General features: G+C 71.1%; 38 protein-coding genes and 6 pseudogenes (2 of these 44 cut by a window edge). 16 read left to right on the top strand and 28 right to left on the bottom strand.

Annotated features, from left to right (window positions below; all coding sequences use genetic code 11):
• A protein-coding gene (locus tag ACWEQO_RS20490) for a TetR/AcrR family transcriptional regulator (RefSeq protein ID WP_361459765.1) crosses the window boundary here: on the top strand, positions 1-553 show its 3' portion. Its footprint begins 50 nt before the window's first position; 553 of the gene's 603 nt are visible here — the last part of the coding sequence; its start codon lies beyond the left edge, outside the window; its stop codon occupies positions 551-553.
• Between the two features lie 194 nt (positions 554-747).
• Here the strand turns inward: ACWEQO_RS20490 and ACWEQO_RS20495 are convergent, their stop codons facing one another.
• From ACWEQO_RS20495 to ACWEQO_RS20505, 3 genes and pseudogenes are all read right to left on the bottom strand, one after another.
• Positions 748-1,320, bottom strand: coding sequence for a nuclear transport factor 2 family protein (locus tag ACWEQO_RS20495; RefSeq protein ID WP_452984731.1), 573 nt, complete (start codon positions 1,318-1,320; stop codon positions 748-750).
• 379 nt (positions 1,321-1,699) lie between these two features.
• Positions 1,700-3,104 (bottom strand): annotated as a pseudogene (locus ACWEQO_RS20500) (IS1380 family transposase).
• 192 nt (positions 3,105-3,296) lie between these two features.
• Positions 3,297-4,799: an aldehyde dehydrogenase family protein gene (locus ACWEQO_RS20505; RefSeq protein WP_452984732.1), complete on the bottom strand. Its 1,503-nt coding sequence runs from the start codon at positions 4,797-4,799 to the stop codon at positions 3,297-3,299.
• A 155-nt stretch (positions 4,800-4,954) separates the two neighbouring features.
• Here ACWEQO_RS20505 and ACWEQO_RS20510 point away from each other — a divergent pair, with 155 nt between their 5' ends.
• Positions 4,955-5,584, top strand: coding sequence for a TetR/AcrR family transcriptional regulator (locus tag ACWEQO_RS20510; RefSeq protein WP_452984733.1), 630 nt, complete (start codon positions 4,955-4,957; stop codon positions 5,582-5,584).
• A gap of 284 nt (positions 5,585-5,868) precedes the next feature.
• On the opposite strand, the gene ACWEQO_RS20515 is transcribed toward ACWEQO_RS20510, so the two are convergent.
• The 4 genes and pseudogenes from ACWEQO_RS20515 to ACWEQO_RS20530 form a co-directional block, all read right to left on the bottom strand.
• Positions 5,869-6,339 carry a restriction endonuclease gene (locus ACWEQO_RS20515; protein ID WP_452984734.1) on the bottom strand — a complete coding sequence of 157 codons (471 nt, stop codon included), beginning with the start codon at positions 6,337-6,339 and terminating at the stop codon, positions 5,869-5,871.
• A gap of 712 nt (positions 6,340-7,051) precedes the next feature.
• A pseudogene (locus tag ACWEQO_RS20520) lies at positions 7,052-7,216 on the bottom strand (IS256 family transposase); the annotation flags it as partial.
• Positions 7,217-7,526: 310 nt separating this feature from the next.
• Positions 7,527-8,099 carry a dihydrofolate reductase family protein gene (locus ACWEQO_RS20525; protein WP_361459770.1) on the bottom strand — a complete coding sequence of 191 codons (573 nt, stop codon included), beginning with the start codon at positions 8,097-8,099 and terminating at the stop codon, positions 7,527-7,529.
• 247 nt (positions 8,100-8,346) lie between these two features.
• Positions 8,347-8,487 (bottom strand): annotated as a pseudogene (locus ACWEQO_RS20530) (IS6 family transposase); the annotation flags it as partial.
• Between the two features lie 340 nt (positions 8,488-8,827).
• Here ACWEQO_RS20530 and ACWEQO_RS20535 point away from each other — a divergent pair.
• The 3 genes from ACWEQO_RS20535 to ACWEQO_RS20545 are packed head-to-tail and all read left to right on the top strand — an operon-like array spanning position 8,828 to position 11,465.
• Complete coding sequence (locus tag ACWEQO_RS20535) at positions 8,828-9,664, top strand: CPBP family intramembrane glutamic endopeptidase (protein ID WP_452984735.1); 837 nt, start codon at positions 8,828-8,830, stop codon at positions 9,662-9,664.
• Positions 9,661-10,809: a sensor histidine kinase gene (locus ACWEQO_RS20540; protein WP_452984736.1), complete on the top strand. Its 1,149-nt coding sequence runs from the start codon at positions 9,661-9,663 to the stop codon at positions 10,807-10,809. Before ACWEQO_RS20535 ends, ACWEQO_RS20540 begins: the two co-directional genes overlap by 4 nt.
• Positions 10,806-11,465 carry a response regulator transcription factor gene (locus tag ACWEQO_RS20545; protein WP_361459773.1) on the top strand — a complete coding sequence of 220 codons (660 nt, stop codon included), beginning with the start codon at positions 10,806-10,808 and terminating at the stop codon, positions 11,463-11,465. Before ACWEQO_RS20540 ends, ACWEQO_RS20545 begins: the two co-directional genes overlap by 4 nt.
• A 25-nt stretch (positions 11,466-11,490) precedes the next feature.
• Here the strand turns inward: ACWEQO_RS20545 and ACWEQO_RS20550 are convergent.
• Positions 11,491-11,674: pseudogene (locus ACWEQO_RS20550) on the bottom strand (porphobilinogen synthase); the annotation flags it as partial.
• 608 nt (positions 11,675-12,282) lie between these two features.
• Between ACWEQO_RS20550 and ACWEQO_RS20555 the strand changes: the two are divergent.
• A complete protein-coding gene (locus tag ACWEQO_RS20555; protein ID WP_452984737.1) occupies positions 12,283-12,552 on the top strand; it encodes a hypothetical protein in 270 nt (89 codons plus the stop codon).
• A 298-nt stretch (positions 12,553-12,850) separates the two neighbouring features.
• Here ACWEQO_RS20555 and ACWEQO_RS20560 read toward each other — a convergent pair whose 3' ends face one another.
• From ACWEQO_RS20560 to ACWEQO_RS20570, 3 genes are all read right to left on the bottom strand, one after another.
• Positions 12,851-14,617: a lectin gene (locus tag ACWEQO_RS20560; RefSeq protein ID WP_452984738.1), complete on the bottom strand. Its 1,767-nt coding sequence runs from the start codon at positions 14,615-14,617 to the stop codon at positions 12,851-12,853.
• Positions 14,618-14,634: 17 nt separating this feature from the next.
• On the bottom strand, positions 14,635-17,454 hold the full coding sequence (locus ACWEQO_RS20565; protein WP_452984760.1) for a lectin: 2,820 nt from the start codon (positions 17,452-17,454) through the stop codon (positions 14,635-14,637).
• Between the two features lie 569 nt (positions 17,455-18,023).
• Complete coding sequence (locus ACWEQO_RS20570; protein WP_452984739.1) at positions 18,024-18,161, bottom strand: hypothetical protein; 138 nt, start codon at positions 18,159-18,161, stop codon at positions 18,024-18,026.
• A gap of 244 nt (positions 18,162-18,405) precedes the next feature.
• On the opposite strand from ACWEQO_RS20570, the gene ACWEQO_RS20575 reads away from it, so the two are divergent.
• A complete protein-coding gene (locus ACWEQO_RS20575; RefSeq protein ID WP_361459778.1) occupies positions 18,406-18,867 on the top strand; it encodes a DoxX family protein in 462 nt (153 codons plus the stop codon).
• Positions 18,868-18,876: 9 nt separating this feature from the next.
• Here the strand turns inward: ACWEQO_RS20575 and ACWEQO_RS20580 are convergent, their stop codons facing one another.
• From ACWEQO_RS20580 to ACWEQO_RS20595, 4 genes and pseudogenes are all read right to left on the bottom strand, one after another.
• Positions 18,877-19,941 (bottom strand): NAD(+)/NADH kinase, encoded by a 1,065-nt coding sequence (locus ACWEQO_RS20580; protein WP_361459779.1) that lies wholly within the window; start codon positions 19,939-19,941, stop codon positions 18,877-18,879.
• Between the two features lie 144 nt (positions 19,942-20,085).
• Positions 20,086-20,208 carry a type B 50S ribosomal protein L36 gene (gene ykgO, locus ACWEQO_RS20585; protein WP_019525784.1) on the bottom strand — a complete coding sequence of 41 codons (123 nt, stop codon included), beginning with the start codon at positions 20,206-20,208 and terminating at the stop codon, positions 20,086-20,088.
• A 46-nt stretch (positions 20,209-20,254) separates the two neighbouring features.
• Complete coding sequence (gene rpmG, locus ACWEQO_RS20590; protein ID WP_351308460.1) at positions 20,255-20,419, bottom strand: 50S ribosomal protein L33; 165 nt, start codon at positions 20,417-20,419, stop codon at positions 20,255-20,257.
• A gap of 693 nt (positions 20,420-21,112) precedes the next feature.
• Positions 21,113-21,547 (bottom strand): annotated as a pseudogene (locus ACWEQO_RS20595) (OsmC family protein); the annotation flags it as partial.
• Between the two features lie 211 nt (positions 21,548-21,758).
• On the opposite strand from ACWEQO_RS20595, the gene ACWEQO_RS20600 reads away from it, so the two are divergent.
• Positions 21,759-22,577, top strand: a complete 819-nt coding sequence (locus tag ACWEQO_RS20600; RefSeq protein ID WP_452984740.1) for a class I SAM-dependent methyltransferase — start codon at positions 21,759-21,761, stop codon at positions 22,575-22,577.
• Positions 22,578-23,016: 439 nt separating this feature from the next.
• On the opposite strand, the gene ACWEQO_RS20605 is transcribed toward ACWEQO_RS20600, so the two are convergent.
• From ACWEQO_RS20605 to ACWEQO_RS20640, 8 genes are all read right to left on the bottom strand, one after another.
• Positions 23,017-23,460, bottom strand: a complete 444-nt coding sequence (locus tag ACWEQO_RS20605; protein ID WP_452984741.1) for a ribosomal maturation YjgA family protein — start codon at positions 23,458-23,460, stop codon at positions 23,017-23,019.
• Between the two features lie 162 nt (positions 23,461-23,622).
• Positions 23,623-25,434, bottom strand: a complete 1,812-nt coding sequence (locus ACWEQO_RS20610; RefSeq protein WP_452984742.1) for a hypothetical protein — start codon at positions 25,432-25,434, stop codon at positions 23,623-23,625.
• Positions 25,431-29,078, bottom strand: coding sequence for a vWA domain-containing protein (locus ACWEQO_RS20615; protein WP_452984743.1), 3,648 nt, complete (start codon positions 29,076-29,078; stop codon positions 25,431-25,433). The genes ACWEQO_RS20610 and ACWEQO_RS20615 overlap by 4 nt, the downstream gene beginning before the upstream one ends.
• A gap of 5 nt (positions 29,079-29,083) precedes the next feature.
• Complete coding sequence (locus ACWEQO_RS20620; protein WP_452984761.1) at positions 29,084-30,253, bottom strand: ATP-binding protein; 1,170 nt, start codon at positions 30,251-30,253, stop codon at positions 29,084-29,086.
• A 35-nt stretch (positions 30,254-30,288) separates the two neighbouring features.
• Positions 30,289-35,361 carry a hypothetical protein gene (locus ACWEQO_RS20625; protein ID WP_452984744.1) on the bottom strand — a complete coding sequence of 1,691 codons (5,073 nt, stop codon included), beginning with the start codon at positions 35,359-35,361 and terminating at the stop codon, positions 30,289-30,291.
• The gene (locus ACWEQO_RS20630; RefSeq protein WP_452984745.1) at positions 35,358-36,212 is read right to left on the bottom strand and encodes a DUF4132 domain-containing protein; all 855 of its coding nucleotides are present in this window, start codon (positions 36,210-36,212) and stop codon (positions 35,358-35,360) included. The genes ACWEQO_RS20625 and ACWEQO_RS20630 overlap by 4 nt, the downstream gene beginning before the upstream one ends.
• 387 nt (positions 36,213-36,599) lie before the next feature.
• Positions 36,600-38,804, bottom strand: a complete 2,205-nt coding sequence (locus ACWEQO_RS20635; protein ID WP_452984746.1) for an MMPL family transporter — start codon at positions 38,802-38,804, stop codon at positions 36,600-36,602.
• Between the two features lie 25 nt (positions 38,805-38,829).
• Positions 38,830-39,378 carry a TetR/AcrR family transcriptional regulator gene (locus tag ACWEQO_RS20640; protein ID WP_361459787.1) on the bottom strand — a complete coding sequence of 183 codons (549 nt, stop codon included), beginning with the start codon at positions 39,376-39,378 and terminating at the stop codon, positions 38,830-38,832.
• Positions 39,379-39,795: 417 nt separating this feature from the next.
• On the opposite strand from ACWEQO_RS20640, the gene ACWEQO_RS20645 reads away from it, so the two are divergent.
• The 6 genes from ACWEQO_RS20645 (at position 39,796) to ACWEQO_RS20670 (ending at position 49,456) form a co-directional block, all read left to right on the top strand.
• Positions 39,796-42,369 carry a Pls/PosA family non-ribosomal peptide synthetase gene (locus ACWEQO_RS20645; RefSeq protein WP_452984747.1) on the top strand — a complete coding sequence of 858 codons (2,574 nt, stop codon included), beginning with the start codon at positions 39,796-39,798 and terminating at the stop codon, positions 42,367-42,369.
• Between the two features lie 138 nt (positions 42,370-42,507).
• Entirely contained in the window at positions 42,508-45,798 is a 3,291-nt protein-coding gene (locus tag ACWEQO_RS20650; protein WP_452984748.1) for a non-ribosomal peptide synthetase, read from the top strand.
• A 36-nt stretch (positions 45,799-45,834) separates the two neighbouring features.
• A complete protein-coding gene (locus ACWEQO_RS20655; RefSeq protein ID WP_361459790.1) occupies positions 45,835-46,842 on the top strand; it encodes a TauD/TfdA family dioxygenase in 1,008 nt (335 codons plus the stop codon).
• Positions 46,839-47,909, top strand: a complete 1,071-nt coding sequence (sbnB, locus tag ACWEQO_RS20660; RefSeq protein WP_452984749.1) for a 2,3-diaminopropionate biosynthesis protein SbnB — start codon at positions 46,839-46,841, stop codon at positions 47,907-47,909. The genes ACWEQO_RS20655 and sbnB overlap by 4 nt, the downstream gene beginning before the upstream one ends.
• 41 nt (positions 47,910-47,950) lie before the next feature.
• The gene (gene sbnA, locus ACWEQO_RS20665; protein WP_452984750.1) at positions 47,951-49,012 is read left to right on the top strand and encodes a 2,3-diaminopropionate biosynthesis protein SbnA; all 1,062 of its coding nucleotides are present in this window, start codon (positions 47,951-47,953) and stop codon (positions 49,010-49,012) included.
• Positions 49,013-49,174: 162 nt separating this feature from the next.
• Positions 49,175-49,456 (top strand): hypothetical protein, encoded by a 282-nt coding sequence (locus ACWEQO_RS20670; RefSeq protein WP_452984751.1) that lies wholly within the window; start codon positions 49,175-49,177, stop codon positions 49,454-49,456.
• Between the two features lie 107 nt (positions 49,457-49,563).
• Here the strand turns inward: ACWEQO_RS20670 and ACWEQO_RS20675 are convergent, their stop codons facing one another.
• Both ACWEQO_RS20675 and ACWEQO_RS20680 read right to left on the bottom strand, forming a co-directional pair.
• Positions 49,564-50,211, bottom strand: a complete 648-nt coding sequence (locus ACWEQO_RS20675; RefSeq protein WP_452984752.1) for a peptidoglycan-binding protein — start codon at positions 50,209-50,211, stop codon at positions 49,564-49,566.
• Positions 50,212-50,329: 118 nt separating this feature from the next.
• Positions 50,330-50,503, bottom strand: a pseudogene (locus tag ACWEQO_RS20680) (hypothetical protein); the annotation flags it as partial.
• Between ACWEQO_RS20680 and ACWEQO_RS20685 the strand changes: the two are divergent.
• A complete protein-coding gene (locus ACWEQO_RS20685) occupies positions 50,502-50,783 on the top strand; it encodes a hypothetical protein (RefSeq protein ID WP_452984764.1) in 282 nt (93 codons plus the stop codon). The pseudogene ACWEQO_RS20680 and the gene ACWEQO_RS20685 sit on opposite strands and share 2 nt — an antisense overlap.
• A 674-nt stretch (positions 50,784-51,457) precedes the next feature.
• Complete coding sequence (locus tag ACWEQO_RS20690) at positions 51,458-53,542, top strand: trypsin-like serine peptidase (protein ID WP_361459795.1); 2,085 nt, start codon at positions 51,458-51,460, stop codon at positions 53,540-53,542.
• Positions 53,543-53,641: 99 nt separating this feature from the next.
• Here the strand turns inward: ACWEQO_RS20690 and ACWEQO_RS20695 are convergent, their stop codons facing one another.
• The 3 genes from ACWEQO_RS20695 to ACWEQO_RS20705 all read right to left on the bottom strand — a co-directional run.
• Positions 53,642-55,513 carry a DNA/RNA non-specific endonuclease gene (locus ACWEQO_RS20695; protein ID WP_361459796.1) on the bottom strand — a complete coding sequence of 624 codons (1,872 nt, stop codon included), beginning with the start codon at positions 55,511-55,513 and terminating at the stop codon, positions 53,642-53,644.
• Between the two features lie 110 nt (positions 55,514-55,623).
• Entirely contained in the window at positions 55,624-57,174 is a 1,551-nt protein-coding gene (locus ACWEQO_RS20700; protein WP_452984753.1) for a hypothetical protein, read from the bottom strand.
• A 494-nt stretch (positions 57,175-57,668) separates the two neighbouring features.
• Positions 57,669-57,671, bottom strand: the end of a protein-coding gene (locus tag ACWEQO_RS20705; RefSeq protein WP_452984754.1) for a hypothetical protein. 483 nt of this gene lie beyond the right edge of the window; only the last 3 of its 486 coding nucleotides appear in the window; its start codon lies beyond the right edge, outside the window; it ends in the stop codon at positions 57,669-57,671.

The following is a 57,671-nucleotide window of genomic DNA, read 5'->3' on the forward strand; positions in this document are numbered from 1 at the left end:
AATCATCGAGGCCGCGTTGCACATCCTCGAGAACGAGGGTGTCACGGCGTTGACGATCCGGCGCATAGCAACCGCCGTCGAGTACTCCGCACCCGTCGTCTATCAGCACTTCGCCAACAAGGAAGCGCTCGTGCTGGAGCTCGTCGCTCACGGCTACCGCCTGATGATGGCCGAGCTGCAGCAGGCCGCCGAGGAGCCCGACATCGACCGGCGCTTCCTGCTGCTCGCTTCCGAGAGCGTCCGGTTCGCCGGCGAGCACCCGCACTTGTATCAGGTGATGAACGGCAACACTGTCGACTCGGATGAGCGCCTGCGCGCGGCGGCCCCCATGATCGGCCTCCTGAGGGAACTTCTCACCACGTGGTCGGACGCCCACGACGTGGTCCTGGCCGATTTCGACGAAGCCTGCGACATCGTCTGGGGCACGCTGTCCGGCATAGCGTCGCTCGGCCGCATCGGCACCGTCGGCAACGAGCGCGCCCAACAACTCGCCCAGAAGGCGATGCACACACTGCTTCGCGGCTGGCGGGCCGACCTCCCGGTGAACGCGTAGGCACCGAAACGACTCGGGTCCGGTTCGGTTTCCGCGAAACCGGGCCGAGACCGATTGCCGGCCCGTCCGTCGGTGCTGCCCGGCCCCGGTGGAGATCAACCGCTTGAACCGGACCCGGGCGGGACGACTGTCACCCGCGACCACGACCACCTCACGCCGAGCCCGCCCCGCCGGGGCGGGCTCGGCGGGCGACATCAACTGCCGGGCGGGGTCCAGTCCGCGGGCAGGCCGGAATCGCTCAGGATCTCACCCCGGTTGTAGTAGTCATCGCTCGACTGGATCAGGTTTCCGCGCAACCGCAGCACGGTCACGGCCGGGACCGCGAACGGACGAGGCGCACCGACGATGTGGCCGGTGAAGACCCCCTCGACCACGACCCCGTCCCGCCCGCGGAACCCACCGGTCGCCTCGAACCCGAGATCCTCGATGAGCTGATGGGACCCGGTCTCCCACTCCTCGACCCCCTCAGGACCGCGGAACACCAAGTTGAGGGCACGGTCGGTGTAGACCGCGTCCTTGGTGTACAGACGGGCGAGATCGCGGGTGTCGCCCGTCATCCACGCGGCGGCCCAGCGTCGCCCGATCGCCGGCACCCGATCCTTCTCGTGCTTCGCCGCGCCCACGACCTGCTGCGTCCCGGCCTGCGCAGCACGCGGGCCGGGCGACGTCTCGGAAGAGGCCGCGGGCCCGGCACCGACGGTTCCGGCTATCAGAGCCGCCGCGGCCACCCCGACAGCGAGGCCGGGAACGAAAGTACGCGTACGCATGTGAGTCTCCTTGTTCTGAGACGGCGCGACACCGGTCCGCACCACGCCGAACTAACGTCGTTAACTTTTCTAACGTCGTTAGCGTAAGTAGTGCCGGACGACGCCGTCAAGGCAGACCGCACCCGAGTTGCCGGGCGAATGTGCGGCCGGGCTGGGTGATGCGGCCGTTGGTGACCATGACGACGTCCGCCCGGTGGGCGGGGCGGCCCGTGCCGTTGACCTCGAAGTTTCGTGACGGTGCGCCGGTTTGCCTGGCGCGCCGTTTCGGCTGTTCGGGCCGGTGGAGGGCAGGCCGACCGCCCGGCTCTCGCGTCGGGTGGGCGCCGGGTTCCACGGCTCCGGCTGGGGATGTCTCGTCGGGACAGGACGTCGTTGCTGGTCAGCCGGGGACCGGAAGTGCTTGCACTCGCTCGGATGCGATGGTGATCACCTGGGTCCAGGGCCAGTGGCGGGCCAGGCGGAGCCAGAGGCGGCGGCCAGTGGTGACGAGCTGGGCGGCGGTGGAGAAGAGCCGCAGCCGCAGGCGCTTGGGCTCCCAGCGCCGTGCCTCGCCGGTGAGGGCCGGCATGGGCATCCTCCCCCAGACTCCGTCCGGGGGTACCCCCAGCCAGTAGGTCCAGGGCGAGCTGGGCGATCTCCGGCCAGACGCGGTTCCGGGCGGCGTCGTGCAGGGGCAGGTTCCACAGCCCGCTGTCGCGGGGGGCTCGGATGCGGTCCTCGGCCCGTGCGCGTTGGCGGTGCCGCAGCTCCAGGGCCGCGATCGGGGCACCGGTGGCGTTGGCGGCGAAGCAGGTGATCCGCATGCCGTCGGCGTCGGTGATGTGCAACTGGGCGCCGGGGTGCGGCCGTTCTTTGCGGACGATCAGCCGCATGCCCTTCGGCCGGCCCTTGAGGACGTCACCGGCGGGTTCGGCGACCCCCGCACCGTCGCGTATGGTGCCGTCAGGTTCGATCGCGGGCGTCCAGGCGGAGGCGGGGACGAGCAGGACGGCCTGATGGATGGCATCGGTGATGACCATCCCGACCGAGTAGGACAGCCACCGTCCCCGCTGCGTGAGCCAGTTCAGGAAGTCGTGGGTGCCGCCGGCGGAGTCGGTGCGGATCAGGGTCCGCCGTCCGCGCCGGTGCTGCTTCGGCAGTTGGGCCAGCGCCTGCCGGGCGATGGCGATGTGGTCGGCCGCGGTGTTGCCGCCCGCGCTGCCCGGCCGCAGCAGGCCCGCGACCGGCTCCCCGGAGCCACCTGGGCCGTGGTCGACGAACGCGACCAGCGGGTGGTGGCCGAAAGTCTTCTTCCAGGTCGCGGCGGCGTCCTGCTTCTCCGAGTGGGCCTGGACCAGCACGCCGTCGATGTCCACGACCGCTTCGCCGGCCGCATTCGGCGCCGCGCCACCGGCCAACTTCCATACTCACTACCGGACTTCGGAGCGTACCTGCCGGATCGCCGTGAGCGCGCGGGGACCGGCCGCGGCGAGGGCGTCGACCAGCCGGGACACCGTCGGGCCGGAAGCGAACGGGCCGAACAGGTCGGGCTCGGCCCGCAGCATGGCCACGTCGGACAGGCAGTCCCCGCCCAGCGCGCCGGCCGGGGCGAGGTCGAGCACGACCTCGCCGGGATCGTGCACCGCCCGCGGCCTGCACCACGGCTCCAGCGCCGTCGACAACGCGGCGTCCAGGCCGGTCCGGCGGACGGTCTCCACCATCAGCACCGCGCCGGTCTGCGAGACAGCACCAGCCCCACCGCCCCGGACGCGGACGCGCGGATAGAACCCACTACGCTTCTTCACCTGGAGAGTGCTTCTTTCTCTGCGGCGAGTGGATCCCAGACAAGCCCTGTCGTCCCAGTTCAGAGGCACTTCTCCGTTCGGTTGATCAAGACCCGGACAAGCCCACGCGGGACCATCTGACCGTCCGAAACGGCCGCGCATGCCAGTGTCGCGCCGAGGATGTCCAGGCCGCTCAGGCGTGAGGTGGCGTGGTCACAGCGCAATGCGGACGGTCTTGACCTGGGTGTAGGTGTCGAGTCCTTCCAGGCCGCCTTCGCGGCCCAGGCCGGACTGCTTGTAACCGCCGAAGGGGAGGTTGCCGGTGCTCATCTCGGCCCAGGTGTTGATCCAGACGGTGCCGGCCTCGATGGCTGCGGCCATGCGGTGTGCGGTGGTGAGGTTGGTGGTCCATACGGAGGCGGCCAGTCCGTAGTCGGTGTCGTTGGCCTGGGCGATGGCGTCGTCGATGTCGGTGAAGGTGGTGATCACGCCGACGGGGCCGAAGATCTCCTCGCGGACGACGCGCATGTCGGGGCGGACGTCGTCGAGGAGGGTGGGGGCGAAGAAGTATCCGTGGTCACCGAAGCGCCCGCCGCCGGTCACCACGTTCGCGCCCTCCTCGCGGGCGATGTCGAGGTAGGAGCTGACGCGGTCGAACTGCGCCTTGGTGGAGAGCGGTCCCACCAGCGTGCCCTGGGTCAGCGGGTCGCCCGGGGTGAATGCCTCCATCGTCTTCAGCAACTTCTCGACGAACTCCTCGCGGATGCTCTCCTCGACGAACACCCGTGATCCGGCGACGCAGACCTGTCCCGCGTTACCCAGGAAGCCGGCCGCCACTCCGCGGACCGCGACGTCAAGGTCGGCGTCGGCGAAGACGACCGACGGCGACTTGCCGCCCAGTTCGAGCGTTATGCGTTTGAGCGTGTCGGTGGCCTGGCGCTGGACCAGCTTGCCGGTCGCGGTCGACCCGGTGAAGGCGATCTTCGCGACACCGGGGTGCGCGACCAGCGCCTGGCCCGCCTCGGCGCCCAGGCCGGTGACGACGTTCACGACACCGGCCGGCAGGTCGGTGCCGGCCAGCAGCTCGGCCAGGCGCAGCGTGCTCAGCGAGGCGGTCTCGGCCGGCTTGAGCACGACGGTGTTACCGGCGGCCAGGGCCGGGGCGAGCTTGCCGGGCAGTTGGCCCATCGGACCGTTCCAGCCCCAGATGACGCCGACGACGCCGAGGGGCTCCTTGCGGGTGTAGGCCATGCGGTCCTTGCCTGCGGGAACACTCACGCCGGACAGCTTGGTAGGCCAGCCCGCGTAGTAGCGGAAGACCTCACTCGCCTCGGCCAGCATGTGTGCGGTCAGCATGCGGGGTGCGCCCATGTTGACCGAGTCGATGGTGGCCAGTTCGTCGGCGTGCTCCTCGATGACGTCGGCGATCTGGTGCAGGATCCGGCCGCGCCGGTCGGGGCTCATTTCCGCCCAGGCGGGATCGGTGAACGCCGCGCGCGCGGCGTGGACCGCGGCGTCGACGTCGGCTGTCTCGCCGCGCGGCACGCTGGCCAGCGCCTCCTCGGTGGCCGGGTCGGTGTTCGGCAGTGTTCGTCCGGAGACTGCGGTGACCTGTCGGCCTCCGATCCACATCATCCGCTCCCCGGCCCGTACGAACGCGGGGATGTTCCGGCGGGCGGTGTCGGCGACGGGCGGGGCGCTCACGGTTGCAGTCATGGTGGTTCCTCTCCTGGTGTCCTGATCAGCAGATCCGCCCCAAACGGATTGCCTGTCCACTTAACGTAACGGACAGGCTGTCCGCTTACAAGAGGAAGTGAGAAGGGTATCCGGTACGCTGAGGTCCTGAATGCGGAAGGAAGGAAGCATCTGCCGTGAGCGCTGAGCCCGCACCTGCCCGACGTGCCGACGCCGAGCGCAACCGGTCGAAGATCATCGCGGTCGCCCGCGAGGCCTTCGCCGAACCGGGTGCCGCACCGTCGATGGCCGAGATCGCCCGACGTGCCGGCGTCGGCATGGCCACGCTCTACCGCAACTTCCCCGGCAGACTCGAACTGGTTGAGGAACTCTTCCGTCACACCGTCGACGACATGTGCCAAGCCGCCGAATCCGTCAGTGGCGACACGCCTGGCGAGGCCTTCTTCGCCTGGCTCATGCGCTTCCACGCCTTCGGCACCCGCAAAGGACCTCTCGCCTCCGTCCTCCTCTCCGAATCCGCCAATGGCACCCCCATCCTCCGCGCCAGCCGCTCCCGCACCATCGCAGCCGGCGAACCCCTTTTCCGCGCCGCGCAACGCAGCGGAGAAGTACGCGACGACGTCTCTCTCGGACAGATCCTCGACGGCCTCGTCGCGCTCGCCGGCATCGATAACGGCCCGGACTTCCCCGGCGCCCTGATCCGCATCCTGCTCGACGGTCTGCATCCGAATCCGCACACCGCGGGCGGATCGCCGACTGCCACTGAAGGCATGGACATCCCCACGATCACAAGAAGGAGCGAGTGATTGGCGTCCGTCTCCCCGTAAGACCGCGCGCCTACCTGCGCCGCCGCAGGATCCGCCGCACCATTCCGGACAAGGCCGACCAAGCGCTGCCGTCGGAAGCTCGGGCGTCGAGGCATGGGCCCAGGATCCCTGGCAGCCCGCACCCGCGACCAGCGCTTCCACAACGGGGAGAGGGGCATGCCCGACTGCGCTTCCGCACCTGGAGAGTGCTTCCTTCCTGGCAGCGGACAGGACCCAGACAAGCCCTCATCGTTGCAGGTCAGAGCCGCTCTCCACTCGCTCGATCAGGTCCCGGAGAGGCTGGCTCGTGAAAGCCCGAGGTTAAGGACCTGCAGGCCGGGGGTTCCGACGGCCGCGCCCCGGTCGCCGTTTCTGCGGTGCTTGCACTGGGAGACCCAGCGCCGGCCGTAGGGGTCGGTGGCCTTCACGTCCGCGCCCAGGTCGCCCCGGCCGCCGACCTGGACGGCGTCCATGCGGCCGTCGCGGTGCATCAGATTCCTGATCGCGTGCTCGAACTGGCGGTGGGTGAGCGCGCCCAGCTGCGCCAGTCCGTAGCACAGTGCACGCGCCTGGACCTGCTGCCACTGCACGCGCTGGGTGCGGTGCCGCCACCAGCCCAGCCTGCCCAGCCCGCCCAGCAGCAGAACGAGGACGGCGACGACGAGGACCCACCAGTGGGCGATCAGCCAGTTGACCACCATGACCATCAGGCCGACGGCCGCCAGCCCGGCAACCCCCACGGCCAGCAGCTGCATGTCGTCCTGCTGCCGCCGACGGCTGCGCCGGGGTCCCGGGCGGCACCGCGGCGCCGGGGCGAGCGCCGGCTCATCGCCCACCGCCCAGGATGGAGAGGTCGCTCGGTTACGAGACCGTCGGTGTGGGCGGTGCCGGCTTCCTTGCAGGGGCGTCGAACTTGACGGGGTACGACACCGTGGGCCGTGGCACGCTCATGCGCGCCGCCGCCTGACCGGGGCTCTGATCGAAGCGGATCGGGTAGGCCACCGCCGGCCCCTCCCCCGGCTTCGAACGGGAACCGGCAGCATCACCCGCTTGCCCGTTGCTGTTGCCGAAGCCCACAACGGCCACGGCGACCAGCACGAAGATCGTGAGTTCCCGCCGGGCACCTGGCGCCCACCGAAAGTGCCCGCGCACCGGCGTCCCACCAGAACGCACATACGACCGTACGAACGGCATCCGGTCCTTCCCCGAGTTCATCACGTCCGAGTGGGGACCTTGCTCAGGGCGACCGTTGACACACGATCTGGGTGGGAGCGGTGCGGAGCGCCGGTTCAGGACAACGGCTCCCCGTCTTCTGCACCAGCTACTGCCCGACTTCGCTCGAACGACAGTTCCGCACTCACATGGCTCTCCCTGCAGACACAAGCAGTGAGAGTCAGCCGCGTCGGTAGAGCGGGTCAGGCTTCAGACGGCTCACGGCACGTCTCACCGAACTCTGCAGCAGTCCCGGCGACGCTCCTTGTCGTCACGCTCATCAGCCGACTCGACTACACGAGCGTTGAATTCGGCCCCCAGCACAGCAGCCAGCATCCGCCGCGCGCCCTCCCGGACGATCTCATCCAGCAGCGAGCCGCCGCTTGGCGTGCTGCCGTCCTCGTTGATCACTGCAAGCACAGGTGTGCCTTCTCGACCGACGCGGCAACGCCGGCCTTGCTCGACGACCTGTCGATCGGTCCATCGGGAAGGTACGCCTCCTTCCGTCAGGGCTGATCCACAGGTATTGAGCATTGTTCGTGCATCAACCGTCTGAAACAGTGGCGCGGCAGCGCCGCCCGCTACGAAAAGACCGCGACCATCCCTATGGCCGGGCTCCACATCGCGGGCATCTTCCTCTGGTCTGCTCAGTGACCCGATGGCCACCGAGCAGACCTTCCGGCCGGTGCCTATCCGATGACGCGGTCGTCGGGCAAGTGCGTGAGCCGCGTCAGCGGACGACGTCGAACACGTTCTTCTGCAGGCCGTTGGCGTATGCCTCGTGCTCGACCAGCTTCAGCTTCTGGGTGTCCTTGTCCGTGTCGCTGAACAGGCGCTTGCCCGCGCCGAGCAGGAGCGGGAAGACAAGCAGGTGGTAGCGGTCGATCAGGCCGGCGTCCGAGAGGCTCTGGTTCAGGGCGGCGCTGCCGTGGACGATGATCGGGCCACCTTCGGTCTCCTTCAGGGCGGCGACCTCGTCGAGCGAGCGCAGGATCGTCGTCTCACCCCAGTTCGGAACGAGGTCGTCCTCGGTGAGGGTGATGGAGACGACGTACTTCGGCATTGCTTTGTAGTCGGCGAAGTCCGCCATGTCGGGCCACACCGGGCTGAACGCCTCGTAGCTGGTCCGGCCCATCAGCATCGCCGTGGCTTCCTTCTGCTCGCGGCCCTTGATGTCGAACGCCTCGGGGAGGAACTCGACGTCCTTGAAGGTCCAGCCGGAGTTCCGGTAGCCGGGTTCGCCACCCGGGGCCTCCACGACGCCGTCGAGTGAGATGAAGGCACTGCTGATCAGGGTACGCATCTAAGGTTCCTCGGTAGCTCGTATCTGGTTCTTAGCGGGTCGGACCGGTTGACGCGTCGGCCACACTTGCGGCTGCGGCGACCAACCATGGCCTATGACTGCTGATCATGAAGGAACTCATCGGCCCGCGCCCGATCTTTTCCGGCAGTCTTGACGAGCGGATCAGCCCGAAGGGCGCTGTCACATTGGTGAGCATCCGAGTGCCTGACGGTGTGCCGGTGTGGTGGGGCCGGGTGGCAGTTTCGGGTCAGGCTGCGGCAGGCGGGCCGGCGACGCCGGTGATCTGGTTCCAGACGGCGAAGCGCGTGGTCATCTCGGTGCGGTGTTCGGTGGCGGTCAGGAGGTGCCGCCGGGGCCGGAAGTGGGGTGAGATGCCGCTGAACGCCGCCTCGAGATGACCATCCGGTTCACCCTCTGGGACCACATCACCAAGAACACCGGCCTGCCCACCCCAAAGCTGAGCACCGACTCGGAACCGGCCCCATCACACCCCAACGCCCCGTCAGGCACCCCGCACTCACCAATGTGACAACGCCCGCGCGAACATGCGGGCGGTCTTCCCGGCAGCCAGGTGCGCCGACACTCAAATCGAACGGCCCGTCGGAGCGTCTGTCCCCCACGCGAGCTACGCGCAGGTGTCCACCGTGAGGTGACGATTCGCGGACGCCGGATCCGTAGCGTTCGAGGCGTTGCGGCACCCCGGCCGCGGACTCGGAGGAGGAGCGTTCATGAGGTTCGTCTGGCAGCTGTCGGCAGTCGTGGTGGTCGCCATGATCGGCAGTCAGGTGGTCGCCGCCGTGGAGAACCACCCTTGGCTCCAGCTCGTTCTGGGACTCCTGGTCTCCGTGCTCGCCGTACTCGTCTACGGATGGGTGGTCAACAAGACCGAGCACCGCCCGGCCACCGAAGTGGCCCGTAAGGGTGCCGGGGCCGCGATCGGCCGGGGGATGCTGATCGGCGTCGCGATGTTCGGCGCCGTGATCACGAACATCTACGTCAACGCACACTACGAGATCAACGGCCTGGGCTCGGTCTCCGGCGCCGTGGGACTGGTCGGATTCATGGCGGCCGCCTCCGTGACGGAGGAACTGATCTTCCGGGGGATCCTGTTCAGGATCATCGAGGAGCGCACCGGCACCTGGATCGCACTGACACTGACCGGACTTCTGTTCGGCCTCTCGCACCTGTTGAACCCCAACGCCGACCTGTGGGGCGCCCTCGCCATCGCGATCGAGGCCGGCGGCATGCTCGCCGCCGCCTACGCCGCGACCCGCACCCTGTGGGTGCCGATCGGCCTCCACTTCGGCTGGAACTTCGCGGCGGCCGGCATCTTCAGCACCGAGGTCTCCGGCAACGACACCCCACAGGGACTGCTGGACACCATGACGTCGGGCCCGAAGTGGATCACCGGCGGCGACTTCGGACCGGAAGGCAGCGTGTACGCGGTGCTGTTCGGCGTACTGGTGACGATCGGGTTCATGTGGCTGGCCCACAAGCGCGGCAACCTGGTGCCCCGTCGGCGCGCCGACCGGATCGCCGCCACTCCCACTACACTGCCCCAGTGACCGGACTTCCGCGGACCCAGGGACTGTGGCGCCGGACAGGCGCCGCAGTCTGGTACCTCCCGCTCGCAGCGGTCCTGTTCGCCGCCTCGCTGGTCTACCACGACAACGGCACGGAGCTCGGCGGCCTGCCGACCCGTCCCTTCGACGCCCTGGCCTTCGCAGCGATCGCCCTCCAGTGCCTCCCGCTCGCCGGACGCCGACGGTGGCCCGTCCTCTGCTTCGCCGTGGTGTCGATCGGCTTCGCCCTCGACCAGCTCCGCGGCTACCACTCACTCGCCGGCATCGCGCTGCCCATCACGCTGTTGAGCGTGGCCTCCCACCTGGAACACCACAGGCGGGCGACCGCGATCGCCGCCTCCGTGGCATACGTCCCGCTGGCGGTCGCGCTCCACCGGCTCGGCCCCGGCGAACCGCCCGGCGAGTTCGTGACGTTCTACCTGGCCGTGGCACTCGCCTGGGGCGTCGGGTCATGGGTTCGTCACACCCGGGCCCTGGAGGCCGAGCGCCGCCGCCGCATCGCCGAGGACACTCGCGCCGCCGAACGCGCCCGCATCGCCCGCGAACTCCACGACGTGGTGACCCACCACGTGACGGCGATGGTCGTACAGGCCGAGGCGGCCCGCTATCTGACCGCCGTCCCCGATCGCCTCGACCAGAGCCTGACAGCCGTCACCGACACCGGCCGCCGGGCCATCACGGATCTGCGGCACCTGCTCGACCTGCTCAACCCCGACCACAGCACCGAGCCCAGGACCCCACCCGTCGGCCGGTTCCTCACCCTCGTCGAACAGACACGGCGGGCCGGTCAGCCCGTGGAGTTCACCGAAGAGGGCACACCGGCCGAGTCGACCGGAAGCGCCGACCTCGTGGCCTACCGGGTGGTGCAGGAGTCCCTGACGAACGCCCTCAAGTACGCCCACGGAAGCCGCACTTCCGTCCGGGTGCGCCACGGCTCAGGAGAGATCACCGTGGAGGTCGGCACGGACGGCTCCGGCTCGAAGACCCCCGGACTCTCCGGGAGCGGGCGCGGCCTGGCCGGTCTTCGTGAACGGGTCGACCTCCTCGGCGGCGACTTCAGCGCGGAGGAACAGAAGGACGGCGGCTTCGTCGTCCGCGCCCACATACCCGCCGGGAGCCCGTCGTGACCGCCCCCATCCGCGTCCTGATCTGTGACGACCAGGTACTGATCCGCACCGGACTGGCGACGATCATCGACGCCCAGCCCGATCTCGAGGTCGCGGCCGAGTGCGGGGACGGGCAAACCGCCGTCGACCTCGTCGGACAACTCCGCCCGGACGTCGTGGTGATGGACATCCGCATGCCGGTGCTCGACGGCATATCGGCCACCCGCCTCCTGGCCGGCGCCGGCGTACCGCACCCCGTCAAGGTGCTCGTGGTGACGACGTTCAACCTCGACGAATACGTCTACGAGGCGCTCCGCGCCGGCGCGAGCGGCTTCCTCCTCAAGGACGCGCCACCGGCCCAACTGCTGCACGGAATCCGGACCGTGGCGGCGGGCGCCGCACTGCTGGACCCCGAGGTGACACGCCAGCTCGTCGGCCGGTACGCCGTCCGGATCCGCCCCATCGAGGACAGCGGGCCCGACGTCCCGCTGACTCCCCGCGAACTGGAGGTCCTGCGCCTCATCGCGGACGGCCTCTCCAACAACGAGATCGCCGCGGCCCTCGTGATCAGCCGGGAGACGGTCAAGACCTTCGTCTCCCGCATCCTCACGAAGCTCGACCTCCGCGACCGCGTCCAGGCAGTCGTCTACGCCTACCGTCAGGGCCTGGTGTCCTGAAGCGGGCCACGGCCCCTGACGGGCCTCAGCGTCCGAGCCGCTGGGCGACCTCCGTCGCCCAGTACGGCAGGATCATCCGCGCACCAGCGCCAGATGTCCGTCAGGCTCTCCAGGATCGCCGCGTCCCGGTCGATCCAGCCCTTCTCCGTGGCGGCCCCGATCACCGCGTACTCACCGCTGATCCGGTACGCCGCGACCGGCACGGCCACCTTGGGTGGCTTTGTCGAGCAGTAGTGGCGGCGGGCTGCCTGGAAGTCGGCGGTGATGGCGTGGTCGGCTGTCCGCAGGGCCTGGCGCAGGGCAGTGGGAAGGTGGGGCGGCGGCAGACCAGGGTCAGGTGGATACCGGTGACGGCGGGCAGTTGCAGGAGGCGCGTCGTACGGCGGGCTCCGGGGTGCGCGGCCGCCGCCGGGTTCTGGGATGCCTCGGCCAGCCACCGCCAGACCGTGAGCAGCGACCGCCCCGCATCTGGCGCGAGTTCAGCCAGACCGCAGTCCTGCCCCCCGGCGGCCCCTGGAGGACAAGCGATACCGTCACCATGATCAGGAGGAGTCTCCGATAGGACGCCCACCCACATGATCACCATCGCAAGGCAACGCTCCGACCTGCATAAACAGCAGAAAACCCTGAGGATTCCCGAGGTTGCGCCTGCCGAGAAGCTCATCCGCCCAGTTCAGGCGGCATGTCGGTACTCGTGGAGGGTGCCGCCGGGTCGTTGACGTCGTCGTATGTCGAGGCGGGTGATCTGCTCCGGCCTCGTCCGGCCACGCGATATGCGGCGGGAGCTCAGCACGCATGTCCGGCTGTACCCGGTCGGGTGACGCTGCCCGGACGGGAGAACTTCGAATACACCGACGGCACCACCGCCGAAGTGCCGGTCACCGTGGGTGACTGGGCGGGAGCGGCACCGCAGGGCAGCTCCATGGCGCTGGAGATGCCGCACCGGATCAAGCGCGGGCAGGGAGTGGACGGCCCGCCGGTGCCTCTGTTCGGTTCCTCCGCGGGGCTCGACGCCTCGAAGACCGTGCGCTCCCTCGGTCTGCAGAACGATCCTCGGGTACAGGTCTACGCGATCACTCTCGGTTGAATTGCTCTTTCTCGTGAACGAGGCGGAGTAGTGCCTGCCTCGTGGTGCTCGGGCCGTGCCCGAGGGGCGCCACCGGCGACACCGGCGTCCTCCTCGGCCTGGACGTCGGCAAGGGTGAACACCGCCTTGAGGTTGCCTCACGATCATGGGCAGCGCGTGTTCGCGTCGCGTGGCCGACAGGCCCGGTACACCGCCGAGAAGGGCGGTGTGCCGGGCCTGTCGGGCTCAGCCGTGGGCTTCGTGCCGCCCGGTGGGCGTCAGCGGCCCGGCGCCGACGCACCACCGGACGAGCCCCGCGTCAGGGCAGGGTCCATTTCTGGTTGGGTCCGGTGTGGCAGGTCCACAGATGGACCGGCGTCCCGTCGTTCCACGTACCGCCCGAGGCGTCCAGGCACTTGCCCGACTGCGGATTGCGGACCGTACCGTCCGACTGGGCCGCCCACTTCTGCGCGCCCGTGCCGTTGCACGTCCACAACTGGATCCGGCTGCCGTCCGCACTCCCGCCACCGGAGACGTCCAGACACTTGCCCAGCGCCCTCAGCGTGCCGTCGTCCACCACCGTCCACCGCTGCGCGGCCGACGTGTTGCACGTCCAGACCTGCACACCCGTACCGTCCGCCGTGCCCGCATCGGCCACGTCCAGGCACTTGCCGTTCACCCCCCTCACCTCACCCGCACGGGGATCGGACGGTGATCCGGACTGTTTGATCCGGATGTTGCGGAAGGACGCCTCGTCGCCGTCGCCGTGGTTCTGGAGTCCGATGTGGCCCTGCTTCAGGCTGCGCGCCGGGTTCGTGTTGGTGAAGTCGTTGATCTTCCGGCCGTTGAGGAAGATCTCGAGCCGCTCTCCGGTGACGCGGATCTCGTAGGTGTTCCACTCCCCCGGCGGGTTCAGCGCGGCGTCGCGTGCGGCCAGGTCGGCGGAGCGGAATCCGTACACCGCTCCGGTGGTGCGGTCGGCCGCGTCGGTGGCGTCGATCTGGATCTCGTAGCCGTTGTCCACCGCCGACCACGGGTCGTCGGAGGCCGGGAAGCCCACGAAGACACCGGAGTTGTCGTCACCGCTCAGCTTCCAGTCCAGCTTCAGCGAGTAGTCGCCGGTGAACTCCTTCGCGTGGTACCAGAGCAGGCCCAGTCCGCCGTGCGAGGTGAGGGTGCCGTCGGCCAGGGTGAAGCCGCCGGGGCCCGCCTGCTTCCAGCCGGTCGTGGAGGTGCCGTCGAACAGGGGCGTGTAGCCGGTCTCCGGGCGGCAGTCGGCCTGCGTGGTGCCGGCGGCCCAGCGGATCCCTCCGAGCAGATGCCTGCGGAAGGCGGGATCGGCGTAGGACTCCTCGGTGTGGCCGCCGCCGGTGTAGAAGGCGCGGCCACCGGCGTAGTTCTTGCACCAGGCGATCGGGTGGTCGCCGGACATGGTGCCGCCGGAGTAGCTGGATTCGTCCAGCGATGCCAGGACGTGGGCGGTGGCGCGGGGGTTGGTGCGGTAGTTGTACCACTCGTCGGTGCGCTGCCAGGTGCGGCCCAGGTGCGCGGTGGCGTCGTGCGCCCGGTCCTCGACCTTGACGGTTGCGGGCTGGATGGCGGGGTGGGACTGGAAGAGGGCGCCGGCCAGTCCCTCGTAGAAGGGCCAGTCGTACTCGGTGTCGGCGGCGGCGTGGATACCGACGTAGCCGCCGCCCGCGCCCAAGTACTGCTCGAAGGCGGTCTGCTGGGCGGGATTGAGGACGTCGCCCGTGGTCGACAGGAAGACCACGGTCCGGTACCGGGCCAGGTGGGCGGTGGTGAAGGCCGTCGGGTCCTCGGTGGCGGTGACGGTGAAGTTGTTCGCCGCTCCGAGGTCGCGCAGGGCCGCGATGCCCTCGTCGATCGAGGAGTGGCGGAAGCCCGCCGTACGGGAGAAGACGAGGATCTCGTACGCCGGATCGGCCGTGGCGGTGACCGTACGGTCCGGGGCGTGCGCGGCGTGGTCGAAGGAGGGTGCGGCGCCGGGGAGGGCCGCGGCCCGGGGGGTCAGGCAGAGCAGGGCGCCGGCACACAGGCTGAGCGCCGTCCTGAGAAGGGCACGCATGGTGGGTCGCCTCCTTTCTACGGCAGGGTCCATTTCTGGTTGGGTCCGGTGTGGCAGGTCCACAGATGGACCGGCGTCCCGTCGTTCCACGTACCGCCCGAGGCGTCCAGGCACTTGCCCGACTGCGGATTGCGGACCGTACCGTCCGACTGGGCCGCCCACTTCTGCGCGCCCGTGCCGTTGCACGTCCACAACTGGATCCGGCTGCCGTCCGCACTCCCGCCACCGGAGACGTCCAGACACTTGCCCAGCGCCCTCAGCGTGCCGTCGTCCACCACCGTCCACCGCTGCGCGGCCGACGTGTTGCACGTCCAGACCTGCACACCCGTACCGTCCGCCGTGCCCGCATCGGCCACGTCCAGGCACTTGCCGTTCACCCCCCTCACCTCACCCGCACGGGGGCCGCCGGTGGAGGTGGTGAAGGAGAACTCGTCGACGTCGAACAGGGCGCCGCTGCCGCCCTTGAAAACGAGGTACAGGGTGGTGGAGCCGGCCGGTCGGCCGGTCAGGGGCGTAGTGACGTCCTGGAAGGTCTCCCAGCCGCCGGTGACCGGCACGGTGGCCGTGCCGAGCAGGGTGCCAGCGGGGGAGCCGGCGCGGACCTCGAGGGTGCCGCCGCTGCCGCCCGAGGAGACGCGGGCGGTGAAGCCGGTGGCGTTGTCGAGGCTGTAGGGCGTGAAGGAGATCCAGTCGCCGTTGTGGATCTCGCCGACCGTCTTGCCGCCGTGCGCGGGTGTGTGGTTGATGACCTGGACGCCCGCGGAGTCGCCGTAGTGCTCGGCCTGGCGGTGGCTGGGCTGGGTGATGTGCTGGTCGTGGGCGGTGAGCGCGGGCTGTCCGTTCGCGCCCTTGTCGGTGTATTCGGCGTCGATGACGCCGAAGATGTTGGCGTTGGGTTCGTGTTCGCCGTCCGCCAGGGTCTGCAGGGTGCCGGTGCAGCCGGTGGCCGAGGTCTGCGGGTGTCCGTGGCTGTCGTGACCGATGATGAAGGTGACCTTCACCCTGGCGCAGTCGATCGTGCCGTCCTCGGGGTCGGTGACCGTCACCTTGAACGGGATGGCGGCGCCGAAGTCGTAGATCCGTCCGTCGGTGGGTGTGTCGAGCCGTACGGTCGGGGCGGTGTTGCCGACGGTGATCTGGACGGAGGCCGTGGCGGACTTGCCGGTGGAGTCGGTGACCTTCAGTGTCGCGGTGTACTGGCCGTTGGTGGTGTAGGTGTGGGACGGGTTGGCGGCCGTAGAGGTGGCGCCGTCGCCGAAGGCCCAGGCGTAGCCGAGCGCGTCGCCGTCCGGGTCCGAACTGCCGGACGAGGAGAAGGCGACGGCGAGGGGGGCCACGCCGGAGGTGACGTTCGCCTTGGCCTGGGCCACCGGGGCTCGGCCGCCGGTCACGTGCTCGATGCGGTACAGGGCCGAGTTGGCGTCGCCGTTGAAGTAGCCGGTGCCGTAGTCCAGGACGTAGAGGGCACCGTCCGGGCCGAAGGCCATGTCCATCACCTGGGTGCCGCTCCAGGGGAAGGGGTTGATGGACTGTACGGTCCCGTCGCCGCCGGCCTCGATCCGCTTGATCCAGCGGCGGCCGAACTCGCCGGCGAAGAAGTCGCCGTCGTACTCGGCGGGGAACTTCACCTCGGAGGTGGAGTTCGCGTCGTACCGGTAGACGGGTCCGCCCATGGGCGACTCGGAGCCGTTGCCGAACTCGGGTACGGAGCCGCCGTCGTAGGGGATCCAGGCGGGCTGGGCGGGAGGCAGCTCGGTCAGGCCGGTGTTGCGTGGCGAAGTGTTCCTCGGTGCCGCGCAGTTGAAGGCCGCCCCGGTGGCTCCGGTGGCGAAGTCGTGGTCGACGTAGGCGTTGTTCTTGCCGGTGCAGTAGGGCCAGCCGAAGTTGCCGGCCTTGGTGATCCGGTTGAACTCGACCTGCCCGGCGGGGCCGCGGGAGGCGTTGGCGGTGCCCGCGTCGGGGCCGTAGTCACCGACGTAGACGGTGCCCGTGGCCTTGTCCACGCTCATCCGGAAGGGGTTGCGGAAGCCCATCGCGTAGATCTCGGGCCGGGTCCTGGCGGTGCCGGGTGCGAAGAGGTTGCCCGCCGGGATGCTGTAGGTCGCGTCGGGGTTCACCTTGATGCGCAGGATCTTGCCGCGCAGGTCGTTGGTGTTGCCCGAGGAACGCTGGGCGTCGTAGGCGGGGTTGCGCGAGGAGCGCTCGTCGATGGGGGTGTAGCCGTCCGAGGCGAAGGGATTGGTGTCGTCGCCCGTCGACAGGTAGAGGTTGCCTGCCGCGTCGAAGTCGATGTCGCCGCCGACGTGACAGCACAGGCCGCGGGAGGCGGGCACGTCGAGAATCTTCTTCTCGCTGCCGGTGTCCAGGGTTCCGTCGGCCTTGAGGACGAACCGGGACAGCCGGTTGACGCCGTCGAACGGGGCGAAGTCGGATGCCGTTCCGTCGGCGGGTGCGTCGCCGGCCGGAGTGGCCGACCGGGGAGCGTAGTAGAGGTAGACGAAGCGGTTGGCGGAGAAGGCCGGGTCCACGGCCACGCCCTGCATGCCTTCCTCGTCATGGCTGTAGACGTCCAGCGTGCCCGCGACGGTGGTGGTGCCGGCCGCGTCGGTCCGGCGCAGGGTGCCGTCGCGCGAGGTGTGCAGCACCGAGCGGTCCGGCAGGACGGCCAGGGTCATGGGTTCGCCCGTTTCGGCGACGCCCTTGGCGAGGGTGACCTGTTGGAAGTCTTCGGCTGCCGCGGCCTCGGCCGCGCCGCCCGGTCCGGCCGGGGCGGGCGCGGGGGCGGCTGCGGCTGCGGCGGGGTTCACGGGCAGGGCCAGGCCCACCGCGCAGGCCATGGCTGTCAGCAGCGTGCGGACACGTCTGTGTCCGAGCGATCTCGTGCGCACAGGGGTCTCCAGGACTATGGGGGTTGCGGCGGCCCGAGGGCCTGCCGTGAGGAGTCCGGGCGCGCGCCGTCGCGCCGTCGAGCACCGGTCCCTTCGCCCGAACGAGCTCATGACCGGTTCATTTCAAGGAAGTTAGCGGGCCTCGCGCGAACGCGTAACCCCTTTCGCGTCCGATCCCTCGTCTTCTTCCACATGTGAGACAAAGTGCCGGTGCCGTCATGCAGGGCTTTCGGCGGGTAGACAGTCGCACAGGGAACTCCCGGCGGCTGCTCAGCCCGCCGCGGGGCGCCTCGCAGGACGCCGGCCCGCCGATGGGCCCGGAACGACGAGGAGCGGTACCGGCAAGGCGGTTCCCGGAGAGCCGAGAAGCACGCCGGACGCTGCTGGTCCCGATCTCCTGGAAACCGGCGATGCTCTCGGGCGCGGGGGCACGGGGGCGCGGGGGCGCGGTCTTCCCGTGCGGTGGTCGGTGTCCTTGGCTGCACTGCCGAAGCCGTTCAAGTACCGCTGCTTTCAGGTCAGTTGTCGGGCCGCAGGGTGAAACGGTCGCCGTCCGCGTCGACGATCCAGCGGCCCCGGGTGTTGAGGGGCGGCGTCCAGTCCTCGGCGGGGGCGGGCGCCGGTGGAAGGGCGGTGGTGAGAGCCGGCTCGGTCAAGGAGCCGCGCAGGGCCGTCCGGTTGCCTTCCCGTCGTCACGGCACGGAATGGGCTGCCGTGGAGCGTCATCATGAGGTACGGGGGCGGCAGGGTCCGGGCGTCTCGTCCGCTTCCGGCAGGCGGTTTCGGCCGGTGTGCTGGTCGGCTGAACCGTCGGAGCACCCCGTGCGTAGAGAGGAACAGACGACCGCTCGCCCGAGCGGTCCATTTGCGTCGCACCGATCGTGCAAGGAGTACGCAGCGATGAGCACCGACCGACTGAGCGACCGGCTCGCCGGCCACCAGCCTCTCGTCCTGGGCTTGTTCCGTATCGTCCTCGGCCTGCTGTTCACCAGCGAGGGCGCCGCCACGCTCTTCGGTGTACTGGGCAGGCAGGCCAGCCCCGCGGGTGACTGGCCGTTCTGGTACGCCGGTGTGATCGAGCTCGTCTGCGGCGCCCTCATTCTCCTGGGAGTCGCGACCCGCAGCGCGGCGTTCCTCAGCTCGGGGGCCATGGCTTTCGCCTACTTCACCGAACATCAGAAGGACGGTGTCTTTCCTCTGCAGAACGGCGGCCTGGCCCCGGCATTGTTCTGCTGGGGTTTCCTTCTCCTGGTCTTCTTCGGGCCGGGCTCCCTGGCGCTGACGGGCCTGCTCCGCCGACAGTCCGCGCCGAGTGCCGCGTCTCCGGGGGCGCGGGAGGTCCCCCGGTGGGGCAGGGAGTGACGGGCCCCGTCACCCGGTTGCCGTCGGGGCGTCCGGCATGGCGAGGTGTGCCAGGTCTTCCGGCGGCGCGCTGCGGACCGGCCAGAGCGGTGCGGGCGTGCCGTCGGCGACCGCGGCAGGCGCGTCGGTGAGGTTCATACGGTCACGAAGGCGGCCGTAGAAGTCCATCGGGCCGAGCCGTACGGCACGCAGTCTGCGCGGTGCGGCGTAGACGCCGATCCAGTCACCGGGGCCGATCACGCCGCGGAGCTGGCCGTCGATGCTGACGGCGGCGCGGCCCGAGCGCTCGAGCACGCGCAGCCCGACGGGCTCGTCCGGGGCTGCGACGACCGACCGGTTGAACGTCATGTGCGGTGCCACCGGCGTGAAGACCAGCGCCTCGGTGCCCGGCGAGATCACGGGGCCGCCGGCGGCGAAGCTGTAGGCGGTCGAGCCCGTCGGTGTGGCCACCAGCAGCGCGTCGGCGGAGTACGAGGCCAGCAGCCGGCCCGCGATGTAGACCCCGACCGAGATCTGCCGGTCCCTGGCGAGCTTCTCCAGTACGACGTCGTTGAGGGCGGTCACGTCCAGCGGGATGCCCCACTCGCCGCCCGTCTCGCAGTCGGAGCGCACGCTGGTCGGGGGCAGGAGCGGGCCCCGGCCGTAGCTCATGAGCGCCTCGATGTCCGAGGGCACCTCCAGCCGGCACGAGGCACGCATGGTCAGCAGCATGCGCTGCTCCACCTCGAGCCGGCCGTCGTGCACGGCGTCCAGCGCCGTACGCACCATGGTCATGGGCACCTCGGTCAGGAAACCCACGCGGCCGAGGTCGACACCGAGGACCAGCGCGTCGACGGCGGCGGCGAGCCGGGCCCCGCGCAGAAAGGTGCCGTCCCCTCCGAGGGTGACGACGAGGCCGGGGTCGCCGGCCGCCGCCACCTCCTGCCGGGCGCTGTGCCGTTCGCCGTCGTTCCACACGTCGATGTCCTTGCAGGCGACGGCGTGTTCGGCGCACCAGGCACGGACCGTGCGGGCCGCCTCCGCGGCCTCGGGCCGTCCGCCGTGTACGACCATGCCGACCCGGTCCACCGCCATCTCCGCCTCCTGGACGTCCGCTCGCCCCGACCGGGCGCAGGGCTCCATCCTGGCCGGGCGCGCACCGACCGGGCGCCGCACCACGCCGCGACGGCCCGCTACCGCGAGCGCGGTGGCGGGCCGTCCGGGTGGTGCGGTGGCTCGTCAGCCCTGGCGGGCCTTGAACCGCGGATCCTTCTTGTTGATCACGAAGGTCACGCCCCGCCGGCGCACCACCTGGGCGCCGGGCCTGGACTTCAGCGAACGCAGGGACTTGCGTACCTTCATCACGGTCTCCTTCCGCGGGGCTGCACGAGGGCGCGGGGGGCGGGTGTCATCGCTCTTCGCGGAAGAGGACGTGCTCTCCGGCGACCGGATCGTACTTGCGCAGGACGAGCCGGTCGGGGTCGTTCAGACGGTTCTTACGGGTCACGTAGGTCACTCCCGTACCGGCTGTTGACTTCAGCCTGACAACGGGCCGCGCTGTGCTGCGTGCCATGAGGTGCTCCTTCCGCCACCGCCCGATCCTTTTGACTCGAGCATGCCGACATGGGGGTGCAACGGCGTCGGCGGGCGGGATATTCCGAGGGCGTCCCCAGCGAGTGGGAGGGCCTGCCTCCGTGGGCGCCGGTGGTGCAGTAGCCGGTACAGGGGTACGGGCTGTCCAGGATCTTCGTCTCGGGGATGCCGGGGTTCACCCCCTGGTCCCAGGCTTCGGGGCCGAGCCGTCCACGCAGGTGCCCGACCGCCGCCCCGGCGCTCCGGCGTGCTTCGGCGAGGTCGATGCCGGCCAGTGGGTGGTCGTGCTCGACGATGCGTCCGCCGGCCACGACCGCGTGCACATCCACACGCTGGGCCTGGAAGGTGATCATGATCGTCGTCGCCGTCCCCGACTGGTCGAACGGCGTGTGGGGCCGTCTCGACGGATTCGCGGTCCCCTTCGTCTACGGGGCCCTGGCCCTGGCGACGGACGGCCCAGGTTCCCTGGCCGGTGGACCATGCCATGGGCGCGGACGCGATGTCCGGCGTTCCCCGGGATCCGGCCGCGACGGCCGTCGCCGTGGCGGTGGCGGAGGCCGCCCTCCTGCCGCTGCTGCTGCGCCGGCGCAACCTTCGCACCCCGCCGCGGGCCCCGGGCCCCTCGGGCGGGCTCTTTCAGGGCGATCCGGCGCGCGGTGCCGGCGAAGTCCGTTCAGGCGTCCCTGATGGTCGTCCTGGCGGGTGTACCGATCTCGATCGTGCGGCTGACCGTGCAGAGCAGGCCATGAGACGTCCGCACCGCGCGAGGGAGAATCGCGCGGGCCCGGTCCGCACCCCCGCCGTCCGGGAAGGTGACCCCGAAGGTGACCATGAGGTCGGTCATGCGGTCGCCCAGCCCGTCGCCGATCCTGTCACCGGTCGCCGAGAGCGAGAACTCGGTCGGCTCGGCGTGCCGGGCGGTGGCCAGGTCGACGTCTGCGGCCGTGCGGCCATCGATCGCGGCGAGCAGCGGTTCGACCGGAGTGAATTCGGCGTCCTCGCCGTCGCCGGAGGCGGTACCGAAGTGGACCCTGCCGCCATGGGCGCTGGTGGCGGCGAAGTGGCCGGTGCCGGTTGGCTCGACGACGGAACACCTGGATGCTTCGCTCGTGCGTCGACAGCAGGGCCGCCCGGGCCCCGAGGGCGGGGCCGGGCGCCCACGCGCCGCCCCGCGCGGGCTGTGAGACCGTGGAGGCGAAGGCCCGGCTGCGCGGGCGCCGCGGCTCCCGGAGCCGGTCGCTCCTCGGGGCGTGCCGGCAGAACGACCGACGCGGCGGCAGCGGATTCCGGGGCGAACGCGGGGCGACGGAGGTCCGGTCATGACCGACTCGCGCATCCCGTGCGGCGCGCCCGCCGACGGCGGCCGGTACGGGGAGGATCTCTTCGAACCGGAGCGCCCGGGCGAGGCCGCGCGCATCGACGCCGGGGCGCTGGTGTACGACCCCTTCACCACACACCGCCTGCGGACGCTGGGCGCGGGGCCCGGCCTGCGCTGCCTCGAGGTGGGCGCGGGGACCGGGACGGTCGCACGGTGGCTGCTGGAGGAGGCGGACGTCGAAGAGGTGGTCGCCCTGGACAGGGACACCGACGCACTCGCCGCCCTCGATGACCACCGGCTGCGGGTGCTCACCGCGGACCTCACGGACGAGCACCTGCGACCGGGGACGTTCGATCTGATCCACGCCCGGTTCGTCCTGATGCACCTGCCCGACCGCCGGCGGATCGTCTCCCGGCTGGCCGACTGGCTGAATCCCGGCGGAACACTGGTGCTCGGTGACGCGGTGGAACTGCCCGACCTCCTCGGCACCCGCTCCGCGTACCGGCGCACCATGGACGCCATGTGGCAGGCCCTCAGGACGACGATCGGCACCGACATCTCCGGTGTGCCGGCGTATCCGCGCTTCCTGAGCGAGGAGGGCCTGCGGAACGTCGCCGCGGAAGCGTTCTGCCCGCCCCTGCTCCCCGGCAGTCCCCTGGCCCGGTTCTGGTCCGAGACCTGGAGCCGTATGCGGCCGGCGCTCGAGGCGACGGGGCAGGTCGACGCCGATGTCATCGATGAGGCTCTCGCATACCTGGACTCGTCGCGGCTCGCCGAGCTCGGGCCGGGCATGGCGATGGCGTGGGGACGACGGACCTGATCGGCCGGGGCCGGCGTACTCGTGCGCGCCGCGGGGCCGTTTCGGCGTCGGCCGCGCCCGTGCGTGCGTGCGTGCGAGGGTGATAGCCGCCCTTCGCGGGACACGGGTGAGTTGCCGGGCAGCGGGCTCGAGGTCCAGGTACCGCGCGGGGCCACGGTGCGGCCCAGGACGCGCAGGGTACAGGCTCAGTTCGCCCGCACCAGGACGCCCACGGTGAAGCGCCGGTCTCCTATGTCCGGTGTGCGCTAGGCGGTGCCGATGCCGGTCTCGAAGCCCGGTGCGACCGTGCCGGTGGCCGCACCGACGCAGCCCCCTCGGTCACGGGTCCGTCCGACGCTCCGTCGAGGGCGGCCTGTACGTGCTTCTCCCGGAGGGCCGCGTCGGCCGCCCTGGCGGTGACGGGCCGCTGCGGGCATGGCCGTGCTTCTCGTGGAGGCGGTCAGGTGTCGGTCTCGCCGAGTGACGCGTCCCGCCGCGGCGCCGCACACCCCCTCATCACGAGCAGGCCGACGGCCGCGCCGACCACGTACCAGAACAGGTCCGGTGCGTTGAACGTGGAACCGAGGACCAGAGGGGCGACGGTGCTGTGCCGTGCGAGCTGCGCCGGCAGCCCGGTGAGTTGCAGGAATTCGATGCCCCAGCTGACGGCCAGCGCGACTCCGGTGGCTCTCGGCGGCGTCATCCGTGGTGCGACCAAGACGACGAGGGCGAGCACCAGGAGGGTGTACAGGGCGTCCCCGCCGTACTTGGCCACGTCCCCCGTCGCCACGGTCCTGAGCCCCAGCCCCGCGCCGATGACGGCCGGCGCGGCCACCGCCGCCGCGAGGCGCCTCCGTATCGCATGGCCGTCAGTACCGTCGGAGGTTCGGAAGTCGGATGCCATGCGCGTCATTCTGCTGGTGCCCCGTGCTGCCCAGGTCCGTGATCCGGGCGCGCCAAGGAAGCCGGTCTTGTCAGCCCGGCCGTACGGCACGGGGTGCCTGGTCGTGGAAGGATCCGCTCCGCCCGCTGACGGCGGTGTCCTTCACGGCCGGGTCCGGGTCGGTCAGGTCCCGGCCGGTGGGGCTTCCTCGTCGACGGCGGCTCCCCAGGCGTGGGCGCACAGTGCCTGTTCGACCAGGTCGGTGTAGACGGCCGCGGCGAGCCAGGACCGGGCGAAGCGGCCCGTGTCGGCCGGGAGCAGACGGCCGAAGGTGTCTCGGGCGCGGTCCGCGGCGGCGGCGTGGAGGTCGTCGAGGAGGTAGGCCGCCGTGGCGAGGCCGAGGCGGCGCAGTCGGGCGGAATCGCCCGGTGCGTTCCCGGCGAGGGCGAGGACCCGGCGGCCCCCCGGCACCGTCTGGTGGACACGGCGACGCAGCAGGTGCAGCGGGGCCTCGTCCCCGGTGGCGGCGTCCGTGGCCGGTGGCGTGAGGGAACCGGGGGGCAGATCGGCGTGCTGGAGGCGGTCCAGGCCGAGGTCCACCCGGACCGCGGGGTCGGTGGGGTGCTCGGTGGCGAGCAGCAGGGCACGGGGATACGGGCCGGGCACCAGGCGTGCGACGATCCGCAGCCGGCTGGCCCCGGCGGCGGCGAGCAGGCGAAGGTTGTCGCGGCAGGGCAGTGCGGGATCGTCGTGGGCGGTGGCCAGGCGCAGGGGCAGGGGCACGCCCGCGCAGTCGGCCAGCAGAGAGTCGCCCGTCGCCTCGCGCACCGTGCCGGTGAGGGTCACCTCGAGGAACAGCAGATCCTGCGCACCGCTCAGCGCCCGGGTCACTTGTTCGGCGGGGGGCGCGGCCCACAGCCGGTCCAGCGGTGCGTCGCGCCAGGCCGCGCCGGACGCGCGGACCGCCCGTACACCCGTGCCCGCGCCGAGGCGGCCGGTCGGGGAGACGGTGGCACCGGACACGGCCAGCCCGGCACGGGACAGCTCACGGTGGGTCAGGGCAGTGTCGCCGATGCGTACGGCCCGGTCGGCGGCGCCGGTCGCCCGGGCGGGGCCGCCGGGCGCCACGTCGGACACCGTGTACAGGCGTCCGTCGGCGTCGGCGGTCCAGGTGACCGCGCCCGCGTAGCCGGTGGCCGTGAGGACGGGTTCGGAGAAGATCCCGTACAGGCGCAGGGAGCCGTCGGGGCGGTACGGCTGCCGGGCCGTGCCCCGCAGATCGGTCAGTTCGCGGCCGGTGGCGTGCGGGAGGCGGTGGGCGACGCCGAGGACACCGGCGAGCGCGTCGACGAGGCCGGTGAGCCGGTAGGCGGGATCGGCGGTGCGGGCCGCCCGGACCGCGGTCACCACGGAGACGGCCGCGGCGCAGGCCCGTGGGAGACCCGCGAGGCGGGCGGTGTGCGCGGCGTGCAGAAGCTCCGCCTGGAGCACGGCACCGGAGCCGTCCGTGCCGGCCTCCAGGACGGCGGCGGCCGCGTCGAACACCGCGCGGGCGGCGGTCTGTTGCGCGGCGGTGGCGGTCTCGGGTCCGTTCTCCCCGCCGGGCCGGGCCGACTGTGCGGCGGCCGGTTCCGCTTGCTCCGACTCGCTTCTCTCGTCCCGCGTGTCGGTGTCGGTGTCCGGGGCGGTGTCCTGGGCGGGAGGGCCGTCGGCGACCGGCGCCGCCGAGGCGGCCGCGGCGCGGTGCAGGCAGTCGGGGGCCAGCAGACATCCGCAGCGGATCGCGTCCGCGCCGGTCACCGCTCCGCCCGGCGCGTGCAGGACGACGTCGGTCTCCTCGTCGACGGAGATCCGTACGGTGTCGCCGTCCCGGGTGACCGGACGCGCCAGGAGCTTGGCGACGCCCGCGTCGAGGCGCTTGCGGAGCCGGGCCGAGAGCGCCCCGACGAGTTCGGCGGTGACGGACGGGACGACCGGAGGGAGGTCCGGGCTCATGTGATCTTCTCCCCTACCCAGCGGGCGAGTTCGAGCGGACTGAGGGCGGCGACGGGCATGCCCGCGGCGACGAGCTGACCGGCGACCCCCGTGGAGTAGCGGGGCCGACCGGTGTCGTCGAGGCTCGCGCAGCCCAGGACGTGGCAGCCGGCCGAGACCAGCGCGCGGACCTCGGCGAGCAGACCGCCGAGCGGATGGCCCTCCTCGAAGTCGCTGACGACCACGACGAGGGTGCGGGACGGCACGGTGACGAGCTCACGCGCGTGCCGCAGGCCTGCGGCGATGTGGGTGCCGCCGCCGACACTGACCTCCAGCAGCAGGGACAGCGGATCGTCCACGTGCCCGGTGAGGTCGATGACCTCTGTGGAGAAGGCCAGGAAGTGGGTGGAGAGGGTCGGCGCCCCGGCCAGCACCGAGGCGGTCAGCGCGGCCCACACCGTGGACGCCTCCATGGAGCCCGACACGTCCGTGACCAGGATCAGCCGCCAGTCGGCGGCCCTGCGGCCCCGGGTGCGGAAGACCGGCCGTTCGGGAATCACCCGCACCGTGCCGTCCGGGCCGCGGCGTGCGGTGGCGAGGTTGGCCCGCAGGGTGCGGGGCAGGTCCAGGCCGCCGCCGGGTCGTCTGCTGGGGCGGGGCAGGGTCGTGCCGTGCAGGGCGGGGCGCAGTTGGGTGGCCAGTTGCCGGGTCAGCGCGTCGACCAGCCGCCGTACGAGCGGACGCAGTGCGGCCAGCCGGGCCTCGGGCAGGCCGCCCGCGTGCCGCAGTACGGTGCGCAGCAGGTCCACCGAGGGGCGCGCCGCGTCCGCGTCCAGTTCGGTGAGGACGTCGGTGCGGCCGGACGCGGCGGCCGCCGCCAGGACTTCCTCGCGGATGCCCGGCCCGAACAGCGCGGCCAGTTCCTCCGACCATTCCCGCACCCCGGGATACGGCGTCTGGCGTCCCCCGCCGGTTCCCCGGCCCGCGAGACTGCCCCGGCTGCCCTCACCGCGTCCGCTGCCGTACAGCTCGTCCAGCGCGGTCGCGAGCGGCGCGGCGGACGGCGGCAGCGTGTCGGTACGACGGCCGAGGAGGAGGCGCCAGCGGTCCGCGGGGGCGAGGAAGTTGTCCCCGGCCCGCCCCGGGACGGCCCCGCAGGCACCGCCCACCACTGCGCCCCCCGGCCCGGGTTGCGCCATGAGACCGGCCTCGGTGTCCGGGCTCTGCGGCATGCCGTTCGACGGGGCGTCTCCGGTCGGGTCTTTCTCGGCCGGGGCCGGCCCCGTCGGCAGTCCCAGTGACCGCAACCTCTCGCGGGCCGCGAAGTCCGCCGCGGTCCAGGCGGCGAGTGCGGCCGGGTCGACTCCGTCGGTGTCGGCGATGCGCGCGGTGCCGAGGCGCTCGTCGACAGCGGCGAGGAGCCGGTCGCGGGCCGCGGGGCTCAGGGTGTCGAAGCCGCCGCGCAGCGCGGGGAGCCGGTCGAGGAACTCCCGGTCGGGCAGCTCGGTCACCCGGGTGAGCAGGGGCTCCAGCGCGGTCTCCGCCGTCTCCAGCAGCGGGCCCGCGGCGGACAGCAGTCCGCTGAGCCGGGCGGTGAGCGCGGTACGGGAATCGGGGTCGGTGGCCCCGTCGAGCCATGAGGTCACACGGTCGCCGAAGGCCCGCGCGTCCTCGTGCCCGAGCAGGACGCGGACGGCTCCGGCGGCACCGCGCATCAGCGGGGAGCCGTCGGCGGACAGGCGGTCCAGGGCGTCGGCGAGCCGGATGCCGCCCAGCAGGTCGGCCCGGTGGGCGAGTTCGAGCAGGGCGTGTGCGTCGGCCAGGTCCTCGGATCCGGTCAGGCCGTCCACCTGCCGTACCGCCGCCGCGGTGAGCAGTTCCGCGACGTCGGCAGCCCGGGCCTCACGGTCCGGGTCGCAGCCGAGCCCGGGTACATGACCGGCGCGCAGCCGGTCGAGCAGGGTCAGGCCGGCGAGGAGTTCCGGCAGGGTTCCGGCTCCGGGCAGGACGTCGGCGACGTCGCCGAGCCGTTCGTCCGCGAGCACGGTCAGGCCGCACTCCGCCGCTTGTACGAGCCCTTCGAGGGTCTGCGCGGCCGTCGGCCCGCCCTCGTCGCGCTCCTGGCGGCGCCGTTCCCGCAGCACGCCTTCGGCGGCCTGCGCGGCGGTGACTCCGCGGATGCCGGCCGCGGTCAGCACGGCCGCCGTGGCGGGTGTCCAGCGCACCTCCCAGCGGGAGGTGAGGGCTTCGGCGCCGCCCGCGCCGACGACCTCCTTGGCCTCCCCGTAGGGCACCCCGCACACCGTCAGCCGACGCAGCAGCAGTTCACGGCGCCGGTCCAGGTCGGAGCGCAGCGGGTCCAGCCGCAGGTCCCGTGCGGGGCCGGGGCTGTGGCCGTCCGTCTCCGGGCCGGGCAGGCCCAGGCGCGCCGCCTCCGCCTCGACCGCGGGGGCGAGGCCGCTGCGCGGCGCCCGCGCGGCGGGGCGTCCGCTGCGGGTGCCGACGAGGACGCGTTCCATCGCCCGCGCCACGGCCCGTCCCCTCCCGTAGGGCTCCCCCTGCGCGAGCACCGTCTGTACGGCCTCGACCAGTTCGCCCCGGCCGGCCGCGGGCAGGCCGCGCAGCCGGGCGAGGTCCGAGGCGAGCCGACTGATCTCCCGTGCGTCGGCGGGTCCGGAGGGGTGTCCGAGTCCGCGCAGTTCGGCGCAGATGCGTACGGCCGCCCGGGTCAGCGCCTCCTCGAGCGCCGCCGGGTCTCCCCCCGCGCGCAGGACCATGTCCTGCCACTCGGGGTCCCGGATGCCTGCCGGGTAGCCGGACCGCTCGTCGAGGAGTGCGTAGGTGTACGGGATCAGCGAGGTGGTCCACCCGGGCCTCCCCGGGTCCCGGCCCGGGGCCGGGTTCAGGTCCGGGTCCGGTGCCGTGTCCTCGCCCATGTCCGGCCGCAGCAGCGCCGGGGCGTGGAAGGCGCCCACCACCACGGCGGCCCGCTCGCCCCGTGCGGTGGCTTCGGCGAGCCGGGCCCGCATCCAGCTCTCGCGCCGCAGGTCCAGTTCCGGCACGCCGCCCGAGGCGGCCGCGTCCTCGCGCAGGGCCCACCCGGTGAGCAGGGCGGCCCGGCGCAGTGCCTCGGGCGGGGAGCCGGGGGCGGTCGCCTCGACGAGCCGGTCCCACAGGTCGTCCCCCGGGCGGCCCGTCAGACGGGAGCGCACCGCGGTGGCGAGCCCGGGGCCGCCGGCCCCCGTCACGGCGGCCCGCCGTCCCCCGGCCCAGGCAGGGTCGGTGAGCGGCAGGTCGCAGGCGACCACCGGTACGTCGTGCCGTGCGGCCCAGCGCACGGCGGCCAGTTCGGGCGAGAAGTCGGCGAACGGATAGAACGCCGGTCCCCCGCCGCCCCCGTCGGCGGGGGCGGCGGCGAGCGCCACCGGGGCCCGTGTCTCCTCGTGTCCCAGCCAGGGCAGCCACTGCTGCATCTCGGCGGGCAGTTCGACGAGCAGCACCTGGGGCCTCGCCTCGTCCAGCAGCGCGGGCAGGACCGCGGCCAGGGAGGGCGCGTGGTGCCGTACGCCGACGAGGTAGGGCGCGGAACGGTCGGTGAGGGCGGCGAGCGCCTCGTCGGGCGGGACGGGCGGGCCCTGCGGGGCGGCCCGGTGGGAGGGGGACACGGCGGTCAGCCCTCCAGGACCGTGCGCAGGTCCCACAGGGTGCGCCAGGTGGCGGAGCCCTGTTCGGCACGGCGCCGGACGGGTCCGTCCCAGTAGCCGCGCAGCCGAGCCGCGTCGGCGGGGTCGTCCTTGCGGACCACGCCGAGCAGATGGCCGGGCAGCAGTCCGAGCACGTCGCGGTCGCCGGGGAAGTACGCCGCGGCGAGAGCGAGCGCGCCGGCGACGGACACGGCCTCCGCGGTGCTCATCACCGTCGAGGGCCGCTCCACCTCCCAGCCCTCCGCCGAGCGGCCCTCGCGCAGGTCCCGGAACGCGGTGACCAGGGCTTCCAGCACGGCGTCGTCCACCTGGAACGGCGCGCCGGCCCGCTCCACGGACGCCCGCGCCTGGCCGCGCACCAGTACGGTCTCCGCGTCGAGGTCCCCGATGGGGCCGACGGTCTCGAAGTTGAAGCGGCGCTTGAGGGCCGCGGACATCTCGGAGACGCCCTTGTCGCGGAGGTTGGCGGTGGCGATGAGGTTGAAGCCGGGCGCGGCGTGCGCCAGGGCGTCCTCGCTGCCGGCCAGTTCGGGGACGGCGATCCGCCGTTCGGAGAGCAACGACACCAGTGCGTCCTGCACTTCGGGCAGGCAGCGGGTGATCTCCTCGACGCGGGCGACGGCTCCCCGGGACATGGCGGTCAGCACGGGCGAGGGTACGAGTGCCTGCCGGGTGGGGCCCTGCGCCAGCAGCAGCGCGTAGTTCCAGCCGTACTTGAGCTGGTCCTCGGTCGTGCCGGCCGTGCCCTGCACGACCAGGCCGCTGGTGCCGCACACGGCGGTGGAGAGCAGTTCGGACAGCATCGACTTGGCGGTACCGGGTTCGCCGACGAGCAGCAGACCGCGCTCACCGGCGAGGGTCACCACGCACCGTTCGACCAGCGCCCGGTCGCCGACGAACTTGTCCTCGATCACCAGTCGGCGCGGCACCCCGTCGGGCACTTCGACGTCGTCGGGCAGCTTCAGGGCGCCGCCGGCGCTGCCCATGACGAAGGTGACGACCGCGCGGGGGGTGAGCCGCCAGGCGGGCGGGCGTGGTCCGTCGTCGTGGGCGGCGAGGAAGGCGAGTTCGGTCGCGTACCGGTCCTCGGGCGGGACGATCTGGCGGGCCGGGGAAGGGGGCAGGGTGGTGGTCATCGGTGCGGGTTCTTCCGGGTGCGGGTGGACGGTGGTCATCGGCGGCGGCCCTTGCGGGTGGCGCGGGTGGTGAGTTCCTCGTAGGCGGGCGCGTCTCTGGTGCGGACGCGGTCCCACGCGCGCCGGAACAGTTCGGGTACCGGTAGCAGCGGTACCGCGGGGGCGTTGTCGCGCACCGGGTAGAGGCCCTGCTTCCAGATCTCCACCGGCAGGGCGGGGGATTTCAGGTCCAGCCAGCCGCAGGGCAGGAAGAGGGTGCGGCCGGCCCGGGACCGCTTCGCCTCGACGACCAGCCCGGTGGCGGCCGCCAGTTCGGCGCGCGCCTTCTTCATGCGGGCGGGCTTCCAGCCGGTCCGGCGGACGCAGTTGCGGTCCGTCGGGTCGGGCAGGGCCAGCAGTTGGAGGTAGAGTCCCGCCGCGTCCTCGCCCAGGCCGCTGGTCTCGGCGACCTCCGTGACCAGTTCGGGCACGCTGACGGACGGGTCATGAGCGTATCCGGTGGGGTCCGCCGGGTCCGTTCCGGCCGCGACGGCGCGGGCGAGTTCGTCGTCCAGGACCGCCCGCAGTGCCCGCATTCCGTCGCCGCGTCCGGTTCCGACGAGTCCCTCGACGAGGCCGAACACGGGGTCGTCCGCGCGGACGAGGGCGGCGGAGCGGACCAGGACGGTTTCCTGGTCGCCGTGCCAGGGACGCAGTACCAGCGCCTCGCCGACGGGTGTCAGGCCGTCTGCGCCGGCGCCGCCGGTGGCGGGCAGTCCGTACGCCTTGCGCAGTTCGACGGCGGTCGACGAGCCCTTCTCGGTCCATTCCAGGCCGAGGTCGAGCAGCAGCCCGGGGTCCGCGAGGCGGCGGCGCAGTGCGGCCAGTCCTTCCGGCAGCGCTGCGCGCAGCGGGTGCCCGTACGGCAGCGAGTAGGCGAGCCCGGCCAGGGAGGACACGGCGCGTGTCAGGTCGTACCGCCCGGGCAGCGCAGCGGGGTCCTCCGGTACGAGGTGACCCTCCTTGTCGAGCCGCTGCACCGTGGTGCGGCTGAGCCAGGGGGTGCGGCGCGGGTTGAGCATCTCCTCGACGGATCCGGTCGGCACTCCCGGCAGGGCGATGTCGCCGACGAGGTCCTCGGAGAGCCGGACGAGGCCGTCGAGGCGCTCGGCCCACACCCGGCCCGCCGCGTCCGTGTCCGGTCCGGTCGTCCACAGGTCACCGGGGTTCGCCGGCAGCAGGGCGCCGACCAGGGCCGCCCGGTCGCCGGGCTCCAGCGAGCTCAGCAGCGCGTCGCCGAGCTGCTTCTGCCGTGGCTTCAGGGCTGTCGCGGCGCTCACCTCGTCGGTGAGCTGTGTCGGCTTCCCCGCGAGCAGCAGGGCGGCCTGCACCGGCCCCAGGCCGCCCCGCGTGGCGGCGGCCAGTGCGGCGGGTGCCTCCGGCTGCCAGGGTGCGGGGCCCTTGTCCCTGATCAGCTCCGTCACCGCCGCCAGCGTGTCGGCCGGGAACACCGGCGGGTGTGCCGTCTCCTGGGTCGAGGTGAAGTGGGCCACGGCGCCGAACGTGCCCGTCGGATCGTGGTCGAGGGCCAGCCAGTTCACGCGGTCGTGGCGGTGGTCGACGCTCCGGCAGCCGAGGACGACGACGGTGCGGCCGTCGCGGCGCAGCACCTGACCGGCGCGGTCCTGCTTGCCGCGCGGCTCGCTCAGCACGACCTCGCGCAACGCGGCTCCGGGTGCGGCCAGCGGGCCCTCCGTGACCGCCTCGAAGAGCAGCAGCAGTGCTCTGCGGTGTGCCTCCGTCAGGGTGGGGGCGGCGGCGCGGTAGGCGAGCGGGCGCAGCGCGTCGAGCAGGGACGGCCAGGCGGGGCCTCCGGCGGGGACGGTGCGCTCGTCGCTGCGCCATCCGTCGTCGGGGCCGGTGAGGCGGGCGTTGCCGGGCAGGGCCTTGCCGTCGGCGGGCTTCCCGGTCAGGACGTGGTTGACGGCGCGGATCTGGTGCAGCACGCTCCACCGCTGCCCGCCGCCCCACCAGCCGTGCTGCCCGGCGAGGCCGTCGGTCGCCTCGCGCAGCGTCTGGTCGTCGCCGTCCTCGGGACGGTAGTCGGCGAACATGCCCAGGACCCACTGGGAGGGGGTCCTGGGCCGCTCCGCCGGAGGCTCGACGAACGCGGCGACGGACTCGGCGAGTCGCAGCGCCGCGTGCACGAGGGAGGTGACGCCGGTGAGCATCCGGGGCTCGGTGAGGGCGGGCAGGGCGTGGGAGACGGCCTTGCGCAGGACCTCCTGGGCGCTCGGGACGGCGGGGTTGCCGGTGGTGGCCGCCTGGCCACCACCGGCCCCGGCTCCGTCCCCGTCCTCGGAGGCCGCGTCCGCCCGTCTGGCCGCCGCCACCTCGGCCTGCCGCTCCGCCAGGGCACGGGCCCCGGCGCGCAGCAGCTCCTCCGCCTTCTCGTCGCTCAGGGCCCGCAGGATCGCCGAAGCGCTCTCGTCGCGCGGACGCAGCGCGTGCCAGAAGTCGACCGGTGGAACGAGTGGTGTACCGGCCGCGAACTCGCCGCCGCGCTGCAGCGGCGCCAGCCGGCCCAGTTCCCGCACACCGGTGGTGTCGTCCGTGGTGTACAGCGTGACCTGGCGGTGCTGGGCGACGACGAGGGGTTCGACGCCGCCGGGCAGCCGCAGCGCGCCGAGCGGTACGCCCGGTATCCGGTTGTCCGCCGGCAGGGTGGCGGTCCGGCCGTCCGGTGTGCCGACGGTGGTGCGGGCCTCGTCGCCCTCGCCCTCGGTGCGCACCCAGCGGCCGAGGACCGTGCCGTCGGTGCCGAACGGGCTGTGCTCCAGGCCGGGCTGCAGGGGCAGCACGGTGCAGTGCTGCTGGAGCAGGGTGGCGCCGTCCTGGATGCCGGAGCGCAGGAACGCGGGCAGCGAGGCACGGCCGTGGGTGCCGGTGGCCGGGTCGTACTCGAGCCACACCTGCCGCACGCCCTGCCGCCCCTGGCGCCAGTAGGAGGTGCCGTCCCCGATGACGGGGCGGCCGGGCGGCAGGACCGTGTCGCCGGCGTGCAGGGCGCGCCCGCCGGTGGCGCGGCCGCCGTCCGGGATCGGGATCGAGGTCTCGCCCGCGTCTCCGCTGCCGTACCAGGACGGGAGCTGTTCGCCGCCGAGCGGGAACACCTCGGTCGGGCGGGCCGACCAGTAGCCGTGGCTCTTGGCGCCCTGTCGCCACATCACCAGCAGTTCGCCGTCCGTGTAGCGGAACGACGGCCGCTGCCAGCGGTCCAGTTCGGCAGGCAGCCGCAGGTCGTGTTCCAGCAGGATGTCCTGGGGGCCCACCACGATCGCCTTGTGCCGGCGGGAGAGGATCAGGGCCGGCCAGCACTCTTGGACAGCGAGGGTGTCGTCATGGCCGCGTCGGGTCTCGGCCTCGAGTCGGCGCACCGCCTCCTCGAGGGCCGGCCAGCCCAGTTCGTCCGGGATGCCGGCGCGCAGGGTGGTGCCGAGCAGCGGTGCGACGTCGAACGCGGCGGCCTTGGCGACGGCCTGCCGGCTGATCCGGGCGGCGACCGTACGGAAGGGACGCAGCCGTTCGAGCGCGGCACGGGCGCCCGCCAGACCGGTGGCGCCGTCCAGTTCGTCGGCGGCGTCCTCCAGCCACTCGCGGAGCACGTCGGCGAGGACGGGATGGCCGGCGATCTGCTCCAGCAGCCCGGTGCCGGCCCGCTGACGCTGCAGGTTGCCGACGGCGTCGTACAGCATGCGCCGGCCGCGCGGGTCCGCCGCGACGGCCGTCAGGTCGCGTCGCCCGGCGGCGGTGTCCTCCATCCACCGGTCGAGAAAGAGGTGGACGTCCGTGCCGGACCCGGGCCGGGTCAGCGGCACGTCCTCGGCCACGCACAGGTCCAGCAGGTCGAGATCGGCGCCGGCGTGCCAGCGGCCCGTGAAGAGGTCCACGGCGCGGTCGTGTGCGCGCAGGGACGGGGCCATGCGCTCCACGAGCGCGAGGGTGGCCGGTGAGCGGCCGCTGGTCGTGCCGCCGTGCTTGCGGTGCAGTGCCCAGCGGCTGAGCCAGTCCGCCGCGTCGACCCGGTCCGCGCTCTCGCTCCCGCCCCTCAGCAGCCGGTCGGCGCCGGTCTCCGCGAGCAGCGCCAGCCAGGACTCGTCCTCCTTCGTGGAGCGGCCCAGTCCGGCCGGCATGATCTCCAGCAGCCGGACCCGTACATCGGGTTGCCGCTCGGCGAGGACGACGAGCGTCGGCCGGTAGGTGTTCCAGAAGGAGGCGGGCGCCCGCACGGCCGCGGGCGACGCGAGCAGGTCCGCGACCAGGGCGCATTCCTCGGTGACCCGGTCCAGCCCCGCCGCCTTGATCAGGGTGCGCGCGTCCTGGGGCAGCGACGCGTACGGCGGCATGCCGGCGGCGCAGCGCTCCACGGTCAGCTGCCGGAACTGCGCCCACGCCTCGGCCGGGGCGAGCCGGGCCGCGAGCGCCTTCACGTGTTCCTTGAGCGCCTTGACGGTCAGTGCCCCGGCGAAGGCGAACTCCAGGAAGACGGACCGCTGCCGTTCCTCGTCCACGGTCAGCGCGTGCACCCGCTCCGCCTCGCGGGCCTTGCCGAAGAAGGCCGCCGCGTAGGTGGTGTTCTCGTGCTGCAGGAAGACGCGGGCGGCCTGCTCGTAGAAGGTGGGCAGGAAGTGCGGCACGGCCCGGCCGAGTTGCTCGCCGAGCGCCTCGAAGCCGTCTTTGGCGGTGCCGGGGCGGGACCTGGCCTGCCGGGCGAGCCGCTCGACGTCCCTGACCAGCGCCAGGGCGTGGTGTCCGTTCGCCGGGTCGTTGACGAGCGCCCAGGCGGGGAAGCCGAGGGTTTCCCGGCGCACCTGGCCGACCTCGGGGGTCTCCGGTTCCCGGACGAGACCGAGGAAGTCCAGGGCGAGATCCTCGGCTTCGCCGAGCGTGCCCGGCACCAGTCGTACGATCTTGCGCCCGTCCAGCGCGGTGTGGGTGTACGTGCGGGCGGTGAGGACGTCGGCGTCCTCGCGGTCCGTGGTGCCCGAGGGCAGTACGGCGCCGGCGTCGAGCAGCGCGGCCGAGGTGGTCTCGTCGAAGGTGGATCCGTCGTGTTCGTGGGTCGTCATGCCGCACGCTCCTCGTCCTCGATGTCGCGTCCGGCGTACAGTGCGGCTGCCATGCGCATGCCCTCCGACCAGGCCACCGGGCCGACCTGACCGAGTTTCAGGGCCCGGCCGGCCGGGTCGGTGAAGACGAGCGGGCCGGTCTCCGTCTCGGAGTAGCCGTCGTAGTCGCCGACCCATACCCGGGCCTCGACACCGCGGCCGTCCTCGAGTACGGAGCACACGGCGTGGCCGCCGCGCACGCGGTATCCCAGCTGGGTCGCGCGGCCGTGCAGGAACCTCAGTTCCTTGAAGGCGCCGCCCGCGTAGTCCTCGACGGAGCCGGCTTCGGCGTCGAGGGCCGCGGGCCGGTGCCACACTTCGCGGAAGAGCTGCTGGGCGCGCTGTTCGATGCCGATCTCGACGGCGAACTCGCGCAGGTCCTCGAGTTCGTCGAGCAGCACCGGGTGCGGCAGGCGGACCAGACCGGGGGTGGCCCGGACTGTGTCGCCGTCGAGGTCGACGAGGCCGAGGCCTCGCTCGGGGTCGGCGTCCCGCAGGAACCCGGCCACCGTGCCGTCCGTGTCCGTGACCACCAGGTCGCGCAGGGCGGTCTGCCAGGCCGGGTCCGGCCAGACCCGCGCCAGGGCCGCGAGCGGCACCGGCAGGGAGCGCACCATCCACCGCTCGACGTCGACGAGGCACTGCCGTTCGTGCCGTTCCAGCCATTCGACGAGCTGGCGCAGCCCCACCACCGCCGGATCGTCTGCGATCTTGGACGGTACGGACTTCAGCCGTCGCCCCGCCGCGTTGCGGCACACCACCTTGCCGTCGTCGAGGGCGACTTCGTAGTCGCCGGCCGACACCCACCCCATGCGTGCCTCCCGCATCCGCACTGATCAAGTGACGGGAACTGTAGGACAGGCCTCTGACAACGGGGTGCGGGTGTTCTGCCGGCCGGGTGCCCGGCGTAGCCGGTGGCGTCCCCACCCTCGCCCCGTCCCTGTTTGCCGGTGACCCATCGACCTCGGACACGCGTTCGCAAGGAACAAGCCGTTCACGGCTCCGTGGTGAGCCTCCGGCGTCCTGGGGTCGGCGGGCATCCGGGACACCGCGCGGTTCGAAGAACGACGGTCCGCGTGACGGCTCCGCCGGGTCCTTCCCCCGAGGGGAGTCGGAATGGGTGAGGAACGGAGGGAGGACGGGGCCCTTGTCGCGGGTCCCGTCCTCCGGGGTGTGGTCCGGTCCGGCCGGTGCGCGGGTCAGACCGAGACGGGGGTCTCGTCGCGCGTCTCCGGGGCCGGCCGCCGGTTCAGTTTCTCGCCCTCGATGTCGAGGTCGGGCAGGGCCTTGTCGACGGCCTTGGGCAGCCACCACGCGGCACGGCCGAGCAGTGACATCACCGCGGGGACCAGCGCCATGCGGACGACGAAGGCGTCGATGATCACGCCGACGGCGAGGGCGAAGCCGATGGATTTGATGATCGGGTCGTCCATCAGGACGAAGCCTCCGAACACGGACGTCATGATGAGCGCGGCGGCCGTGACGACGCGGGCGTTGTGGCCCATGCCGCTGACCATGGCCGTCTGCGGGTCGGCGCCGTGGACGAAGTCCTCGCGCATACGGGAGACGAGGAAGACCTCGTAGTCCATGGCGAGGCCGAACAGGATGCCGATGAGCAGGATCGGCAGGAAGCTCACCAGCGGGCCGGGGGTGTCGACGCCCACCAGGCCGGCGAGGTGGCCCTCCTGGAAGATGGCGACGGTGATGCCGAAGGTCGCGCCCACGGTGAGCAGAAAGCCCAGGGCTGCCTTCAGCGGTACCAGGACCGACCGGAAGACCAGCATGAGCAGCAGGATGGACAGGCCCACCACCAGGAGGAGATACACCGGCAGGGCGTCGGCGAGCTTCTCCGAGACGTCGATGCCCAGGGCGGTCGCGCCGGTGAGGGCGATGTCGGCCCCCTCGATGTCCGCGACCCGGTCGCGGATGTCGTGGACGGCGGCCTCGGTGGCGGCGGCCGTCGGGCCGGCCTCGGGGATGATGGCCAGCAGGGCGGTGGTGCCCTGCTCGTTCAGCTGCGGCGGGGCCACGGTCAGGACGCCCTCGGTGTCCATGATCAGGGCGGTGGCCTGCTCCGCGGCCGCCGCGGTGGACTGCGCGTCCGTACCGTTGACGACGGCGATGAGACGGCCGTTGAAGCCCTCGCCGAAGCCCTCGGAGGTCAGGTCGTACGCCTCACGCGCGGGGGAGCCCTCGGCGGCGGTGCCCGCGTCCGGCAGGGCCATGCGCATGTCCTGGGCCGGAAGGGTGAGCGCGCCCAGCCCGAGGACCCCGACGACCAGGAGCGGGACGCGCAGCTTGGTGACGAGGCGGCCCCAGGTGAAGCCGAAGCCCTCGGTGACGGCGCCCTTCTCGGCGCCCTTCTCGGCGCCCTTCTCCGCGGGCTCCCCGGCGGGCTTCCCGACTGCCTGGCGCTGCTTGCGCGGCAGGATCTTCCGGCCGGCGAAGGAGAGGAAGGCCGGCAGCAGGGTGAGGGCGACCAGTACGGCGACGGCGACGGTGCCCGCCGCGGCCAGACCCATCACGCTCAGGAAGGGGATGCCGACGACGGAGAGGCCCGCCAGGGCGATGACGACGGTGGCGCCGGCGAAGACGACGGCGGAGCCGGCGGTACCGGTCGCACGGCCGGCGGCCTCCTCGGGTTCGAGGCCCTCGCCGAGGTACTGGCGGTAGCGGGAGGTGATGAAGAGCGAGTAGTCGATGCCGACGGCCAGGCCCAGCATCAGCGCCAGGATGGGGGCGGTGGAGGTCAGTTCGATGACACTGGTCAGGGAGAAGAGGCCGGCCATGCCGACCGCGACGCCGATCAGCGCGTTCAGCAGGGTCATGCCGGCGGCGACCAGCGAGCCGAAGGTGACGACCAGGACCACCGCGGCGACCAGCACTCCGAGCGCCTCGGTGGAGCCGACCTCCACCTCACCGCCCATGACCTCGCCGCCGTGCTCGACCCGCAGGTCCTCGGCTCCGGCGCCGACGGCCTCGTAGGCCGACTTCTGCTCGTCGGTGACCTCGTCGACGGCCTTGTCGAACTGCACCTGGATCAGGGCGTACCGGCCGTCCTGGGAGACGGCGCCGGTCTGGAACGGGTCCATGGCGGCGGTGACGCCGTCGATCCCGGAGGCTTCCTTCACCACGGGTGCCACCGCGGCGGGGTCCAGCTTCGCACCCTCGGGTGCGGCGAGGACGATGGTGCCGGTGGCTCCGCCGGCCTGGGGGAACTGCCGGTCGAGATCGTCCAGCGCCCGCTGGGACTCGGTGCCCGGCATGGAGAACTTGTCGCTGGTCGGGCCCATCAGGGTGGCGGCTCCGACACCCAGCAGAGTCAGCAGGAGCAGCCAGACCGCGGCTATTCGGCCTCTTCTGCGGAAGGAGAACCGCCCGAGCCGGTACAGCAAGGTCGCCATGGAGGAGGGATCTTTCCGTGAGGGGTCAACTGGGGGTGTGGTCAAGCGTCCGCAGCGCGCTGCGGATCATCTCGGCGCGCAGCACCTCGTCCGGCGCCACCTCGTCGTCGGCGGCGCCGGTGACGAAGACGGCGCCCAGCACCATCCACGCCGCCACCCGGTCCGGCGCCCGCTGCGAGCGGCCGGCCAGCGCGTCCAGCAGGCCGTCCGCCAACTCCATGACGTTGAGGTCCTGGTGGCAGGACATCTCGGTGATGTCCTCGAAGAGAAGCCGGATTTCACGGCGGAACCGCAGCGTCAGGTCGACGTATCCGACGACGGTCTCCTCCACCAGCCGACCGCCCTGCAGTCCGGCCACGCGGTCGAGCAGCGCGGCGAGGGCTTCCTGGGTCGGGGTCAGCAGTTCGGTGAGGATCTTCTCCTTGCCGGCGAAGTGGTAGAGCAGTGATGCCTTCGAGCAGCCCACGTCCGAGGCGATGTCCTGCAATGAGGTGCCCCGGAAGCCGTGCACGGCGAACAGTCGCAGTGCCGACTTCAGGATCTGCCCGCGCATGGCGGAGGCGGAGCGAGCCATTCCCCCAGCATAACTGTCCGATCGGTCAGGACTGACCGATCGGACAGCACGCCGCTGTGGCCTGCGCCACCCTTCTCGCTCGGGGGCCGGAGAGGGTACGCGCGGATTTCGCCGACTCGCGCGGGGAAGCGCCGCCCCTCGTGACGGACGGCGCCGCGGGACCTCTCGCCGCGTCCGGCAACCAGGTCCGCGCACCCCTCGCCGGGTCACTCACGCACGGCCGACGAGCGTGAACCCGAAGCGCTTCGGATCAACAGCACGCACCGGCTCCGCACCACCGGGCGCCAGACCGTGGCGGCCGGACCCCCGGCATCGGCGACTCCTCGTGTCACGCTGCGTAGTCGATTCGGGTGGCACCCCGTCGGTGGACGACAGAGACTGGAGCGTGACGGTTCCGTGAACGCTCAAGGAGCTTGCATGCTGGAGAAGTCTGCCGAATCCCTGACGGGCGTGCCGGATGGATCTGGATGCGCCAAGCACAAGACGCACGAGCCGTCGAAAGGAAACAGTCCGTCGACGGAGACGGAAAGAGATCTCGCCGAGGTGCTCGCCGGCGTGGTGGGCGTCGAGCAGGTTTCGGTCGAAGCCAATTTCTTCGACGACCTCGGCGCCAACTCGCTGGTGATGACACAATTCTGTGCACGCGTCAGAAAACGGGCCGACCTGCCGTCAGTTTCGATAAAGGACGTCTATCTTCACCGGACGATCCGCGGCCTGGCGGCGGCACTCGTCGACACCGGCACCGGCACCATTGCCACACCCGCTCCCGTCGACTCGCCGGACCCGGCGACCCCGGAGTCCGTGAATCCGTTCGGCACACTGCGGTACGTCCTGTGCGGTGTGCTGCAGTTCCTCCTTTTCCTGGGATATTCTTTCCTCGCCGCGATCCTCGCCGCACGTGGTTATGCATGGATATCCACCGGCTCGAGCGTGACGGACATTTACCTACGGTCGGTCGTCTTCGGCGGTGCCGGCTTCGTCAGTATGTGCGCTTTCCCGATCATGGCCAAATGGATCCTCATCGGCCGGTGGAAAGAACGCGAGTTCCCGGTCTGGGGTCTGACCTATCTGCGTTTCTGGACCGTCAAGGTACTGCTCCACGCCAACCCGATGGTCCTCTTCGTCGGCAATCCCCTGTACGTGCTCTATCTCCGGGCGCTCGGCGCACGCATCGGCGCGGGTGTCACGATCCTCTCCCGCACCGCTCCGGTCTGCACCGACCTGCTCACGATCGGCGCCGGAACGGTGATCCGCAAGGAATCGTACTTCCTCTGCTACCGGGCGCACGCCGGCCGCATCCAGACGGGTCCGGTCACTCTCGGCCGGAATGTGTTCATCGGCGAGAAGACCGTGCTCGACATCGCCACGTCGATGGGCGACGGGGCGCAGCTCGGTCATGCGTCATCACTGCACAACGGCCAGGCGGTCCCAGGCGACCAGCGGTGGCACGGCTCTCCGGCGCAGCGCACAGAGCTCGACTACGTGCGGGTCCCGCCCGCCAGGTGCGGCACTCTGCGCCGGGTCGGCTTCGGCCTCGCCACAGTGGGACAGCTGTTCTTCCTCTACGTTCCGTTGACCGTCGGGGGCCTTTACATGCTGCTGACGGAAGTCCCGGCGCTGAACGACCGGCTGGCCCCGGGCACAACGGGGCTCGTGTCGGCGGAGCTCTATGTCGACGCGCTGATCATGTCCTGCGTTCTGTTCTCCGGCTTCCTCGTCGTGGGCATCGTCGCTCTGTTCACCGTGCCGCGCCTGCTGAACCTGCTGGTCGAGCCGGACAAGGTATATCCGCTGTACGGGTTTCACTACTCGATACACCGGGCGATCACACGCATCACCAACGTGAAGTTCTTCACCTGGCTCTTCGGTGACAGTTCCTACATCGTCCACTATCTGCGCGGCCTTGGATACGACCTGTCGAAGGTGGAGCAGACCGGGTCCAACTTCGGCACGGAAGTACAGCACGAGACCCCGTATCTGTGTTCCGTCGGCAGCGGCACGATGATCGCTGACGGTCTGTCGATCGTCAATGCCGACTTCTCGAGTACGTCTTTCCGGGTGTCCCGTGCGTCGATCGGACGGCACAACTTCCTCGGGAACAACATCGCGTATCCGTCCGGGGCGAAGACGGGCGACAACTGCCTCCTCGCGACGAAGGTGATGGTTCCACTCGACGGTGAGGTACGCGAGGGGGTGGGTCTGCTCGGCTCGCCGTGCTTCGAGATTCCCCGTTCGGTTGAGCGCGACCTGCGGTTCGACCACATGCGGACCGGGGCGGAGTTGCACCGCAACCTCGCTGCCAAGAACCGCTGCAACATGCGGTCGATGGTCCTGTTTCTGCTCGTACGGTGGTTTTTCCTCTTCGTCATCGTGGTACTCGCCCTTGCGAACGTCGAACTGTACGGCTCCTTCGGGTACGTGGCGATCGCGGCATTCCTGGTGGCCAGCCTGGCGTTCACCCCTCTCTATTTCGTACTGGTGGAGCGTGCCATCGTGGCTTTCCGCGGGCTGCGGCCGCAGTTGTGCTCCATCTACGACCCGTATTTCTGGTGGCACGAGCGTCTGTGGAAGGTTCCTGACGAGTACCTCGACATCTTCAACGGCACCCCCTTCAAGAACGTGATCTGGCGGCTTCTGGGTGTCCGGGTCGGCAGCAGGATCTTCGACGACGGCTGCTATCTGACGGAGCGGATGCTCACCACCATCGGGAACGACTGCACCCTCAACGCGGGGAGCAAGATCCAATGTCACTCGCAGGAGGACGGCACCTTCAAGTCCGACCGCAGTGCGCTGGGGGACGGATGCACCCTCGGTGTCGGCTCCCACGTCCACTACGGAGTGACGATGGGTGACGGCTCGGTACTCGCACCCGACTCCTTCCTCATGAAGGGCGAGGAAGTCCCGCAGCACGCGCGGTGGGGTGGAAACCCGGCCACGGAGATGCGCGACGCCCCCGGTCAGCCGCCGCCGGCACTGACGCGGCAGGGGTAGCACAGGAACGTCTCGGTCACGTCGGCCCGACCGGGCCGGACAGTGCTGCCTGGCGGTCTGCCGGCAGCGATGAAGGCAGCGGAGCCGGCCTGGTCGGCGGGGACAGGGTGGCCACGGCGAGTGGAGAGGGACTGATCGATGGCAACGCGAGCGGTGGACCGGGAATTCTGGCGCGGTGTGCCCGTCACCGGCGGATCCACCACGATCCCTCGGTGGACGCTCCGCCCTGTGGCGGGTGTCGCCGAGCACGAGACCACGATTTCGGACGACCTCGTGAACGCCTTGCGCCGGTTGGCGGAGGACCTCGCGATGCCTCTCGGCTCCGTGCTGCTGGCCGCGCACGCCAAGGTGCTCGCCGCGCTGTCGGGCGAGCCCGAGGTCATGACCGGTTATGTCGTGGAGAAGGGCGGCCGGCCGTTGCCCTGCCGGCTGACGACCGCACCGGCGTCATGGCGGGCGCTCCTGGCCGACACCCATCGTGTCGCGTCGGAACTGCTGTCGCACAAGGACTTCCCGGTCGGCGAACTCAGGCGTGAGCCGGGTCCGGCCGAAGCGTCGGTCGAGACCGTCCTCGATCCGGATCCGGCTCTCGGTCCCCGTCCGGCGGACGGCGTCGGCGATCTCGCCGAGGGCACCGTGCTGTGGACGGCGTTCTCGGTGCGCGGGGGCCGGCCCACGTTGCGGCTGCGGTACCGCACCGACGTACTCGACGCGGACCACGCCGCCAGGATCGCCGGTTACCACCTCACCGCGCTCGCGCTCATCGCCGCTGATCCGGATGCCGAGCACGCGCGGCAGAGCCTGCTCTCCGACGAGGAGTTCCGGTTCCAGCTCGAAGGGCTGTCCGGACCGCGCCGTCCCCTGCCGGACGCCCGGATGCACGAGCTGTTCGAACAGCGGGTGAGGCTGCACCCGGAGGCCGTCGCCGCCGTGCACGGCGACCGGGAGTGGACCTACCAGGAACTCAACGCTCGTGCCAACCGGCTGGCACGAGCCCTGCTGGCGCGAGGGCTGGAACGAGAAGGCGTCGTCGCGGTGGTGACCGAGAGGAACCTGGACTGGATGGCCTCCGTCCTCGCGGTCTTCAAGGCCGGGGGCGCGTATCTGCCCGTCGATCCTCGCTTCCCGGCCGATCGCATCGCGGCCGTGCTCTCCCGCGCCGAGTGCGGGCTCGTGCTCACCGAACCCACCGGCACCGACTCGCTCGACCAGGCCCTGGACTCGCTGCCGGGAGTCCAGAAACTCCTCATCGGTACCGCGTACGACGAGGGTGGCCGCGACGACGACCCGGGCATCGCCGTCGCACCGGACCAGCTCGCCTACATCTACTTCACCTCCGGCTCCACCGGAGAGCCCAAGGGCGCGATGTGCGAGCACGCGGGCATGCTCAACCACCTCTACGCCAAGATCGAGGACCTGGAGCTCGACGTCCACGAGGGGCAGGTGGTCGCCCAGACCGCCCCGCAGTGCTTCGACATCTCGTTGTGGCAGCTGTTGTCCGCCCTCCTGGTGGGTGGACGGACCCTCCTGGTCGAGCAGGAGGTGATCCTGGACGTCCAGCGGTTCGTCGACAGGATCGTCCGCGGTGGGGTCACCGTGCTCCAGGTCGTGCCGTCGTACCTCGAAGTCGTCCTGACGTATCTGGAGCAGCACCCGCGCGAGCTGCCCGGTCTGCGGTACGTGTCCGTCACCGGTGAGGCGTTGAAGAAGGAGCTCACACAGCGCTGGTTCGCGGCCGAGCCCGGCATCAAGCTGGTCAACGCCTACGGCCTGACCGAGACCTGCGACGACACCAACCACGAGGTCCTGGACCGGGTGCCGGACCGCGAACGGGTCCCGCTCGGTCCCCCCGTCGGCAATGTGCACGTCTACGTCGTCGACGAACATCTGTCGCCGGTACCGCTCGGCGCCCCCGGCGAGATCGTCTTCTCCGGCGTCTGCGTCGGCCGTGGGTACATCAACGATCCCGACCGCACCAAGCAGGCTTTCATGCCCGATCCGCACCGCGAAGGGGCCCGGCTCTACCGCAGTGGCGACCACGGCCGCTGGCTGCCCGAGGGCAAGCTGGAGTTCCTCGGACGTCGCGACACCCAGGTCAAGATCCGTGGCTTCAGGATCGAGATCGGTGAGATCGAGAACACCCTGCTGCAGGTTCCCGGCGTCCGCTCCGGTGCGGTGGTGGTCGCCGAGCCGTCCGGCCGGGGCAAGCACCTTGTGGCCTTTTACTCCGGCCCGGCTCCGCTCCCCGTCGAGGACCTGCGGGACCGGCTGGGTGAGTCGTTGCCGGAGTACATGGTGCCGTCGGCCTTCCACTGGCTGGAAAGACTGCCGCTGACCGCCAACGGCAAGACCGACAAGAGGGCGCTGGCAGCACTCGTGGCAGAACCGGGCGTCGCCGAGGACGACGGAGAAGACTCCCGCATGCCGGGTACGCCGACCGAGCAGCGGCTGGCGGCTGCTTGGGCGGAGGTGCTCGGCATCCCGCAGGCTCAGATCGATCGACGGGCCCACTTCTTCGACCTGGGCGGCACCTCTCTGTCCGCTGTGAAGCTGGCGATCGGCCTGGACCGCGCGGTGTCGCTCAAGGACGTGACCCGTCATCCGGTCCTCGCCGATCTGGCCGCGCTGGTCGACGGCAGGTCAGACCGGCGTTCCGGGCTGCTTCAGTCGTTGTACGAACCGGACGGCGCGCCGACTGGTGCTCTGGTGTGCTTCCCCTACGCCGGCGGCAACGCGGTGAACTTCCAGCCGATGGCCAAGGCCCTGCAGGGCAGCGGGCTCGCGGTCTACGCAGTCGAGCTGCCCGGTCACGACGTGGCCGCCCGGAGCGAGCCTTTCGCGCCGATGGCGGATGTGGTGGCCCAGGTCGTCGCCGAGATCACTGAACGTGGCCTGCGCAAAGTCCTGTTGTGGGGGCACTCGGCGGGCGCGGCTTTCGCCGTGCAGACGGCCCGGCGGCTGGACGAGCACGGGGTGGAAGTCCAGCGGGTCTTCATCGGCGCGCAGTTGCTCGGCAATGCCGCTGACCGGCGCGCCGCGGTCACCGAGCTGACCGGGCTGAGCGACGCCGAGATCGTCGCGAGGCTGAGTGCGGACAGCGGCTACGCCGAACTCCATGAGCTGGACGCGCGGCGCGCCGAACACATCGGTGCGGCCTACCGGCACGACTGCGTGTCCGCTCACCGCTGTTTCGCAGAACTCCTCGACACTCCCCCGGCGGTGAAGTTGTCCGCGCCGGTCACCGTGGTCGTCGCCACCGACGACCCGATCACGGCCGGCCATCCGCGGCCCCACCGCGACTGGGAGCTCCTCGCGGTCCGCGTCGAGCTGCAGGAACTCGCCGAGGGCGGCCACTACTTCCTGCGCAGCCGTCCGTCCGAGGCCGCGCAGGCCGTGCTGCGCACCGTCGAACCACTGCCTGCTTCCTGAGCGGCACACACAGCTGCACACTGAAAGGAAAACAGGATGTCCTTCATATCCCCGGCGTCACTGCTCGACGAGGTCGAACTCCGGCCCGGTCGGCCGCCGGTACTGCGGGCCGGGAGCACCGGCGACGCGCCGCGCTGGGCAGCCGAGCACCGAGAGGCGCTGCGCGCCGTCGTCGCCGAACACGGCTGCCTCCTGATCCGCGGCCTCGGGCTGTGCGATGTGGCCGGGGCCAGTGCCGTCTTCGAGCGGCTGAGCACCCGTCTGATGGCCGAGCGGGAGGCTTTCGCACCCCGGCGGACCTATGCCGACGGCGTGTACTCCTCGGCGCAGTGGCCGCCGAACCAGCCGATGTGCATGCACCATGAGCAGAGCTACACCCTCGAGTTCCCCGGTCTGATGCTGTTCGCCTGCCTCACCGCGCCCGACCGGGGCGGGGCCACCGGAGTGGCCGACGCGGCGAGTGTGCTCGAGGAACTGCCCGCCGCGCTGACCGAACGGTTCGAGCGGGAGGGCTGGCTGCTCACCCGCAGTTACAACGACGAGATCGGGTCCTCCCTCGTCGAGGCGTTCGGCAGCGACGAGCGGGAGGCGGTCGAGAGTTACTGCCGCGCCAACGCGATCGAGTTCGCATGGCAGCCCGACGGGACCCTGCGCACCAGGCAGCGCCGCAGCGCCGTGCTGCGCCATCCGGTCACCGGGCGGCGCTGCTGGTTCAACCAGGTCGCGTTCCTCAACGAGTGGACCTTGGCCCCCGAGGTCCGCGAGTACCTCGTCGAGGTCTACGGCGCCGACGGGCTGCCGTTCAACACCCGTTTCGGAAACGGCGACCCGATCGGCGAGGACGTGGTGCACCTGCTCAACAAGGTCTACGAGATCCACACCGCACGCGAGCCGTGGCAGGCCGGCGATCTGATGATCGTCGACAACCTGCGCACCGCGCACAGCCGGGAGCCCTTCGAGGGGCCGCGCGACGTGCTCGTCGCGATGGCCGACCCGGTGCGCATGTCCGACTGTTCGCCGACCTTCGAGGTGACCTCCCGATGACCGGCGTCCCCGCCTCCGTGACGGCGTCCGCGACAAGCGGACCGCACAGCGTGCGGCCCTTCTCGGTGATCTCCGGCGCCCAGGTCCAGCAGGTGCTGGAGGGACGCGAGAAGCAGCTCGTCGAGTTGGCCGAGGTCACCTACCGGCTGCACGGTGCCGGAGACTCGGTGAACCCGCCGTCGTACTTCCTGCGGTTCCCCGACCGTCCGGCCTCCCGGATCATCGCGCTGCCGGCCTCGATCGGCGGGCACGTACGGGTGGACGGCGTGAAGTGGATCTCCAGTTTCCCGGAGAACGTGCAGGCCGGCATCCCCCGGGCGTCCGCCGTGCTGATCCTCAACGACCAGCAGACCGGCTACCCGTTCGCGTGCCTGGAGAGCTCCATCATCAGCGCCACCAGGACGGCCGCGTCCGCGGCGTTGGCCGCGGACCGCCTCAGCCGGGACCGGTCACGGCCCACGCGCGTCGGGTTCTTCGGTACGGGGCTGATCGCCCGCTACATCCACACGTTCCTGGTCGGCAACGGCTGGTCGTTCGAGGAGACAGGCCTGCACGACCTGTCTCCCGAGAGCGCGGCAGGGTTCCGCCGCTACCTCGAACAGTCGGGCGCCCCAGGCCGGATCACGGTGCACCACAGCGCCGAGGAACTGATCCGCGGCAGCGACCTGGTGGTCTTCGCCACCGTCGCCGGTGAGCCGCACGTCAGCGATCCCACGTGGTTCTCGCACAATCCCGTGGTTCTGCACGTGTCGCTGCGCGACCTCGCGCCGGAGATCGTTCTCGCCTCGACCAATGTCGTGGATGACGTCGAGCACTGTCTGAAGGCCGGCACCTCACCGCATCTGGCCGAGCAGCTCACGGGCAACCGGGACTTCCTGCAGGGCACGCTGGACGACGTGATGGCCGGGCGGGTGACAGTGCCCACGGACCGGCCGGTGGTGTTCTCGCCCTTCGGCCTCGGGGTGCTCGACCTCGCGGTCGGCAAGTACGTCTACGACGAACTGGTCCGCTCCAAGGAGCTGCACGTCATCGATGACTTCTTCCACGAACTGCGCCGTTACGGATGACCGTCCGGGAGCACCCTGCCGCAGACGAGGAGGAAGCCGTCATGCCTGTCATATCCTCTCCCCACGCCTTCAACGAGTCCCAGCTCTACGTCGACCTCGAGCCCCTCTTCGGGCGTCCCCTGCTCCTGAAGTGCGAGGGCTTCAACTTCGCCGGCTCGATCAAACTGAAGGCCGCGACCGAGATGGTGGAGGCCGCCGAACGGGACGGAGAGCTCACACCGCAGTCGATCCTGGTCGAGTCCTCGTCCGGCAACCTCGGCGTGGCGCTGAGCATGATCGCGGCGAGCAAGGGGTACCGGTTCCTGTGCGTGACGGACTCACGCTGCAACCTGTCGACCAGACTCCTGATGGAGGCGTTGGGCAGCCGGGTGCACACCATCGCCGCCTCGGACGCCAAAGGCGGCTTTCTGGGCGCGCGGATCGACTACGTCCGTGCGCTGTGCGATGCCGACGACCGGTACGTGTGGCTCAGTCAGTACACCAATCCGGGCAACTGGACGGCGCACTACCGCAAAACGGCGCCGGAGATCGCCCGGCACTTCCCGCACCTGGACGTGCTGTTCGTCGGCGCCGGCACCACCGGAACCCTGATGGGCTGCGCACGCTATTTCCGCCAGTGGCACCGGCCGGTACGGATCGTCGCGGTGGACAGCGTCGGTTCGGTGACCTTCGGTGGCGCGCCGGGCCGCCGCATGATTCCCGGGCTCGGCATGAGCATACCTCCGCCGCTGCTCGACGAGTCCTACGTGGACGAGGTGATACGCGTCGAGGAGACGGACACCATCCGTACGTGCCATCGCCTGGCCAAACGCGGGTTCCTCTTCGGTGGCTCCACCGGCACGGTCGTCAGCGGCGCGATGCGTTGGCTGGACGACCACGACACACGTGGACTCACCTCGGTGGCCATCGCCCCGGATCTCGGCGAGCGCTATCTCGACACCATTTACCAGTCCAACTGGCTGCACGATCTTTACGGCGAGGAGATGCTCGACTCCGATGAGACGGCCACCGGCCCCTGGGCGGCCGACCCCGTGCCCACGTTCCAGGGGAGCCGCCCGCCCCGTCCTCCTCGTCCGCCCGCGAAACGGCGACGGCGGCGATGACGGACACCGTCCGGTGGGACGGTCCTGGATCAGCGGTCCCCCCGAACGGGTCCCCCTCCCCTCCGTGCGCTGGTTCCTCCGAACGGGGAGCGACGACACGGGACGTGTTCCGGGTGCCGGAGCAGTCCGCACAGAGGTACCGGAAGAACAAGGAGTTATGAGATGGCAGCCGAGGCGGTGAGGACCGAGAGTCCCTGTGCCATGATGCGCCGTGCGGCGGAGAGCGCCCGTCGAGAGATCCGACGCCGCAGAGACGAGATCTCCCGTCTGCGAGGCGAGATCTCCCGTCTGCGAGGCGAGATCGGTCACCTCAAGGGGCAGCCGGATCCGGACCAGAAGGCGATTGCCGCCCTCGAACAGAGGGTGGCGGTCCTGGAGGAGCAGCTCGAGCGGGACGAGTTGTCCCTCGACACTCTCGAGCAGGTGATCAGCGAGAACTGCTGACGGGCTGACGAGCGGGGCCGGACCGCCGTCCCGGTTCTGTCCGGCCCTCGCCGAAGCGGTTCGGCGCCGCCCGCCGCCGGCTTCGGGCCGGGCGGGCCACTTGCCGACTACCAGTTGGGGGGCACGTCGGATGCGAAACGGCCTCCGGCCGGGCGCTTCTCGAAGTGGAGATGAGGGCCGGTGGCGTGCCCGGTGGAGCCGACTTCTCCGATCTTCTGGCCGGCCCTGACCGAGCCTCCTTTCACGGTCTGCTCGGAGAGGTGGCAGTACCAGAAGTCGAATCCGCCGGCGCGCAGCACGAGGAAGTCGCCGAAGCTGGAGTCGTGTCCGCTGCGTGCTATGGAACCGTTGCGCACCGCGACACACGGCGTACCGCGCGGAGCGGCGTAGTCCGCGCCGGTGTGGTAGCCCAGGCTCCAGTGGGGTCCTTCCTTCCGGTAGGGGGTGGTGGTGCGGTGTCCCGGTACGGGAGATGCGACGCGGGCACCAGGAGTCGTGGTCGTCGTCCTCGGGACGCACAGCCGGTCCCAGGAGGTCTTGCCCGGAATGCCGTTGGCCTCATCCCCTGCGAACCCGAGCTTGCGCTGCCAGGCGGCGTACGACTGCTGATCGGTGTCGGTCCACTCCGGGCCAGGACCCGTCCGGTACTTCCCGCACCCTTCCGCCACCAGACGTTTGCCCATCGCGGTGATCACGGGGCTGCGTTGACCCTTGTGGAAGAATGCCGCTCCTGGGAACGGTGCCAACGCGGGCATGGCCTTCCCTCCTTCGGTAAGGGGCCGGTCCACGACGCGGGTTCGCCTGTTGAACGCGCGAGATGTCCCCGTACCGGCGCCAGATGTAGTTGATTGCCGCGGAGATGTTCGCCACCGGGTCGTAGATGCGGTCGGACGTGCCCGCCTGGTGGTTCTCGGCGGACGTCACGGAAATCACCTGGGCGTAGCCGCGTGAGCAGTTGAGCCTGGCACCGTCCGACTGCACCGGACCTGTTGCGTTGACGTCGTCCGGGTTCACCGCGTTCGGCTGGTAGGACGACTCTCGGGACATGAGGGTCAGCAGGTTCGCTCCGTTGCCGACCCCCGTGACCCAGCTCCTCGGTGCGCCGGTCCTGTCGCACGCCTGCTCGGCGAACGTGCGGGCCGTGGCCTCCCCGACGGCCACTCCCAAGTTCCTCGAGAAACGCACGGAACTCTTGGCGATGGCCCCGGGATGGTGGCAGTCCACGACGAACCCGCATCCGGCGCCGAGTTCGGTCAGCGAGGAGCAGCCGGGGAATCCATCGGCGGCCGAGTCGGTGAATCCCAGCATGCGCCGCCATGCCGCGTAGGCCGATCTCGTCTGCTCGCCGAAGAATCCGGTGGCTCCCGCAGGGATGTCCGCTCCGACTCCGATGAGTGCCTTCTGAACGGCCTTGTCCTCATCGTTGCGCCTGCCGAACCGCACGTGGGAAAGAGCAACCATCGTGCCTCCCGAGCACTGGAGGCCGTCAAGGGGTGAGCCTGTCGGTCGGCACGGCAACGCACCTGCCGGGCGGCTCTGCACCCCTTCCCGGGGCCCGCGCGCCACCTACCGCCGCGGTCACCCCTGGTTCCACCATGCGCCCGATGGAAGCCGCACGCAAACCCGGCTCCATGCGGACACCCGGCTCTCCGGATCTGCTGTCGCGGGCTCCACGCCGGGCGAGAAATCCGAAGGCCACGGGTCGCCGTGGTTCCCCGTGAGGCGCACCATGGAAACGAGCGGGGGTGCGACACGGCCGACCTCGGCGTCCGCCGGTCGCCCGTGAGGGCCGGTCGCCCCGACGGCCGTGTGGAACCGGCACCGCCTCGCCGCCCCGTCGAGTTCCATCAAGGGCTTTCGGAGGAACGCGGAGACGAGCCCGCGATCGCGTGCCCCACGGTGTCCTGCGTCGGGGCGGACGCCGGACGGTCCGGGTGCTCTTCTCACCGGGCCGGGGGATTCCTTCGCGCAGTTCCGCGTCCTCGAAGGACGGTGAAGGTCATGAAGGTCATGGACGCCATGGACGTCGCGGACAGGTCCCGCGGTGAGCGGGAACACCAGGCGGCGGCGGCCGCCGCCCGCTACGACGAGACCAGCGAGCAGCGCCGGGAGGTCGAGCGGCAGCAGGAGGCCGGGGTGGGTTTCCCTGATTCACCGGAAGCACTGGCGGTGCGGGCTGCCCGGCTGCTCGACCGGCAGGCCGTACCGGCCGCCATGGTGGTGGAGGCGGTCCGCGCCGAACCGCTGGCGCCGTCCGCCGCGTTCGAGCGGATTCTCGGTGTCTCCAAGGAGCTGCAGGCATGGAGCTTCCTGCCGCGCGGCGCCCGGGCCGCACGCAGCATCGCCCGGATCTCGGCGCGGGAGAACGGCCGCGAGCTGCCGATCGGCACCGGTTTCCTGGTGTCGCCCAGCCTGCTGATGACCAATCATCATGTCCTCCCCGACGCTGAGGCCGCTCGGCACTGCTTCGTGGAGTTCGACGCCCAGGTCACCGTCGACAACACCCCGCAGCCGCCGACGCGGCTGGAGTTCGCCCCGGACGGGTTCTTCACGGCGGACAAGCGTCTCGATTTCGCCCTGGTACTGGTCTCCCCCGGTCCCGACCTGAGGCCACCGGGCGAGGCTTTCGGCTGGCACCGGCTCAGCGCCCAGCGGGGCAAGCTGGTGATCGGCGAGCCGGTCAACATCATCGGCCATCCGATGGGGCGTCTGAAGGAGATCGCCGTGCGCGACAACGCCCTGCAGGTGCGCTTGGACGATTTCCTCCACTACCGCACGGACACCGAGCCCGGGAACTCGGGCTCCCCGGTCTTCAACGACCAGTGGGAGGTCATCGCCCTCCACCACAGCGGTGTGCCCAGGACCGATGAACAGGGCCGCCTCCTGCGCCGCGACGGCCGGGTCCGGCAGCCCGGTGACGGCGACGACACCATCGACTGGGTGTCCAACGAGGGGGTGCGCATCAGTTCCGTCCTGAGGCATCTCGCGTCGCTGCCGCTCGGCACCGAACAGCGGGCGCTGCTGGCCGGCATGGGACCGGAATCGGGGTTGGGCGGTTCCCCTGCGGCGGCCGGGACCACCGGTTCCGTGGCCGGGCCGGCCCCCGCGACCACGGGTGCCGTCGCCGGGCCGGCCGCTCCTTCCGCTCCCGTCGGGCGGGCGTCCCCCGAGGCGGTCTCCCCACGTGCAACGGGCCTGCGCGCCCGGGGCGGCGCGTTCGGCGGCAGGCGACATCTGGTCTTCCTGCACGGTCGCGCCCAGCAGGGCAAGGATCCCGAGGCACTGCGCCGCGAATGGGCCGCGGGGCTCAATCAGGGGCTCGTCCGGGCCGGGCTGGCGACGGTCGATCCGGCGGACGTCTGGTTCCCGTTCTACGGAGACCGTCTGGTGCGGGCTCTCGGGACACAGGAATCCGTTCCCCTGGCCACCGAGGCCCCGGCGGTCGTCGCACCCGGCTCTCCTCCCACCCGCGCGGTGTACGAGGAGATCATCGGCGAGGCGGCCGCCAAGTGGTACGTGCCGCCCGAGACGCAGCAGGCCGCCGAAGGGCTGAACCTGGACCCCGCGGTCGGCGCCGTGTGGCGGCATCTGGGCTGGCTGGCCGCCAGAAGCGATCTCGACACATGGGCCATCTCCCTGATCTTCCGTGACGTGGCCGCGTACCTCGACGATCAGCGGATCCGCGAGGAGGTCCTGGGCTGCGTGCTCGAGACCGTGCCGACCGCGGGTGAGATGGTCCTCGTCAGCCACAGCCTGGGCACGGTCGTCGGCATGGACCTCATCACTCGGCTGTCTCCCGGTGTGGAGGTCGTCCACCTGACCACGGTGGGCAGTCCCCTCGGGATGAACAGCGTGTACAACCGGCTCCTGTCCGGGGGGCCGAAGAGCCCGGAGAAGGTGGCGGACTGGCTCAACGCGTGGTGCCCGACCGACGCGGTGGCCATCGGATGTCCGCTGGCCGACGACTGGGCGGACGGCCTGACCGACCTGGCCGTCGTCAATGCCCGCGACCGGGCCCACAGCATCACGGAGTATCTCGCTCACGCTGACGTCGCCCGGTCGATCGGCGGTCACCTCGCCGGCTGAGCGACGGCGGGCCGGTCGCGCGGCTCCGGCAGGACTCGCGCGGAGCTGGGACCGCCTGCCGCCGGCGCTCCCGGCTCCGACGGCAGGCGGTTCCCTCGATCAGTCCCACTGGATGTCGGACAGGGTCTCCAAGGGGGTCCGGTCGGCGACGGCTTCAGGTACCTGAAGGGTGTCGCCCTTGTGCAGGACGGCCGGGAAGCTGAGCCGGGTGCGGTTCTCGAGTTCGCCGAGGGTGACCTGGAAGACGCGGAACTCATCGAGTTCCAGGCTCTCGAGCTGGTCGAGGTTCTGGGTGAGCAGGAACCCCTTGGTCTTCAGCTTGCCGAGCTCGGTGAAGACGATGACTTTCCAGAACTCGCGGGGGATCCTCACCCCGCGGAAGGTACGGTCGTCCTCCTGGAACACCGGCCCGCCGAACACGCTGACCTTGAGGTCGTCGACCTCCGTGTCGGCGAAGACGGCGTCCTCCAGTTCGCCCCACAGCCCGTTCTTGGAACTCTGGTTGAAGTCGTCCATCTGCGGGGTGATGTTGGTGTAGAAGAACGAGTCGGTGTTGGCCTTCTCGGCTTCCGGCAGGCTGCCCCACAGCAGGTCGGCGCGGCGGGCTATGTGTCCGCGGTCGAGCCGGTTGTTCTCGTACAGTTCGTTGCCCACCTGTGCGGTGGCGGGCAGCCTCGGGTCCTTGACGAACGGGATGCCGTTGCGGCTGAGCTTCTTCAAGGTGCCACCGTTGATGTTCCAGCCCACCCAGAAGGGGAAGCGCCGCTTCTTGCTCAGGGCGAGCGAGAAGTGCGTGTAGGAGACCACCTCGGAACCGTCGAGGCGGACCGCGTCGCGGGTGAGGTCCGCGTCCAACTGCGGGACGTCGATCCGCTCGTCGAGGAAGTCCGGGGCGTATCCGGTGATGGTCCGGATGTCTTCCGGGGCCGGCGGGGTCAGGCTGATCTCGAGCTTCTCGAACACCGAGGTCGCCAGACATGCCAGTGCGTGCTCGTCCGGGTCGCCCGCGGCTTCACCGCCGAAGTGCAGCCCGGCCATGACCGTGCCGGGGCGTCCGCCCTGTTCGAAGAGCCACACCGCGCCGGAGTCGCCACCGCTGCTGATCTCCCCGGTCTCGGGCGGTCGGTCGGGGTCAGGGCCTATTTCGAAGCAGCCGATGGCCTTGTTCCCGACCTGGCCGCCGTAGTCGAGCTTGGCGATGGTTTCGATGCGGCGGACGATGCCGTGGGTGACGCCGGTGGTCCGTCCGCTGGCGATGACCTTGTCGTCGAGCTCCGGCTCTCCCAGCTCCCCGGGGGCCACGCCCAGTTCGAAGATCTCCTGGACGAAGGCGCGGTCCTCGATGGTGGCGATCGCACAGTCCCCGGCCACGCCCAGGTGGGACCTCTTGAGCGTGCCCAGGTGGTTGCGGTGGACGCGGTTGTCGTCGTGCGGTCCGGGCTGGACGATCTCCGCACCCAGTTCGCCGCGCGGGCCCTGCAGCACGTGCCAGTTGCTCAGCACGTAGGGGGAACCGTCGGACTTGTCGTAGACGATGCAGCCGATCGTGCCCGCCGAGACCGTCACCGACCCGACACTCACCCCGGGTTCGATCGGGTCCAGGCGGGTCTTGCGTACCGGGCTCTTGGCCTCGGCCACCCTTCGGAACTGCGGTTTGTAGCTGCGCTCGATGACGTCGGTGGGCACCTCGGTGCCGTCCACCGTGATCGTCTCGGGTATCAGCGTGGTGCCCAGCGTCTCCAGCACCTCCGGCTCGGCCTTGCTGTCCACGGTGAACTGCAGCGCGACCTGCTTGCCACGCCGCCCACCGGTGAGCTTGCGGCCGATGCCCACGGAGTTGATGTTCGGATCCTCCAGCAGCTCAGGCCCACGGGTGCGGAGGTAACGTCGCAGCGAGGCGATCAGCTCCTCCTCCGAGGGTGTCGGCTTCTTGGCCGGCGAAGTGCTCTTCTTCTTGGTCTTGGTGGCCATGGCAGGCTCGTCCCTTCACCGAAGAAGGCGGCGTATGCGAGGCGCGCCCACGGCTCGGTCGGCGGCCGGCAACGACCCCTCGGACAACCACCTTCACCTACGGTAAGCAGTCATCGTTCACGTGCCGCCGACACCGGTCGGCACGTGTCACCGCATTCGATCGTGCAGCCGGACACCTCCGTGGCGGCGGAAGACCGCGGCTCCTCGCTCATGGCCTCGTCCCGTGGGCGAGCGTGACGGCCTGGGAGGCGTTCCCCCTGACGAAGCCGTAGTCGTCGTTGTGACCGGCTGCGTCGTACCGGACTCCCGGCTCTCCGGTCTTGTCTGCCGACTCGTGCATCACCTCGCGCAGTTGGCCGCGCGTGAGGCGGGCGTTCACCGCCGGCACAAGTGCCGCGCACCCGGCCGCGCAGGGAGCCGGCGAAGCCGGTGCCGGTGCTGGTTCCGTAACCGCCTCCGGAAGCGGTGCTCAGGACGTCGGCGCCGGGAGCGATCAGTTCGACCTTCGGTCCGCGTGCCGCGTTGTCCTCCCAATCCTGGTGGGTCGACCGCACCACGGCGATCACATCCGGACGGGAGACCACTTCGTCCCTGGCGATGCCGACGTTCCTGCCGTTGCTCGCCGCCCAGCAGATCGGCGTTCCCTTGCCCTGGCGGCCCTTGGCGGCGGCGAATTCGAGAGCGAGTCCCGAAACGCCGGTCAGGTCCCAGTGCGCGCCGTCCGGTCCCAGGCTGCTGACCAGGAGGTCCGCCCCGCTCCCTGGACCGGCCCCGGGGACTTCCGTCGAAGGACCGGTGGCGCAGGCCATGGCGCGGGCCGGCGTCGTCTGCGTACCGACCTGGTCCGGCAGGCACGCCGGCGGCATCAGGTTGTACTCGGAGGCCGCGCCCGTGCCTCCCGCCCTGTCGGTGAAGAATCCCGACAACCGGTCCATCCCGGCTGCGAGGTCCGGGGGCTCCGTGTCAAAGCCGTTGTCGATGACGGCGACTCTGATTCCTGTCCCGAAGGTGCGGTCCCAGGCCGACTGGATGTGGACGCCGGCCTCCGAGGTGCCGCCGGTGGTCCCGGCGTTCCTCCCTTGCCGCTGTCGCGGATGCCGGGCCCCGGTGGGCCCGAACCGGGCGGGGGCGTGCTCGGTGAACGACGGTTCGGCGAAGAAGAAACGACCGTTGCCGTGGAGTTCGGCGGAGGCCGCGAGGGCGTCCCGCGACGCCGGGGCCCGTACCTCGTCCAGGTTCTCCGCGAAGCGGAGTCCGTTGACGACGGTCGAGACGGCGGTCTCGAGCTCGCGCTCGGCTTCCTCCTTCGACGGTGTCGGCTCCGACCGGCCGGTCAACGCGTCGGTCGCGACACCGGTCCTGCCGCTGGGCCGCCGGATGACCTTGCCGGCCGCCTCCGCGCTGGGGATCTCGTCACCCGTGGCGAGTGCCTCGCGGGCCCGCCGGTTCGGCCTGACGCATATCCAGCTCGCTCGGGCGAAGGCTTCGGTCGTCTCGTCGCCGATGCCCGCTTCGCGTATCTCCCCACGAGCACTGCTTCCCGGATGCGTCTCTCTTTCGGTGACCCTCTCCTGGGGAGCCGCGCCCGTCTTGACCGCGATGACGCCGTCGAGTTCTTCAGCCTCGACGAGACGGCCACGTCGGTGGTGGTGCCGTGACATCGCTCTCGCCTCTTCACATCGGTGCGGAGGTCCTGGCCGGTGACGACACGGCTCCCGGACCCGCAGCCTGAGGAGCACCCCCTCTTTTCCAGTCTCCTCGCACCCTCATCGCACGGCAACTTCATGCCGCGACGCCGGAAGGACCGGCACAGCGGGTCCTTCGCCAGTGAGGATCACGGGGAGGCCGGTGACCGACCGGTCCAACACGGGTGCGGTGATGCCCAGCTGGGCCGGGCCCGGAAACCGCGTGGTTTTCGGTTCCGGCGGTCGAGCCCCTTGCCGGTGGTCGACGGCTGACCGACTCGTGCAGCGATCTTCGGTGGCCAGGGGTATCGAATCCGCCGGCCGTGGGGGTCGATCAACTCCTGGCCGCCGGACCCGCGGTGAAGGCCCTCACCGATGCCGGCCACCGGAGGTGACCGCGGTCAGGCCGCTGCAACGGTTCCCTGGCGCAGACGTCAGCGGGCGACGGTCCGATGTGGTCACTCCCGACGTCA

This window comes from Streptomyces sp. NPDC004051 (genome assembly GCF_053604275.1).

Bases quoted from the DNA above. Each gene is read 5' to 3' on its own strand.
- ACWEQO_RS20495 (WP_452984731.1), bottom strand. From the start codon at position 1,320: ATGCGTACGCGTACTTTCGTTCCCGGCCTCGCTGTCGGGGTGGCCGCG.
- ACWEQO_RS20505 (WP_452984732.1), bottom strand. From the start codon at position 4,799: ATGACTGCAACCGTGAGCGCCCCGCCCGTCGCCGACACCGCCCGCCGG.
- ACWEQO_RS20515 (WP_452984734.1), bottom strand. From the start codon at position 6,339: ATGCAGCTGCTGGCCGTGGGGGTTGCCGGGCTGGCGGCCGTCGGCCTG.
- ACWEQO_RS20525 (WP_361459770.1), bottom strand. From the start codon at position 8,099: ATGCGTACCCTGATCAGCAGTGCCTTCATCTCACTCGACGGCGTCGTG.
- ACWEQO_RS20535 (WP_452984735.1), top strand. From the start codon at position 8,828: ATGAGGTTCGTCTGGCAGCTGTCGGCAGTCGTGGTGGTCGCCATGATC.
- ACWEQO_RS20560 (WP_452984738.1), bottom strand. From the start codon at position 14,617: ATGCGTGCCCTTCTCAGGACGGCGCTCAGCCTGTGTGCCGGCGCCCTG.
- ACWEQO_RS20565 (WP_452984760.1), bottom strand. From the start codon at position 17,454: ATGGCCTGCGCGGTGGGCCTGGCCCTGCCCGTGAACCCCGCCGCAGCC.
- ACWEQO_RS20575 (WP_361459778.1), top strand. From the start codon at position 18,406: ATGAGCACCGACCGACTGAGCGACCGGCTCGCCGGCCACCAGCCTCTC.
- ACWEQO_RS20580 (WP_361459779.1), bottom strand. From the start codon at position 19,941: ATGGCGGTGGACCGGGTCGGCATGGTCGTACACGGCGGACGGCCCGAG.
- ykgO (WP_019525784.1), bottom strand. From the start codon at position 20,208: ATGAAGGTACGCAAGTCCCTGCGTTCGCTGAAGTCCAGGCCCGGCGCC.
- rpmG (WP_351308460.1), bottom strand. From the start codon at position 20,419: ATGGCACGCAGCACAGCGCGGCCCGTTGTCAGGCTGAAGTCAACAGCC.
- ACWEQO_RS20600 (WP_452984740.1), top strand. From the start codon at position 21,759: ATGACCGACTCGCGCATCCCGTGCGGCGCGCCCGCCGACGGCGGCCGG.
- ACWEQO_RS20605 (WP_452984741.1), bottom strand. From the start codon at position 23,460: ATGGCATCCGACTTCCGAACCTCCGACGGTACTGACGGCCATGCGATA.
- ACWEQO_RS20610 (WP_452984742.1), bottom strand. From the start codon at position 25,434: ATGAGCCCGGACCTCCCTCCGGTCGTCCCGTCCGTCACCGCCGAACTC.
- ACWEQO_RS20620 (WP_452984761.1), bottom strand. From the start codon at position 30,253: ATGACCACCACCCTGCCCCCTTCCCCGGCCCGCCAGATCGTCCCGCCC.
- ACWEQO_RS20625 (WP_452984744.1), bottom strand. From the start codon at position 35,361: ATGACGACCCACGAACACGACGGATCCACCTTCGACGAGACCACCTCG.
- ACWEQO_RS20630 (WP_452984745.1), bottom strand. From the start codon at position 36,212: ATGGGGTGGGTGTCGGCCGGCGACTACGAAGTCGCCCTCGACGACGGC.
- ACWEQO_RS20635 (WP_452984746.1), bottom strand. From the start codon at position 38,804: ATGGCGACCTTGCTGTACCGGCTCGGGCGGTTCTCCTTCCGCAGAAGA.
- ACWEQO_RS20640 (WP_361459787.1), bottom strand. From the start codon at position 39,378: ATGGCTCGCTCCGCCTCCGCCATGCGCGGGCAGATCCTGAAGTCGGCA.
- ACWEQO_RS20645 (WP_452984747.1), top strand. From the start codon at position 39,796: ATGCTGGAGAAGTCTGCCGAATCCCTGACGGGCGTGCCGGATGGATCT.
- ACWEQO_RS20650 (WP_452984748.1), top strand. From the start codon at position 42,508: ATGGCAACGCGAGCGGTGGACCGGGAATTCTGGCGCGGTGTGCCCGTC.
- ACWEQO_RS20655 (WP_361459790.1), top strand. From the start codon at position 45,835: ATGTCCTTCATATCCCCGGCGTCACTGCTCGACGAGGTCGAACTCCGG.
- sbnB (WP_452984749.1), top strand. From the start codon at position 46,839: ATGACCGGCGTCCCCGCCTCCGTGACGGCGTCCGCGACAAGCGGACCG.
- sbnA (WP_452984750.1), top strand. From the start codon at position 47,951: ATGCCTGTCATATCCTCTCCCCACGCCTTCAACGAGTCCCAGCTCTAC.
- ACWEQO_RS20670 (WP_452984751.1), top strand. From the start codon at position 49,175: ATGGCAGCCGAGGCGGTGAGGACCGAGAGTCCCTGTGCCATGATGCGC.
- ACWEQO_RS20675 (WP_452984752.1), bottom strand. From the start codon at position 50,211: ATGCCCGCGTTGGCACCGTTCCCAGGAGCGGCATTCTTCCACAAGGGT.
- ACWEQO_RS20685 (WP_452984764.1), top strand. From the start codon at position 50,502: ATGAGGGTCAGCAGGTTCGCTCCGTTGCCGACCCCCGTGACCCAGCTC.
- ACWEQO_RS20690 (WP_361459795.1), top strand. From the start codon at position 51,458: ATGAAGGTCATGGACGCCATGGACGTCGCGGACAGGTCCCGCGGTGAG.
- ACWEQO_RS20695 (WP_361459796.1), bottom strand. From the start codon at position 55,513: ATGGCCACCAAGACCAAGAAGAAGAGCACTTCGCCGGCCAAGAAGCCG.
- ACWEQO_RS20700 (WP_452984753.1), bottom strand. From the start codon at position 57,174: ATGTCACGGCACCACCACCGACGTGGCCGTCTCGTCGAGGCTGAAGAA.